The sequence below is a fragment of the Bacillus sp. 22-7 genome (assembly GCF_010628845.1).
GTDB classification, from domain to species: Bacteria; Bacillota; Bacilli; order Bacillales; family Cytobacillaceae; genus Cytobacillus; species Cytobacillus firmus_B.
On sequence record NZ_NJQY01000004.1, the window covers coordinates 186,829 to 244,306 of the forward strand.

Genomic DNA, 57,478 nt, shown 5'->3' on the forward strand with positions numbered 1-57,478 from the left:
GCGACTAACAATCAGTGGGGGATAAGGCTAACCCCCACTGATTGAAGTTTCACTTTATAATGGAAGATCTGCTTCTGAATGAATGGTTTTTGGTTCTGTCTTTTTTCCATGAAGCAGGTAGTATACGAGCAAGCCAAACAGTGCTACTCCGGCAAGCATAAAATACAGCGAAGCGAAGCCTGTTTTTACCGCAAGTATTCCGAGAACATAGGATCCTAAACCGATCCCTGTATCAAAGAGGGTGAAAAAGGTGGAGGTAGCAAGCCCGCGTTTCGCTGGATCGGCCTGCTTGATGGCAACGGTTTGAAGACTCGGAACAATCGTGCCATACCCCAGTCCGATTACTGCACCTGACAGCAGAAACACAAAGGTGCTGTTGGCCTGGCTGAGCAAAAACAATCCTGCCGCAAACAGAATAATCGCTGGATAGATCACTTTATTTTCTCCATACGTATCAAACCAGCGGCCTGTAAATGGGCGGGACATAATGATGAACGCTGCATATACCACGAAGAAGAAGCTCGCGGCTTCAAGCAAATCAAGCTCTTTCGCATAAACGGAAATAAAGGATAGAATTCCTGAGTACGCGAAAGCAAGGATGCCAGCTGAAATCGCAACAGGAACGGCATTTTTTTCGAATAAGCTTGATAGGGTAAAATTCGGATGCTTCACAGAGCTTTCTGCTGTTTGCGGTATTTTTACAAAAGCACCAAGCACTATCGCAATAAATGATAAAACGGTGCATAAAGCAAAAATCCATGTGAAGCTTGCGTATTGGACAATCGTCAAACCGGCAAACGGGCCGATGACCATAGCCAGATTCATGAACATCGCATAATAGCCAAGCCCTTCGCCTCTCCGTTCATCCGGCACAATTTCAGCAACAATCGCTCCAGTCGCTGTTGTGGCCATGCCAAAACCTGCACCATGAAGGAATCTTAGAGCTAAAAGTGCAGGCATAGTGTCAGCCCAAAAATAAAGAAGAGATGAGACTGCAAACACAATCAGGGAAGCAAGCAGAATCTTCCGCCGTCCAACCTCGTCAATCCATTTCCCTGTAAATGGCCGGCTGATCACGGCAGCAATCAGAAAGACCGAAATAATCAGCCCTACCTGTGTTTCGTCCCCTTTCAAATCATCCAAAATATAAAGGGGAAGCGTTGTGAGCAATACATAAAACCCCATAAACAAGAAAAAACTCGTAACAGAAATACTCAAAAAATCCTTCGTCCATAATGGCTGTTTCTTCATGTTGTCCTCCTAACAATGAAGGTACCAGGTATCTAAACCAATTTCGTGAACTGGTCTAGGTGCCTGGTACCATACTTTCTCTCATTTTTGCCATAAGTTTGATCATCGTGCTGATTTCTTCTTCCGTAATGTTCTGCAGGACATTGCTTTCGCTTGATCTTACTGCGGCAAGCCAATTGTCGTATTCCAGGATGGCTGCATCAGTCAGTGAAATCAGTTTTTCGCGTTTGTCCTTGCCGGCTGTTCTGGTGATCCAGCCTGATTTCTCAAGACGGGCCAATGTCCTGGTCATGGTCGGAGCTTCAACTCCCAAATAAGAGGAAATCTCTTTTTGAGTGCTTGGTCCTCCGGTTTTCAGACGGTAAATAATCGTCCATTGAGCCGCATATAACCCAAGCGGCACCAGACTTTCATTAAGTACTTTGGAAAAATGGCGTGTAAATTGGTTGATGGAATGAAAAAATTCACTTTGATTAGGGTGCATTGGTTTCACCTGCTTAAAATAGTTACCTAGCTAACTATACAGGATTTTCAAGAAAATGTCTACCTCACATATTTCTTTGCTAACTAAGTGTTTAACTGGCAAATAAAAGGGAATGGAGTAACAAGGGCAACTGTGCATAACTATAAGGGGGAAATTTTTTTGGATAAGTTATTAGAAGTCGTAGGAGATATATCAGGATGGCTCTGGGGATATCCCATCATCCTATTATTAGCCGGAACAGGACTGTATTTAACCTTTTTGCTGGGTTTCTTCCAGTTCCGTTATCCGTTATATATTTTTAAACAGACATTCGGAAGTGTTTTTAAAAAGCCGAAGGGCAAAGGAACCGTTACACCGCTGCAGGCACTCACCTCAGCACTGGCTTCCACCATTGGAGCTGCGAATATTGTAGGTGTACCGGCAGCCATCATGTTTGGCGGCCCTGGAGCAGTCTTTTGGATGTGGGTCATTGCGCTAATAGGAATGTCCATTAAGTTCTCGGAAAGTGTATTGGCCATTAAGTACAGAGAGAAAAATGAAGATGGAGAATACGTGGGCGGCCCTATGTATTACATGACGAAAGGGCTTAACATGAAGTGGCTTGGTGTGATATTTGCCTTTGCGCTCATGATCGAATTAATTCCAAGCATCATGGTACAGGGCAATGCAGTAGCATCTGCGGTTGGAGAGACTTTTAAGATTAATGGCCTTTATACAGGCATCGCTGTAGCCTTACTGGTTTCATTGGTTGTTTTTGGCGGAATTCAGAGAATCGGCAAAGTTACTGAAATCTTCGTTCCGTTTATGGCTCTCATCTATGTAGGAGCGGCGTTAGTAGTCTTATTTATGAATCTGGGCAAGCTTCCTGAAGTGTTGGAATTAATCTTCACTTATGCGTTTCAGCCAATGTCTGCAATAGGCGGATTTGCCGGTGCGGCAATTGGGGAGATCATTCGTTGGGGATTTGCACGAGGATTATATTCCAATGAGGCAGGACTTGGAACCGCTCCGATTGCCCATGCGGCTGCCACAACCGACCACCCGGTGCGCCAGGGCTTCTGGGCGATTGTCGGAATTGTTGTTGATACACTGATTGTGTGTACAGCCACTGCATTTGTAGTGCTTTCATCAGGTGTGTGGACAAGGGAAGGGGCAATGAAAGATCCTTCAGCCCTGACAGCAGCTGCATTTACGGAGTACTTTGGATCATTTGGAGGTATTCTCGTAGCTGTATCACTTGTATTCTTTGTCATTTCAACGATCATCGTCGTCGTCTTTTATGGATCCAAAATGGCAGAATTCCTATTTGGCTCTTTTGCCGGAAAAGCCATCAAAGTCGTTTACATTGCTGCCATTGTTCTTGGTTCAGTGGGAGCGGCGAAAACGATCTGGCAATTCCTTGATCTGGCTCTTGCCATGATCTTAATACCGAACATCATGGCTGTCCTCCTTCTAAGCAAAGAGGTTAAACAGCTGAAAAACGAGTTTTTCACTTCAGAAAAGTATTATTTAAAGGATATTAAAAAAGATGATAAGGCTGCGTAAAGCTTGGTCTTCCGCCTAAGGCGGGAGGCTTTTTTATTATCTCTGAAAATTTTTCGAAAAATAACACTTGTTTTACAAATAGACATAAGTTTATAATATAGACAAAAGTTTAATAAGGCAGGGCTGGTCAATTATGAATGATAAAGAAATATTGATTTTGCAGCTGATTAAAGAGGATCCTTTTATTGCCCAAAACGAACTGGCTGACAAAACGGGGCTCTCAAGGTCCGCTGTTGCCGGCTATATCTCTTCACTGACCAAGCAGGGGAAAATTCTCGGCAGAGCCTATGTTCTGCCGCAAAAGAAAGAAGTGCTTTGTGTGGGAGGAGCCAATGTTGACAGGAAAATCCAGACAACCGGGCAGCTCCAATTCGGAACATCGAACCCTGCAGAAAGCTCCCAATCCTGCGGCGGAGTGGCCCGCAACATTGCTGAAAACCTTGGCAGGCTGGGCTGTGATGTGGGTTTGATGACCGTAGTGGGAGATGATCCGGAAGGCGAATGGCTTCTCGAATATACGAAAGCTTTTGCTGATATCACTCCTTCACAGTCGCTGGCAGGGTCCACCACTGGTACTTATACAGCAGTGCTTGACCTTGAAGGAGAAATGGCTGTAGCACTCGCTGATATGTCCATTTATGAAAGCGTTAACAGAGAGTTTGTCGAGAAAAAGTGGGGTTACCTGGCATCATCTGAAATGGTGATTCTCGATACAAACTTCCCGCCCAAGGTTCTGGAACAGATTATTAAAAGATGTTATGAAGAGAACATTCCGCTTTGCATTACACCTGTTTCAGCACCAAAAATAAAAAATCTCCCGGAAGATCTGAAAGGTGTTACCTGGCTGATTGCCAACAAAAATGAAGCAGAAGCACTAACAGGGATAAAGATCAGCAATGAAGGAGACTTCTTTAAGGCGGCACAGGAGATTATGAAAAAAGGTGTTGAAAAAGTCGTCATCAGCCGGGGAGATAAAGGGCTGATCTATTTTACAAACAGGGGTGAAGCAGGTGTGCAGCTTCCTCCGAAGGTGAAAATTGCCGATGTGACAGGTGCAGGGGACTCGCTTGTATCGGGTATTATTTTTGCCCATTTAAAAGGTCTGAGCACTGAGGATGCCTGCAAAATCGGCATGTCCTGCTCGATGCTTGCTCTGCAGTCCCTTGAAACCGTTAACCCTAATTTAAACAACACACGCTTGCAGGAAACATTCAAACAATATTTCGACTAAGGAGAAGTGACATCATGTTAGAAAAATGGCTTGAGTACTCAGAAGAAGTGTTAGAAGCAAAGAAAGCAAATAAACCGGTTGTTGCCCTTGAATCCACAATCATTTCACATGGAATGCCATACCCTCAAAATGTTCAGACAGCAAAAGAGGTAGAGGAAATCATCCGCAAAAACGGTGCGGTTCCGGCAACCATTGCCATTTTAAATGGGAAAATTAAAATTGGCTTATCAGATGAAGAGCTGGAATTCCTGGCACAAAGCAAAGATGTTGAAAAAGCGAGCCGGAGGGACCTTCCTTATTTAGTGGCTAAAAAGAAAAATGGTGCCACAACAGTAGCGGCCACCATGATCTGTGCTGAGCTTGCCGGCATTGAAGTCTTTGTCACCGGCGGGATTGGCGGCGTTCACCGTGAAGCGGAAACCACCATGGACATCTCCGCAGACCTGCAGGAGCTTGCGATGACCAATGTTGCCGTTATCTGTGCAGGTGCGAAATCCATCCTGGATATCGGTTTGACGCTTGAATATTTAGAAACGCACGGCGTTCCGGTCGTTGGCTTTGAAACAGATGTATTGCCTGCCTTCTACACACGCACAAGTCCGTTCAGCGTGAACTACCGGGTGGACAATGCAGAAGAAGCAGCCGAAATGATCCGCACAAAATGGGATCTTGGCTTAAAAGGCGGCGTTGTAATTGCCAACCCGATCCCTGAAAAAGATGCGCTGGAAGAGGCTTTTATTACTGGTGTTATTGAAACAGCTTTAAAAGAAGCGAGTGCAAACAATATCTCAGGGAAAAAAGTGACTCCATTCCTTCTGGGGAAAGTGAAGGAATTGACAGAAGGCAGAAGCTTGACAGCGAACATTGCATTGGTGAAGCATAATGCAGAAGTGGGTTCGAAGATTGCTGTTAGTTTGAATAAGTAAAGGGAAAAGCCAGGCTTAGAGAGTCTGGCTTTTTATACTGATAGCATGATAGCTGTGAGGATGATGGCTAGATATAATAAAAATCTTAAGAAGTTGATCATCAGGATCTGTCCCTTCTGGAAACCCATATATTAGATGATATGTACAGGTTCTTATATGGGGGAAGGGTGTTTGTCTATATGCAGTAAAAAGGGCGCTTTCCTGTGGAATGTGCCTCTTAATTTTGTATTCTTTTGGCATTCAGGATATACCGGGAGGGTGCATTGCCCACATACGAGAAGGGGTAGCATGTAGAAACAGTGAGAATTTCGTGAGGAGTGGTGGATCTAATTACAGTGGGGTCATCCGCATCCACAATCTCGGAATCGGTAATTTCATATGTAAACTCACCATATGGCATGCTGACTAGAAAAATATCACCGATTTCAAGTTCGCCGAGGCTGCGAAAGACCGTATCCCGATGCCCCGATAATAAAATCTGATCATCCTGACCTGGAAGCACAGTTGTGGAGTAATGGCCAACCCCTTTTTCCAGCTCATCCTCATCGGTTCCTTCTATAATGGGAAGTTCAGCTTTCAAACGGGGAATTTTTAAGATGCCAATGGCTTCACCCTGATCGAAGGAAATACCTATTGGTTGTTCTGTTAGGAGAACATATTTGCTTTCTTTGTTTACTCCATTTTGAATTCTATCTTTTGCCAGGGCTAAAGAATCTTTGGTTTTCTTCTCCTGAGCATACATTTCCTGCAGAGAGAACAGGACCAAACCGCCTCCGATTAAGATAAGGAAGGAGGCAGCTACAATCAGCAAACGGCCTCTAACCTTCAATTAAACGTTCCCTCCATTCATCTTCTTAAATTTAATGAACTCCAGATAATAGGAGAAATCCTCTTTTGTGATTCCTTGCCTGATTGCTTCTTTGACAAGGGAAACCCACTCCTCATCCAGCTTAGACAAGTCAGTAATTTCCGCGTTGTTCTCTTCCAGCAGATCTTCAAGATTCGCATCCAGTGTCCTGGCGATTCTGGATAAAACCTGAAGTGAAGGGTTCTCCTGTATGCCTCTCTCAATATAGCTCAAATATGATTTGGATACCTCTGCTTTTTCAGAAAGCTCATTAATTGAGTATCCCTTTTTGATTCTTAAGCTTTTAATTCGGACACCTATCATAGGCATAATACTCCCTTATCATAAAATATAAAGATGTTTTCATTATAACGAACAAAACGTTCAATAAAAAATACAAAATAGTGAGAATTCTCGAGGTATCCTTAGAAAAAGAACGAAAAACGTTCTTTAAAACGAAAAACCGGCTGAATTTGGAATTTTTCAAAATAAGACTGATGGACTATACTCAACTTATCGGTTCGATAAAAAGAACGAAACGAACAAAATCAAAGAACATCAACTCACTAGGAGGGGGTTCTTATACGATACAAACGGATCAGGAAATTTGGGAAGAAGAACAAAATCCTATTGCTCGCATTTAAGTTTGTGGCTGCCTGGTATCTGCTTATTGGGATGTCGGCAACTCTGACTGGGCAAACGAATGCCTATTTTAGTGATAGGGACACAGTAACTGGGACCATTCAGGCCGGTACCTGGGAGACAGAAGAGCCTGGGTGTTCTAAAGGGGAGAAGCATGGTGAATGGGATTGCAGCTCTCTAAAATTCATTGGACAAAAATATGATGGACAGAAGATATATGCAACCATCCAAAATACAGGGTCAGATATGAAATCAAATGGAACATATGAAATTTATTACAACAAGAACGGGGACCCGAAGATAGGAAAGTCTGTTGGTGGAGTGTTAACATTTGATCCAATTAAAGAAGGAAAAAAAATAGAAGTATCTTTTATTCCTCAGCAAAGTGGATCCTATATGTTTAAAGCCTATCAGCACAAAGATCATCCTGGAAGTGGAGAACTATGGAGTGAAGAAATAAAAGTTACTTTAGAATCAGATGAAGCTTCCAACGTGGAAGAAGAGAAAACGGAACAAAAGGCAGATGTAACAGAAGAGACTGCCAAGGAACAAGTAAACAATAAGACAGAGGAAACTGGCAAAGAAGCAGCTGAACCAACAAAAGATAAACCTCAAGAGAATCCAGAGCAAAAGCCAGCAGAAGAACCAAAAGAAGAGCAGAAAGTAGAACAGCCTGAAGTTGAAGAAAAGCCACAAGAGGAACCAAAAGAAGAATCAAAGCCGGAAGATACCAAGCCTAAGGCAATAGAAGCTCCGGCTAATTCTGAAGAAAGCTCAAATGAGGCAGGTGAATAGCTTGAAAAAAGCACTGAAAATTATAAGCAACATTATAACAGCGATTCTATTTATTAACTTAATTTTAATGGCCTTTCTAGTGGTCTCCTCCAAAGCATCAGGAGGAGAACCGCAGGCCTTTGGCTATCAGCTTAAGACAGTATTATCAGGTTCTATGGAGCCTACCTTCCAAACTGGGTCTGTTATTGCAGTAAAGCCGCTTAGTTCAGAAGAAAGCAGGGCTCTCAAGAAAGATGATGTCATTACATTCCAGGCAAGCGAAGAAAAATTAATTACTCACCGAATAATCGGTGTCAGCAGCAGCGGAGACCATGTCATGTATGAAACAAAGGGAGATAACAACAAGACTGCAGACATGGAACCTGTGCTATCTGAAAATGTAAGAGCTATTTATACTGGTTTCACTATTCCTTATGTGGGATATTTTATAGACTTTGCACAATCGAAAGAAGGAAGTGCGATTTTGCTTATTGGCCCAGGATTATTGCTTCTAGGGTATGCAGCATTTAGCATCTTCCAGGCTATAAGAGAAATTGATCCTAAAGGCAGCAAAACGGATTCAGAAGAAAAAACTGCTTAATTTGGTTGCACTCCCTGTAGAGATACAGGGGTCAATATATAAAAATTATACATACCCAAAACGGGGTAAGAGGAGGAAGCTTTATTATGAATCTTAAGAAAAAATTAGGTATGGGAATTGCATCTGCAGCACTTGGTATTTCATTAGTTGGTGGGGGAACATTTGCATATTTTAGTGATAGCGCTGAAGCTACAGGGAAATTTGCAGCCGGTACATTGGATTTAAGTGCTGATCCTACCACAATTATTGATATTGACACAATTAAGCCAGGAGATACAATGCTTCGTTCCTTTGATTTGAAAAACGGAGGTTCACTTGACATTGCCTCTATTACACTAAATACAAGTTATACAGTTACGGATGCTGAAGGTGATAATACTTCAGAAGACGATTTAGGAAAACACATCCGTGTTAACTTCTTACTTAATGAAGATAAATTAGATGTACCTATCTATTCAACGACTTTATCAGCTCTTAAAGGTCAATCTCCAGATGTTATAGAAGGTAATATTTTTAGTGGTTGGTTAGCTGAAAGAGGAGGAAAACTTGCTGCTAAAACTAGTGATAAATTATTTGTTCAATTTGAGTTTGTAGATAATAAACAAGATCAAAATGTGTTCCAAGGAGATTCATTGGAATTAAAGTGGACATTCAATGCTAAGCAAGGCAAGGGTACAGCAAAGTAATATGACTTTCAATCAAAAGGTGGGAAGTTTTCCCGCCTTTTGTTAAATCAAACGATGTGAGGTAATGCCATGAATAATAAGAAACTATTGGCAAAACCAATAATGATTTTTATATCAGGAATAATCTTTTTTATGTTTTTAGGTGAGAAAATTATAGGTGCTGAAAAAAGAGAGATAGATATCAATACAACTCCGCATGGAATAATGTTTAATGTTGAAAATCTAAAGCCAGGCGACTGGATGCCCAGAAATATAACAATAAAAAATGATGGCAAACAAAATTTTAAATATACTTCTAAAATTGGAAAATCGAAGTCTATAAAAGGACTTTTTGAGGAATTAGAGCTTGAGGTAAAAAAAGATACAAAGATGCTTTACAAAGGAAAACTTAAAGATTTTAAAGGTTTCTCTCCCAGAGAATTAGCGAAAGGGACAGAAGAAACTTTATTTTTCCAAGTAACAATGCCAGAGCATTTGGGAAATGAATTTCAAAATTCCGTTGCAGAGGTTGAAATCATTTTTCTTGCCGAAGCAACAGGTGAACCTGGAACCGGCAACGAGACTCCCGGATCAGGAGATAATAATTCTGGAGGGGGAACTAATAATTCACCACCATCCACTGATGCTACAGTAATCCCAGAGAAAGTGAACAAGCTCCCAAATACCGCAACTAATAATTATAATTTATTACTTATCGGTGCACTATTTTTAGGTGCCGGAAGCGTAATTTTATTATGGCGTTATAGAAGGCTGCGGAGTGAAACGTAGATTAAGGCCTGAGGGACTGATTCTTTAAGGCCTTAATTTTTATTCCCGTTTAGAACTTATCTAAGCAGCTAATGAATATAATCAAAAAGCTACTCATTACGGTGAAGTTATGAAAAAAATTCTGCAGTATCTTGCCTTCATTAATTTTCTGGATGGTCTCTTGACGTTCTTTGGAATGAAACTTTCGCTGATTGAAGAAGTGAATCCAATTATGGATTTTCTCTATACGATAGAACCCCTATTATTTCTTTCTATTAAAGCTGTTCTTTCAGGCTTTTTAATCTTGCTGTCAACTTCAATTAATTTTCCTCCGCAAACAAAAGTAAAAGTATTGGCAAAAGGTGCAGCATATCTTTATTCATTCATATTAGTACTTCATGTTTTATGGATTTGTGAAGCTCTATCTTAATAACCGATAGAGTGAAAATACTATTCTTAGGCAAATGAGGAGGCTGAACATGTATCGAAAGAACTGTCATAAATGCCACAAACCTTCATATAGCAGCAGTGAATCGGATGGATGGCTATGCCCGATCTGCCACACTGATTTAACGAATGAAATCTTTTTGGATGCTATAACTCTTGAACCAGTCCACACGACCTTTAAGAAATGCAAAACCCCGCACACCTATTCAATAAAACAAATCAGCAAAAACTACAGAAAAAGAATCGGACTTTCCTACTACTCTAAAAGGAGTTCGACCATAAATAACAACTTACTGTAAAAGATGAAGGGTTCAGCTAATTAAGTACATAAAAAGTATTAAGGTTTTGTCGAAAAATAAATTAATTTAATATTAAATTAATTTATTAAAATTACAAAATCTGACAACGTTAGCAATATGGGCATAGTAGAATACATCTATGGAAAATATTTCTTTGAGCCGATAGGCACAGAAAAAGGCAAACTCATTGAAAAATGAGGACGCAAAGTCGCGGGTCTAAGGTATTGAAAAATACTACGATGGCTGGATTGCCTGGAATACGATACGTATCCTGGGGGGAAGAATGTTGACAGAGCAAAATGTAAAGGTTGAGGGAATTGATTTGGAGTGGCTGCAGTTAATTATGGAAGCAAAGAACTTAGGCCTGCAAAAGGAAGAAATTAGAGAGTTTTTACATAAAAACAGATCCAAAGAGGTTCTGATTGAAGCTTAAATATCTGGTATTGCTAAGTATTTCTGTTAGAGGCATCTCTAAATGGAAATGCTTTTTATTTTGCCCAAAAAAATAAGCCTGTGCATTCAGGCTCATGGCAATTTATGATTTTTGTCCGCTTCTCCACTTATTAAAATCCAAAAACTCCCGAAATTGCTCCTTGGAAACCCCGGATTCCATCGCTTCTTTCACAATCTTCATCCATTCAGAATCCAAATCTTCCTTATTGATCTGCTCATGGATCAAATGGTCCACAGGTACATTCAGAACTCCAGCGATTTTCTCGAGAAACTGAATCGATGGGTTTGTTTGAAGGTTGCGCTCAAGTGAGCTTAAATATGATTTTGCCACACCGGCTTGGTCTGCAAGCTCGGATAAGGACATTTTCTTTTCCTGACGAAGTTTCTTTACACGATCACCGATCATCGTATACCACACACCTTATTTTGTATGTAATAGGATTATATCATATTTAGTTCCATATTAAGAACGTTTTGTTCAATATTATTATCATCATACCACAGTGTCAACTGACTAAAATAGATAGTTATCACGGTTTTATAAAAATATTACTTTTGTCGCTCTCAAAAAGTAATGCTCCGCGTCATAAGACGGGAGCATTTTGCTTTTCAATTATTTGGATAACCTGCTGTGCAGCTGCTTCCACATCATCGGCATTTACATGGTGGAATTCGCCTTCATAGTCATGCTGTTTAAAAGCATAGCGCGGGTCGTAATAGTGTTCTAATAAAAGCTTGATAATTAGTTCGTAGTTCTCCGTTTGAACTGATTCATCCAGCTGCTCGCGGATTTCGGTATCCTTCAGACGTTTTTTAATAAACACAAGGCTTTCATCCACTTTCGGCTTGAACCATTTTTCTTTTTGATATGGTTCCACATAGTCACGGAGGATGCGCTGGACACGGGATTCGATGCTTGCAAACATATCAATGTGGATTGCGGTTTTTTTAGTATCTAGCAGCTCGTCCGGCTGAACAACCTTGCCAATCCGCTTACTTTCAGCTTCCATAATAATATAAGGGGACCCTTTAACCTCAGAAAGGGATTTATACAAAAGTGCATCAAATGTTTTTTGGGTGCTGCCGTCCCCCATGCCAAAGGAACCGAAGATCGAACCGCGATGGCCTGCCATTTCTTCCAGATCAAGAATAGGATATCCTTTTTGACTTAATACCTTCAGCACATCTGTTTTCCCGACGCCGGTCATTCCGTGCAGAACAACTGCTTTTTCAGGAATCAAATCTGCTGTGTTTTCCAGAATATATTGACGGTAAGCTCTGTATCCTCCAATTAAACGAGGGATCGAAACACCGGCATATGTGATAAATGTAGTAACCGCTTTGCTGCGCATGCCGCCGCGCCAGCAGTAAATGACAGGCTGTAAGCCATCATCTTTCAGGTCTTTGATTTTCTGCATCATGGACGGAATTTTAGGTGAAACGATTTCCATCGCTCTCCACTTAGCGGCATCTGAGCCTTCTTTTTTATATAATGTTCCGATTTCCACACGTTCTTCATTAGTGAAAAGCGGCACATTGACAGCACCGGGAATGCTGCACTCCTCAAATTCGATTGGAGACCTGACATCGATCGGAACTGCGTTGTCCATCTGGATATATTGTTCGACTGCTATTTCTCTCATTTTATTGCCTCCAAAATTAAAGTGAAACTCCAATCAGTGGGGGTTTTTCCCGCTGATTGGTTAGTTGAACTAATCGGGCCTTACGGACAGTTTGGGTCCCGTTAATTCACCTTTGAATTTTACTGTAGTTTCTAGTGGGGATCTTACTGCCCGTTAGACTGCGAAAATGCTATATATCGCCCAAAAAGGAACGTTAATTGATTTGACTCTCTCTATTATACAGGATTTTGAAATTATAGGTGCCTATCACAATCATACTCCTATTTTCAAAAGTTTGTTCTTATAATTTTTTCCAGACTTTTTAATATCAGCATATCCAATGGTTTTGCTTTTTAAAAAGAAGGTTAAATAAAAGGCAAAGGTGGTGGAAACATGTCCTTGAATACAGAGGTTGCCATTATAGGCGGAGGGATTGGCGGTTTGACGCTTGGACTTAAGCTGGCCCAAGCCAATATTGATGTCACCGTTCTGGAAAAGCTTGATGCCCCCTCTTCCGTTTATAAGGGAGAACTCCTGCAGCCGAAGAGCCTGAAAATTTTTAAACAGCTGGGTGCTTTGGATAAAATCCTGGATAATGGCTTTTCATTTTCCCGGATTGCTTTTGAGGAAGGGGAAAAAGAGTTTGCCATGGATTACAGCATCCTCCCGGGAAATTATGATTACTCGCTTATGATCGAGCATGAAAAGCTGAAAGGAATCCTTCTGAATCAGGCGCTTCCATATCCCAACTTTCATTATCTGTCAGGGTCCCTGGCAAAAGGGTTTGACAATGGCCAATTATTGGTTGAGCGGAAGGATGTAAAGGAGCAGCTGACAGTGAGGGCTGATTTTTATATAGGGGCTGAAGGAAGGAATTCCATTACCAGAAAAGAAATGAACAGCAAAATTAAAAAGATTGAGTACAACCATCAATTCTTAACGGTCACCTTCCCCCGGCCCCAATCGTTGGAGGAAGGGAAAATCATTTCTAGAGATGAGCGGTTCCTTGGATTATTTCCGCTTCCGGATGCGAAAGTAAGATCTGTTTATTTAATTCCGGAGGGCACGTATAAGGAGCATCTCAAAAAAGGAATTCACTATTTCCATAAAAATTATGTTGAGCTTTTTCCGGAATTGGAAGGGTATGTGACCAGGCTGAAAAACTGGAAGGAAATCCAGCTGATGATCCCGACAGCTTTTTATGCAGATAAATATGTGGATGGAAGACTCGCGATATTGGGCGATGCGGCCCATACGGTCCACCCGATGGCAGGGGAAGGCATGAATATGGCGATTCAAGATGCTGATGTGCTGGGGGAATTGCTTGCAGAGATGTATGCGAGCGGAAGAATTTCCCCGGACAAGCTTAAATGGTATGAAAAAGTCAGGAAGCCACGCGCTGAAAACATGATCAGCCTCAGCCATTTATCCGCCATAGCTTATTCCTATTCGAATCGGGTTATTACAGGAATACGCCGCAAAGGCCTAAAGCAGATCGAAAGAGACAAAACCCTGCAATATAAGCAAATGCTGAATGTTTCAGGTCTTGGATATTGGTCAGAGAGCCTTTGGGACCGATTGATTCAGGCAGGAATGCTGCCGGCAAGAAAAACAGAATTATCAGCTGCTGATAAAAGCCATTATTTTTATACAGAAAAAGAAGACTATCCCTGGAAGAAGGTTGAACAGCCATGATAAATGAATATGTGAGATTGCTAAAAGCACGCAATTGGATGAAAAAAAAACCAGCCCTTTTTATACAGCTGGCATGCATATGTTGGTTTTGAGCTGGACCTTTTTTCACAGTTCCGCAGCTGGAGAACGGTAAAAGAGGTGGCCTCAAGCAGAAATCTTCAGGAGGAGCTGCTTTTAAGATGGGTAGAGGTGGGACTTGCGATCCGCCATTTGAAAAAGAAAGGCAAGGATAAAATCAAGACAGCATCTAAATTCAGCCTTCCGTCCACGCCGAAAAATCCCCGATCCACAGGAATCATCCTGAAGGAAATGATGGAATTGCATATCCCGACTTTACTCTCTTACCCAGAACTGCTCCGTTCCAATACGAAAAATACTTTTGACCATGAAGAGCATGGACCAACCGTCGCGAGAACTTCATCACTGCTTGAACAGCTTGCACTGCCGCGGCTTATGAAAACCATTAAGAAAAACAAAATGGAAAGAATCATCGACATTGGCTGCGGGGAAGGCGGCTATTTAAGCAGAATCAGCCAGAAGTTCCCCCATGCAAAACTGGCGGGAATTGAAATTAATGAAGACGTCGCAGAGTCTGCCCGAACCAATTGCAAAAATATTCCCAACATTAATATTGTGACAGCAGATGTTCATGAATACTCACCTGATCATCAGGCTGATTTAATTATGGTCAACAACCTGCTGCACTATATTCAGCCGGAGGATCGCAAGCAGCTGCTGTCCCGATTGAAAAGCTGGCTTAGCCGGAAAGGATCCATTACGATTATTACACCCATTCTTCATTCAAAAAAAGGCGAGGAGTTTTCAAGCGTGTTTAACAGTTTCTTTTCTGCCTTTGAAAATCTTTATCCAACCCCGACTGAGGGGGATATCCACCAGCTTGCGAAAGAGCTGAAGCTGAAAGTGAAAACCTTCAAGCCTGTTGTCACGGAAGGCGGCTGGTATTTTATCCAGCTGTCCAACCGATAATTCAAAGCAAGCCCGTTTAATGGTAGAATGGTGTTAACTTGACTGAAATGGTGATGAAATGAGAAATAATAAATATCTAGTGATTTATGAGGAGCTTGCCCAGCAAATCCAGGAAGGCAAGTATCCCGCCAGATCCATTCTGCCATCTGAACATGAATTGACGGAGATGTATTCCACTTCAAGGGAAACCATCCGAAAGGCCTTGAATTTGCTTGCACAAAATGGATTTATTCAAAAAATCCGCGGAAAAGGCTCAATGGTTCTTGATTTAAAAAAGCTGCAGTTTCCCATATCTGGTCTGGTAAGCTTTAAAGAGCTGGCCGGGAAGATGGGGCAGCGTGCTGAAACGATTGTGGACGAATTTTCGCTTATTCAGCCTGACGCAGAAAAGATGAAGCATCTCCATATTGATAAAGATGAAAAGGTCTGGAAAGTCTATCGGATCCGGAAAATTGAAGATGAGCGGATCATTTTGGACAAGGATTTTTTAGTTGAGAAATATGTCCCGGGCTTAACGAAGGACATATGCCAGAGCTCTATTTTTGCCTACATTGAGGGCGATCTCGGAAAAAAAATCAGCTTTGCCAAAAAGGAATTTACAGTGGAAGAACCGACTGCTGAAGACCGCAGGCTTCTGGATATGGAAGGATTCCATGCCATTGTCGTGGTCAAAAATTATATTTATTTTGACGATGCTACCCTATTTCAGTACACAGAATCCAGGCACAGGCCGGACAAGTTCAGGTTTGTTGATTTTGCGAGAAGAATGGACAGCGGAGTGTAACATGCTTTTTTACGTTTAAGATTGTTCATTCAGGGAAATCTCCTTATGTGAAGATTTTTAAAAGGAGATGGTATAGATGAGTAAAAAAATCGCATGCTTAATTACCGAGATGTTCGAGGATAGTGAATACACGGAACCTGCTAAAGGCTTCAAAGAAGCAGGACATGAAGTGGTTACAATTGAAAAGGAACAAGGCAAATCCGTTAAGGGCAAACAGGGTGAAGCCACTGTTCAAATAGATCAGAGCATTGATAACGTAAATCCGCAGGACTTTGATGCCCTATTCCTGCCAGGCGGCTTTTCACCGGACCAGCTTCGTGCCGATGATCGATTTGTTCAATTTACAAAATCCTTTATGGACGAAAAGAAACCAGTCTTCGCGATCTGCCATGGACCGCAGCTGCTGCTGACAGCCAAGACTCTAGAAGGCCGCGACGCAACCGGCTACAAATCCATCCAGGTTGACATGGAATACGCTGGAGCCAAATTCCAGGACTCAGAAGTCGTCGTCTGCCAAAACCAGCTCGTCACAAGCAGACAGCCGGAAGATATTCCCGCATTCACACGAGAATCGCTTAAATTGTTAGGATAAGGTTAATGAAAGTTACTTACCCTCTGCCTGACTGGCAGGGGGTTTTATATATTTTATTAATGATTTTTAAGGGATTATCCATCAGGGCTTTGATTTCCTAAATTCCTTTTTATTCCCGTGCTGATTGGAGCGGAGGGGTCTCGACTCCTGCGGGAGCAGCGGGAAACGGGAGACCCCGCAGACGCAAAGCGTCGAGGAGGCTCCCGGTAGCCCCGTGGAAAGCGAGGCCCCGCAGCGGAAATCAGCACCCTAGCTCAACAGCTGCAAATTCAGTCATATGCATAAACAAAAAGCAGCCCTCAAAAGGCTGCTCACATATTATTTATTCTTCCTCAAATTCCCAAGCTCTTCCACCAAAGCCTGCATTTCATTCGGACTAAACGAATCCTTTTTCATGACAAGATCATAAATATCCTTCAATTCCTCATACATTTCCTCATCAAAATGTGAAGGCTTAATAGCACCTAAATTCAAAACCTTCAGCTTCTCCTTAATAGCCTCAATCATAAACTCCACATTCTCAACCGATTTCTCCGATAAATTATTCATTACAGACACCCTCTCATAGCTATGTATTAGGACGAACACACTTTTCTTATCATCTTTCCACGATATCAGCAAAATGTCAACTTAAATTAGACTTGCATGTACCAAGGAAATTAGTAGAAAATAAAGGAGAAGTTGTACAAATTACATAAGATAATACAGGAAAAGGACGAGTAAGGTTTCATTAAACGAAAAAAAGGGAAAAATTGAATAAAATTTTCTTATAATAATTTTACTAAAGGAGAATAAAATATGGGGAAATCATTGTTTTGGAAAAGTGTACTATATGGAGCACTTGCAGGCGGTGCGCTAAGCCTTCTTGACAAATCCACAAGGGAAACCGTTTTTGATAATTGCCGGAAAACGTCCAGCAATGTCGGTTATTACTTAAAACACCCAAGTGAAGCAGTGAATCAGGTGAAGGATGTTTCCAATAAGGTCAAAACCGCTATTGACCAGGTTAGTGAAGACGTTGCTTTTATTACTGGAACTGTGGAAGAAATAAGAGAAATGGCACCGGAAGTAACACAGATTGTCCAGAATACAAAGCAGGCCTTTTCCGATATAAAGCCGAAGGGATCAGGCGAACTGCCGGACAAACCTGCTGACGATTCGGTTCAGGTTCCGAATTAATAACAAGTGAGGTGTTGGAATGGGACGAACTTTTTCGGCTCTGATTCCAAACTTATGGAAAAGAGTAGAAGAAGATGATGTCTTTGGACTTGCTGCCCAATTGGCTTATTTCTTTCTTCTCTCTCTTTTTCCTCTGCTGATTTTTCTGGTCACCCTCGTGCCTTATTTGCCGATTACACAGCAGGATATTTTAAATGTTGTCCGTGATTTTGCACCTGGAGAGACCATGAAGCTCATTGAAACCAATATCTATGAAATTACGCAGCGAAATGGAAAGCTGCTTTCCTTCGGGATCATCGCTACGCTCTGGTCGGCTTCAAATGGAATCAATGCCGTGGTGAAGGCTTTTAATAAGGCGTATGATGTAAAGGAAACCCGTCATTTTATTATTGCACGCGGAATGGCGATTCTGCTTACATTTGCGATGATTTTTGTGTTTGTAATGGCCCTGCTTCTTCCTGTTTTCGGAAGACAGATAGGCTTATTTATATCTTCGGAATTTGGTTTATCAGGCCAATTTCTGGCGATATGGAATATGGTGCGCTGGTTAGTGAGCCCTTTCATCCTTTTTATGGTGTTTACAGGGTTATACTGGATTGCCCCCAATAAAAAATTAACCTGTATCAGCGCTGTGCCAGGTGCCATTTTCGCCACAGTCGGCTGGGTCCTGTCCTCGCTTGCTTTTTCATACTATGTCAGCAGCTTTGGCAATTTCTCTGCGACATATGGAAGCATTGGGGCCATAATCGTCCTTATGATCTGGTTTTACATATCCGGCATTATCATCATTTTGGGCGGGGAAATAAATGCCATCTATTCGAAGATCAATAAAGAGGATTGCTGATAAAAGTTTCCTTCTTAAAAAGTCCCTCTTCGTTACACACTAGTAATGGGGGAAAATGAATACATTGGAGGGGACCGATATGACAAAGCACACGAAAAAAGACGGCGGCACTAAGCAAAAAGGCAAAAACAAACCAAAACAAAAAACATCCGGTTCTGCTAACGGGCAGAACGGCTATCATTAATTAGAAAAGCGGAAGCGCCCTGCTCACCCCCGAACCTCGAGGGGGGCAGGCTGCTTGCGCCAGACATAAAAAAGCCTGGGAATCTGAATTCCCAGGCTTTCCTTATGATCTCAACAGCCTCAGGCTGTTTAAAATAACCAAAATGGTTGACCCTTCATGGCCGATTACTCCATAAGGAAGGTCAAGCAGCTGCAGGAAGTTGGATGCAATCAAAAACATAATCACCGTGATGGAGAAGATGACATTTTGCTTGATGATGGTATTCATGCGCCTTGAAAGTTCGATGGCTTCCGCAATTTTTGGCAGGTCATTTTTCATTAAAACCACATCAGCGGTTTCAAGCGCTACGTCCGTTCCTTCGCCCATGGCGATTCCGACATTGGCAGTGGCCAGGGCAGGGGCATCGTTAATTCCGTCACCGACCATGGCGACATTGCTGTATGTTTCCTTCAGCTTTTTCAAATGCTCCACTTTGTTTTCAGGCAGGCATTCGGCGATATGCTCATTGACATGGCTTTCGCCCGCTATTGCTGCTGCTGTTGTCTGGCTGTCACCTGTCAGCATGATCGTGTAGATTCCCTGTTTCTTTAAAAGGTCAATGGCCTGTTTGGTTTCCTGCCGGACAACATCCTTCAGGGAAAGGAGGCCGATAATTTCATCGTTTTTCTGGACAAATACAACCGTCTTTCCTTCGCTTGCCATGCTGTCGGCAGCTCCGTCTGCAAATGCCATGGCCTCTGTTTTACCGACAAAAGAGGCTTTGCCGATTTTCCATTCATCATGATCAACCTTTGCTTTGACCCCGAACCCGGTAACATCTTCAATGCTCTCCGGGTGGATAAGGGCCTCTGTAAGTGTGCTCTTGGCATATTTGACAATGGCATTAGCCAGTGGGTGGTTTGAATGACTTTCAATGGATGCGACCTTTAGAAGCAGTTCTTCCCTGATAAGCCCATCCTTGACTACTACATCGGTTACTTCCGGTTTTCCTTTTGTCAGTGTGCCGGTTTTGTCAAAGGCAATCGCCTTAAGATGGCTCAGGTTTTCGAGGTGCACACCGCCTTTAAAAAGGATGCCGTGTCTCGCTCCATTCGAAATGGCTGACAAAGTCGCAGGCATGATGGAAGCGACCAGGGCACAGGGGGATGCTACAACAAGAAGAATCATGGCCCGGTAAAAAGTTTCAGTCCAGCTCCATCCTAACAGAAAGTGTGGAGCAAACATCATCAGAACAACAACAGCCAAAACAATTTTGACATAGGTGCCTTCAAATTTTTCAATGAAAAGCTGTGAAGGTGATTTCTCGCTTTGAGCTGATTGCACAAGCTCAATAATTTTTTGAAAAAGGGTTTCGTTATTCGGTTTTGTGATTTCAACCGTAATCGATCCGTTCAAATTCACAGTACCGGCAAATACCTGGTCATCCGCCCCTTTTGAAACAGGCAGGGACTCACCCGTAATAGCGGCTTCGTCCAGAGATGAATGGCCTTTTACGATGGTTCCATCAGAGGGAACCCGCTCACCCGGCTTTACAAGGATAAAGTCCCCAATTTCCAGCTCGGAAACATGGACACGCTCCTCGGAACCGTCTGTGATCCTCAGGGCTTCTTCAGGCTGGAGCTCCATGAGGGAAGAGATTTCCTTATGGCTTTTGTTCATGGTGTAGGTTTCCAAAGCACCGCTGACTGCGAAAATAAATATCAGGATTGCGCCTTCTGTCCAATAGCCGATAATTGCTGAGCCGATTGCAGCGAAAATCATCAGCATTTCAACATTCAATTCTTTATTCTCAATGGTTTCTTCGATGCCTTCTTTCGCTTTCGCAAAACCGCCGATTATGAAAGCCAGCAGGTAAGCGGCAATCGATGGGGTTTCCATTCCGCTTCGGTCTAACAGCCAGCCTGCCAGAATCAATACACCGCTCAGAAGTGCGGCAATTAATTCAGCATGGGGTCTGATTTTTTCTAAAAGATTTTCTTCAGATCGATTGCTGCTTTTAAGCAGAGCCTTTGCCTCCATACTCATCGTTTGTCCTCCTAAAATGGTTTTAATGTTTTTCAGTTGTCTTATTGAGAAGAATAATCACATTCAATACCCCTAAAAAACGACGAAAGCTGCCACCAGATAGGTGACAGCGTTAAAATCAGTAATGCAGCTTGCACTATGCAATTATGGTAATCTATTACACTTATATTACTATATAGCCTATGAAAAGAAAAGTTAAACGGTCTTTAAAAATGAATAAAATTAATTTTAGGTTACGAATTCTACCCGTTGCTTTCCGCGGGGAGGAGCGGGACATTGGATAAGCTTCCTTGAATGATCACCGCACGAAGAAAATGCGTCAGCATTTTCGAGGATCAAGTACCTTCTGCTCCAATCAACTCAGTAATTTACACTTAATTTGCATTTGCAAGCTCAAACTAATATTAAGCTTTTGAAGCTCCAACTATTACGAAACTTAGAAAGACTGGCTTTTCTCCAATACCTGTCCTTTGTTCCCAAAAAAGGTGACGGCACCAAAAATAATCAGCAGCATCACACTGATAATATTGAAAAAGCTGATCGTCTTGAATAAATCAATGAAAAGGCCGCCGAAGTAGGGGCCAATCAGGCTTCCGATGCTGAAGGCTACTCCGCAAAGCAGGTTGCCTGTTGGAAGCAGGTTCTTTGGCATTAAGTCTGCCATATACGTGATGCCGAGTGAAAAGGTTGATCCGACGGCCATGCCTGCAATGAATAGGCAAATGGTCAGTGCAAGCACGATTTCCTCAAGCAGGCTTGCAGCGACAAAGCTGATAAACCCGATAAAAAGAACACTCATTAACACCTGGCGCCTTCCAAATTTATCACTCATGATGCCTAAAGGAAGCTGGAACAGGATGCCCCCGATCGCAAATGAAGTCAGCAGCAGGGAAACACTTGAAACTTCGAGCCCAATGCGCAGACCATAGATGGGAAAGCTTCCGTTCAATGAAGCTTCAAGAAACCCGTAGCCCATTGCCGGCAGGAAGGCAACCCAGCCATACTTTGCAGCTTTTGAAAAACGCTTCATTGTTTCTCTGAATGAATTAATTTCTATGGACTGTTCAGGGAAATCATTTTTCAATGAGAGTAAAAACAGCCAGGCAATCAGACATAGAATAGAAGAAATGACAAACGGCATGGTTTCATTGATTTTGACAAGCGGTGCCATTAATGGACCTACTGCAAATCCCACACCGAAGAAAAGTCCGTACAGTGAGATGTTCCGGCCGCGTCTGTTTTCAGGTGAAAAGGATGTGATCCATGTCTGCGTTCCGAAATGCAGGGCATGGTCGCCGATGCCGATAAGAAGCCGGAGTATGAACCAGAACCAAAACGATTTCCACAGCGGAAAAAGCATGAGAGATACAACTACTAATAATCCTCCAAGGATAATGACCGGCTTGTAGCCGTATTTTCGCAATGGATATTCCATAAAAGGTGAAATGAGAAGGATACCAATATATAAACCTGTTGCATTTAAACCATTCAAGCTGGAGGATATGCCGTCATTTTCGAAAATAATAGCAATTAACGGCAGCAGCATTCCCTGGCTGAAGCCGGAAATGGCCACAATGCTGATGAGAATCCAAAAACGCATTGTTTCTTTATTCATAATAAAACCTCTTTTTCTGACGTGAAATTAAATGTCTCCTAAATGATGGTATCGGGAATAAGGTATCTTGGCAAGAGTAAGTTTGTGGTCATAATAGTTTTGTTCGAAAGCAAAATAGTGTAATCTCTACTAATAATAAGATAAAAAGGGGCGAATACCATGGAATTTAAAATGAAGGAAGAAGCAGGCTTTTATGCCGATTTACCATTCGGGCGTCTGGAGGTGGCCGGGGATGAAGAGTATGGCTTCAGGCCGTACCAGCTGCTTGTCGCTTCGCTGGCTGTTTGCAGCGGCGGTGTTCTAAGAAAAATCATGAAAAAAATGCGCATGGAATTCGAGGATATCCAAATGAAAACCAGTGTAGAAAGAAATCCTGAAATCGCTGACCGTGTGGAAAAGGTGCAAATCCACTTCATTATTAAAGGAACGGATTTGAATGAGGCGAAACTCCACAAGGCATTGGAATTGACCAGAAAGAATTGTTCAATGGTGCGCTCAGTGGAAGGAAGCATTGAAATAGAAGAGACATTTGAACTTATTTAACACGCAGACAGGGAAGGGGATGCCTCTTTCCTGTTTTTTTAAAAGATAAGAAAAGTATATAATTTTTGAACGTCGATAACTGTCTAGCTCCACAAGGAACGCTTCGACAGCATCATCATCGCACGGCTAAAAGCGTTAGCTTTTAGGAGGAGCGCCTACCCCCTCGAGGTGTCGGGGGTTGGCAAGGCGCTTGCGCTTTTCTTATACAAGCGTACTTTTGTGAAAGGCGGGAGAATAATAGTATAATAATTCCTATACAAATAATAAGAATTTAAGTGAAACGAGGTGCCCCTCATTGAAATTCCAAGACTTAAAAACCCCCGAAGAAAGAATCAGGCTCATGGAAGAGCTCTCAAAAAAATTTTTATCAAGAGCAGCCAAAAACGATGAAGAAGGCCTTTTCCCGTTTGAAAATATGAAAGAACTAAAAGAATCCGGCTACACCTCCTTGACCGTCCCTAAACGATACGGGGGAAAAGAAATCTCCCTATCTGAATTTCTGCACCTCCAGGAAAAGATAGCGGAAGGTGATGGCTCCACCGCCCTGTCCATTGGATGGCATATGGGGATTATCAAAAGCCTTGGCGAGAAAAACAACTGGGAAGAAGCAGTATTTAAGAAGCTGTGTGAAGACGTCAAAAAGGGTGCCCTAATGAATAACTGTGCAACAGAACCGCAGACCGGCAGCCCTACAAGGGGAGGCAAGCCTGTTACCTCTGCACGAAAAGAGGAGGATTCCTGGATCATTAATGGCCGGAAAAGCTTCACAACCATGGCTCCCGTGCTGGATTACTTCAATGTGAGCGCCACGATTGAAGAGAGTGGAGAGATTGGGAACTTTTTAATTCCGGGAAATTCTGCAGGTCTGGAGATTGAGGAAACGTGGGACAGTATTGCTATGAGAGGAACAGGAAGCCATGACCTTCTTATAAAAGATGTAAGGGTGAAGGAAGAGGCCCTTGTTGAGCTGTTTCAGCCCGGGAAAAAAGGCGCTGCCGGCTGGCTTCTCCACATTCCGGCCTGTTATTTGGGCATTGCACAGGCTGCTCAGGATTATGCGATTACCTTTGCGAAAGACTACTCCCCGAACAGCATAAAGGGTGCCATCATTGATTTGCCAAATGTTCAGCAAAAAATTGGAGAGATGGAATTTGAACTCATGAGAGCACGCTATTTCCTTTATTCAGTTGCAGATAAATGGGATGAAGCAAACGATGAAACGAGAAGCGGGATGCAGCCTGAATTGGGAGCGGTCAAGCTGGCTGTAACGAACGCGGCCATTACAGTAGTCGATTTGGCCATGCGGGTGGCAGGTGCCCGCAGTTTATCAGTAAAAAATCCGCTGCAGCGCTATTACAGGGATGTACGTGCCGGGCTGCATAACCCGCCAATGGATGATATGACAATTCAGGCATTAGCAAAAAATGCGATAAAGTAACGAGGAAAGCTGCTGTTTTAGACGGCAGCTTTTTTATATGCCATTCGCTGCAAGTTTGACTTCTTTCAAAATCGGCTAAAGAGAAAGTACGTTTTACATAAAGTGACTGCATATAATCACATAGGCAGGAATGTGCAGGCAATACTAAAAAATATTATAAAACGTAAGGAGTTAAAGATATGACAAATAAAGTGTTTATGGTATTGGCGTTTGCGGGTGTTCCGCTGTCTGTCATCGGAACATTGATGCACTGGTCCAATATATTGCTGTTTGTGATATACTGCATCACAATTATCGCATTGGCCAGCTATATGGGAAGGGCGACAGAAAGCCTTGCCGTAGTAGCGGGTCCCCGAATTGGCGGATTACTGAATGCCACCTTTGGAAATGCGGTTGAACTTATCATTTCGATTTTCGCTTTAAAGGCTGGCCTGATCAGTGTCGTACTTGCATCACTGACAGGATCCGTATTGGGGAATTTACTTTTAGTGGCAGGACTGTCATTTTTCGTTGGAGGAGTAAAATACAAGACCCAGTCCTTTAATGTCTTTGATGCACGCCACAATTCAGGACTTCTGATGTTTGCGGTCATTGTGGCTTTTGTAATCCCGGAGGTTTTTTCCATGACCATGGATGAAGCTGAAACGATTACGTTCAGCATCGGCATTTCTGTCATTTTAATCGCTCTGTATTTAGCGGCTTTGTTCTTCAAATTGGTCACCCACCGGGGCGTCTATCAATCAAAAGAGGAGAGCAAAAGCTCTCATGAGGAGGAAACCCCCGAATGGAGCAAAGGGAAGGCCATTGCGGTGCTGGCCATTTCGACCATTGCCGTTGCCTATGTATCAGAGAATCTGGTGCATACCTTCGAAACAGTCGGAGAAGCGTTTGGCTGGACAGAGCTGTTTATTGGGGTAGTGATTGTAGCCATCGTCGGAAATGCGGCAGAGCATGCATCTGCCATCATTATGGCTTATAAAAATAAAATGGATATTGCTGTCGAAATTGCCGTTGGTTCCACACTTCAGGTGGCGATGTTCGTAGCGCCAGTCCTTGTACTGCTTTCGCTGCTGTTCCCAACAGCCATGCCGCTTGTTTTTACATTACCTGAGCTGATTGCCATGGTGACGGCCGTCCTGCTGATGATTGTCATTGGCAATGACGGGGAAACCAACTGGTTTGAAGGAGCCACTCTCCTGGCAGCTTACGTAATCATGGGAATAGGATTTTATCTTTTATAGCACATAGAAAACCGGCTCTGAAAATTCTCAGGGCCGGTTATTTATATGGGTATTTAAGTACTTTTCTTAAAGGATTATGTTTTTTCAGAGAATGGTTCTGTTCGCTTTCTGTCATTGATCACCAACCTTCATGCTGATTTTTGATCATTAACCTGACTTGCAGATGACTTAACAAAAAAACGATTCTCCTCCTTTTACATAGTAGTGGGGTTGATTTCCACTGCCCTCCTTTAATTTAGTAATCTCATTATAACCCTTTATTTGATATTTGTAAATATTCTGATTTTTACAATTTTGTTACAAAACAATCGAAACAAAGCTTATTTTGCATGGGAGGGATAATATCCTCTTTCTCCGAAAAAACTAATATCAACCTAAAAAGATTGTGACTTGAAAGGAGAAAGACATCATGAAAAAATACGTAAGCATTCTTTTTTTAGGTCTTATACTATTGCTGTCATTCCATCCGGCCGCAGAAGCGCAGAAAGGGTCTGAAAAGCCGGCAAAACAGCCAGCGAAAGCAATCACTATCCCTAATTCGGTGCTGAATGTAACGAAGGAAAATACGTATCCGAACCCTGCGCAGGATATGCCGACGCTGCAGCCGAGCGAATTAACCCAGCAGCTCATTGATTCATCGAAGGTTACGATCGAAAATCCGGATCTCATCCGGATGCTGAATGAAACCTCTGTCAGCAGCACTCCATTCGCGCTTGGCTATAGAGCGATCGTCTATCTCGGACAGTGGCCGCTAAATTATGAGTCTGCCGAAACTTCCCCAAATTGGGAATATCAGCGGATAAACACGAATTATTTCGATAACCGGGGCGGCAAGGCGCCTTACCAGATTCATTATGTGCAGGAAGCCCAGAAGGTTGTACGCGGGGGTCTGACTGCCAAGGTTCCCAATGCTGAGGATGTAAAAAAAATGATGCTCCTCAAGGCCATGGAGAAATCAGGTCTGCCTCTTGCTTTTGAAACGATTATTGGCGCAGGCACCAAAAAGGATCATATCTATAATATTCCGCCTAAAAGATTAGGCTATCTATACGGCTATGCTCCTGCCATCAATGAAAAGGGGAAAGTCACGTATGGAGAAGTGTACTTGATGCTGAAAGGCAGCAAAAAAATGATCGTCATTAAAAATGTCACTTCACAGGGAATAGGTGCCTGGATTCCGATTCAGGATCATGTGACATTTGGGTTTGTTGTTTCTGAAAGGCCAAGGTAAAAGGAAAAGCGGAAGCGCCTTGCCCACGAAGGAACGCAGACTAAGAACGCCACATCCTGTGGCAACGTCTGCATGACCCCCATCCTCCCAAAAGCTGTCGCTTTCGGTCGTGCGATGATTATGCTGTCGAAGCCTTCCTTGTCCTGGGGGCCTCACCTTGAGGGGGTAGGCGCTCCTCCTAAAAGCTAACGCTTTTAGCCGTGCGATGATGATGCTGTCGAAGCGTTTCTTGTGGAGCTAGACAGTTATCGACGTTCAAAATTGATGTTTTTGTAATTAGTAAAGCCAGCCCAACATTCGGGCTGGCTGATTTTTTTAGATATTCGAGCGTCGCGTCTTAAAATTTGTTTCTTTATAATAGCTGTTCTTCACAAGAACGTTAGGGCCAAGGCATTTTATACCGGCACAATGACAGTTCAGTGAATCGGCGAGTTCCGTTCTGCTCCATTTCTGATAAATATCCTCAAGCTGATCCGTCTGGATATTCCCGAGCGGCGGTGTATCACCAAAGTCAGTGACAATGACATCACCCGTGAAAATATTAACATTAAGACGTGATCTTCCGTCAGGATCATTTCGGACCGTCACATTTTTGGATGAGTGCAGTCTTCTTAGAAGCTCCAGGTCTTCCTTCTCGCTGCTGCAGGCATAAAAGGGCAGGGTGCCAAACAGCATCCAGGTATCCTCGTTCCTTACATCGAGAAGATGATGGATGGCTGATCTCATTTCTTCAAGAGTTAACGTTTCTAATGAGGAGGCGAAGTCTGAGGGGTACATAGGATGCACCTCATGGCGCTGACAGTTCATTTCTTCCGTAATCTGCTTATGGATGTTCTCAAGATAAGGCAATGTCCGTTTATTAAGCATGGTTTCAGCGGAAACCATTACCCCGGCTTTTACGAGCTCCCTGCTGTTTTCAATCATTCTGTAAAATAAGCGCTGACGCTGCTCTATTGTCGGCTTTCGTTCCATCATTGCAAAGCCGCCTTCAATAAAGTCCTTCTCCGTTCCCCAGTTATGAGAAATATGAAGGACATCCAAATATGGAATAATTTTTTCATAACGGGCTAACTCCAGCGTCAGATTTGAATTAATCTGTGTCCTGACCCCTCTGTCATGTGCGTAGCGCAAAAGCGGCGCAACATAATTTTCAACCGATTTTTTGGAAAGCATCGGCTCCCCGCCCGTTATGCTCAATGATCTTAAAAGGGGAATTTCATCCAGCCTGCTGAGAAGTAACTCGATTGGCAGTGCGTCAGGATCTTTCGGCTGAAGGGTATAGCCGACAGCGCAATGTTCGCAGCGCATATTGCATAACACTGTTGTGGTGAATTCAATATTTGAAAGCACCATTTTTCCGTACTGAACGATGTCGGAATAAGCTTCCCATGGATCATATTCCGGTGTGATGGGTGAAAGTTGTGTTTTCATATGTAGCTCCTTAAAAAATCTAAGTCCTTTGTCATTATTTAATCTTTGGGATCTATTGTCAATCGATAGTTAGTACTAAAAATGACATAATAACGTTTAATTTCTCCTCCTGCGGGAATTAACTTAATATCAAACGAGAAACACTTTTAAAATAAAGAGGAGGATATGAACATGGAACAGAATAACACTTATAATACGACAAACACAACAACTGCTTTGAGGTCTGATTATGGTCAGGATATGGACATGAATTATGACAATGGACAAAACAGCAAGCTGATGAAAGGGATTGTGATTGGCGGTATTATTGGCGGAGCCTTAGCTATGCTTGATACCTCAACAAGAACGAAAGTGAAAACGAAAGCGATGGATCTTAAGGACTCTTCAGCAAATCTGATTTCAGAAGTAAGGGAAAATCCCGGCGATGTAAAGGAAAACATGATTAACCAATTCAAGAGTGCGTCCAATACCCTGAAAGATGCCATTAAAGACGCCCAGAGTTTATATCAGCGCGTCAATGAAGATGTTTTCGGCAATATGGATGTGGTAAAGGAAGTGTCAACCGACGCTATGTCAACAGCGAAGGATGCCAAAAGCGAGCTGGCTGATATCGGTTCAAAGGTGAAAGAGGCTGGCTCAGAATTAATGGAAAGCCCTGTTGAAAACAGTGGAACTTCCACAGGCTCAAACTATCAAGATACAGGCGCAGTGAGCAGTACAAATACTGCTTTTCCGGCAGAGCGCGGTGAAAGTGCAGTTACCTACAGCCCTGAGACTCAAAAAAACAGCAACAACCTTTAATAGATGATATGAAAATCCTCTGCTCTTATGAGTGGAGGATTTTTTATTGGTTTTATTTCCTAATGATGGTTGTTTTATAAATACACGGAGGGGGTAACCCTTAATTATAGGTACAGGACAATTTTGGAGGTTACATTATGGGTTATAGACGAGGGAAATCATTATCAAACGATATGGAAAAACAATCACACGAAAGAGAAACAGCTGTTGGTACTGCGGGGATGGTCGTGAGTCCTCACTCAGTTGCCACAGATATTGGTGAAAAAATATTGCGGGAGGGCGGCAATGCAGTAGATGCTGCTGCAGCCATCCAATTTGCTTTAAATGTTGTAGAACCGATGATGACAGGCATTGGCGGAAGCGGATTTTTAATGGTTTATGATAATAAGAAGAAAGATGTCAAAATATATGATGGCCACACACGGGCGCCAAAAGGCGTGCATCCGGAGATGTTCCTTGATGACAACGGGGAAGTAATCGATTTCCGCAAACGCTCTACCCATGGATCAGCAGTGGGCATTCCGGGTATTTTAAAGGCTTTTGATACAGCTCTTGAGGAGCATGGATCCAAGCCGCTAGCCGATCTGATCCAGCCGGCAATCGAAGCTGCTGAGAGCGGTGTGGAAGTGAACTGGGTAATGGAGGAAGCTCTTCAGAACTTTCATTACAGACTTGGTGAAGAGGCTAAAGCTTTTTATTTCCCTGAAGGCAAAACCTTGAAGGAGGGCGACAGGTTAGTTAAGGATCATTTAGCCCAGACCTTCCGGATCCTGCAAAAAGAGGGGATTTCTTCTTTTTATGAAGGGGAAATTGCCGAAGCAATTGTAAAAAGTCTTGAAGAAGAAGGCGGCTTTATGACGCTTGAGGACCTGAAGAATTACAGGCTTACGATTGATGAAGCGATATGGGGCGAGTATAAGGGCTATAAGATTGCTTCGTCCGCTCCTCCGAGTGCAGGCGGTGTAACCGTCATTCAAATACTGAAAATCCTGGAGAAGTTTGATTTAAGCCAATATGATCCAAAGTCCTGGGAGAAGTACTATCTGATTACGGAAGCCATGCGATTGGCGTTTGCTGACAAGGTTGCGTATTCAGGTGATCCGGAATTTTCAGATCTCCCGATTGAAGGGCTGCTGCATGACGATTATATTGCTGAAAGGGTCAAAGCCATTAATTTTAAAAGAAGAAATGATGCCATCGATTTTGGGAACCCTTGGAAATATCAAGAGGGCGAACCAAAGCAGATTATCCGCCAGCCGGATGATTTAGAGAAAAGTGAAACGACCCATTTCACAGTTGTCGACCAATGGGGCAATATTGCTGCATGCACATCAACCGTTGAGCACCCATTTGGGTCAGGAATTATGGTGAAAGGCTATGGATTCTTATTAAACAACGAACTTACAGACTTTGATGCCAACCCGGGCGGCATTAATGAACCGAAACCGGATAAAAGGCCGGTCAGCTGCAAAAGCCCGACGATTCTGTTTAAGGATGATCAGCCTGTCCTGACACTCGGTTCTCCAGGGGGCCCTACCATTATTGGCTCAGTTTTTCAGACGATTGTGAATGTTATAGATCATAACATGAATTTAAAGGAAGCGATTGAAGAGCCCCGGATCTTTGCCACAACAGGCCCGCTTATTGAGTGGGAGCCGGGCATCAGCATGGAATCCAAGGGAGAAATGGAGTCCATGGGATTTGAATTTGGAGATAAGCCAAGCCGGATCGGAAATGTTCAGGCCATCCAGATCGACCGGGAGAAAGGCCGTTTATATGGAGCGGCTGACTCCAGCCGTGAAGGGAAGGCAGCCGGAATTACAGAGGAGCAAATAAAGAGCTGATGCTTTTAAAAAAATGCACAGAATTGCAGTCCTTTTGACATCCAATATGGCATAAAAAAGCAAAACTCGCCCCTAAATGGCGAGTTTTCTTTGTTATTAATTTGTCGTTCTTATTGAGCTAAAGCACCCGTTACTTTAAGTACATTCTTTCACAAACTTTCCTTTGAAAATAGAAGTAGCATTTTCTTATAAGGTAAATGTGGACAAACGATCTCTGCTAATTTTAGTTAAAGAAAGGTTTCAGCAAATTGTTCTTCTGAAATTACCTTTAATCCATTTCTTTTTAATAAAGCAGAAGTAACGCCCATCCCCTCAAGTTTTTTACCAATGAATTGACCGTTGTAAATCATTGAACTGCCACAGGATGGGCTGTGTTCCTTTAGAACTATTACGGTCGCATTTATTTCTTTAGCTTTATTTAGAGTAGCGTAAGCACCTTTTATGTAAAGTTCCGTGACATCTTTTCCTGACTTTTCAATTACTTTAGCCTTTCCATTGAGTACATCTTCTCCGTTTCCACCAATTATTTCAGCAGGTTCTCTGGGAGTTGAAAATCCACCGAGTAATTCTGGACATATTGTAATAGCTTTATTTTCTTCTACAAGTTTAGCTATTCCATTATTTAAACTGTGTGTGCCGTTATATCTCACCTTCAACCCCGCTAAGCAAGAACTTACCAATATCATATATATACCCCCCGAATAAATCTTCCTTAGTAAATTTTATCAAAAATTTCTTTGTTGAACTAACCTGCCCCGTTAGTCGAAGAAGAAAAAAAGAAACTTGCCTTTTTTCAACTATATTTATCCAGGTATATTTAACATTAAAAAAGCGTTAAACCGCTTGGCTTAACGCTGTAACAATACATTAGTTCAAATTTTTATTAAATCCATTCTTTCCCATGTTCACGAATGAATTGAAGTTCCTTTTGATAATGTTCAAAATGTCCTTCATCGATCATTTTTTGAAACGCCATATCGCCTTCTTCAGCTTTCCTTTGCATAGTTTTACGTACACCTTCTACTCGGAGCAACACCATCTCTAAAAAACCATTTTCTATCCCCTCAATACCATAGGATTCGAAAAATAATTTAATCCTTTGTTTTATACGGTTGGCATCCTTTATTGGATCATAATAAACTGCCTTACCTGTTTCGGTATGATAAAGTCTACTTAAAGGTACACACGTGTATAGAGTATAGGCTATATCCCAAAGTCTTGGACCAGGAGCCGCCAGATCAAAATCAATAATCCCTACTAGCTTTTCCTGTTTAAAAATAATGTTATAGATGGCAAAATCATTGTGACATAGCACCTCAATTGGCTGAGGGGTGTTATCGATTGGCTGCCAACTCTCTTCGATTGGAAAATTACTCACAGCATCATGATAGAGACGAAGCATTTTTGCTATTTCTTTTAAAGCATCATTAGACCACATATATTTTTTTAAAGGATAATTACCAGCTTCTCCCTCAATAAATGTTAATACCTCTCTATCTTTTTCATCAATACCTAAAAACTTCGGTGCATAGTGGAATCCTTCACTTTCTAAATGCTGAAATAACTTATGAATTTTTACACTATCAGGCTTTAATTCTCGTCGAATAGTATCTCCCCAACGATATACGTTTGAGACATTCCCTCCAGTTAGCAATTCTTCTTTATCGTACTGACTTTTCATTAAAAATTCCCCCTACTTAGGGACGTTATGTCTGTGTCAATAGAGATGTATTTTTACCCATAAATAAAAACAGATATATAAGGATATCTGCTTGGCAATGGGAATTTAATTGTCCACACCATGTATCCCTTGAATGATTTCAGATAGACAAATAAACGCATCCTTAAGTATTAAGGACCACACCCTGTCTGTATCCAATTAAATAATCATTTCAAGGTATTCCACATGTGTAATATAGATTCCCCTTTCTTTACACCTCTTCAAATTAAATGATACCAAATATTAGTAATTGGGTAAAGGAAGTGTGATTAGTTTTCAATTATTCTGCCCCGTTAGTTCAATAAGAAAACAATATTACCAGCAGCCTAAATGACATCAAAAATGACAGCTATTTTAGTACCACATTTTAATCGTACAATACGTATTGTCCCTTATAAATTATATTGCAAATTGCTATGTCAAAAACGGACGAAATAGGCTAAAAACCTTAATAAAAAAGGAAACTGACGTGTGTCAATTCGCTCGTCAGTTTTAATGTCATTTACACAATAAAGCACCCGAAAACGGAACCCTATCCCTTTTTTGGCATCAGCTTTTCTTTTGGCCAATATCTGAAAGGGTGCTCATCGTGCTGGTTGAACTGCTCTTTTGAATGACTGACATACTGCCGTCAGTTTCAAACACAACCGCTTCAATTTCATCCATTGAGGAATGACCGCCGGAGCGCACTGCCTGCAGCACTTCTGATTGTAAAACCCTGTTCTCTTTTAAAGCCGATTCAACGAAATGGCCTTTATAATAGAGAAGTTCCGGACTGGCTTTTATGATCTTATTGAATTTGTCTGAATGAAGAGATAGCCAGGAAACGATATACTGCAGGCCGATCAATAGCACATAAGCAGTCAGCCCCTCGGCAAGTGATACCTGTTTATTAAGGAATATAGTGGCAAGGGTAGAGCCGATGGCAACTGTCACCACTAAATCAAATGCATTCATTTTGGTTAACGTTCTCTTTCCTGCTATCCTTAGGAATATAACCAGGAATATATAACTCATTGCCCCAATCGAGAGAACTCTCCAAATGTCCTGCCAGCTGGAAAAAAGCATGGTTTGCCTCCCTTCTATATAGTGTCTATTCCTTTTAAAGGAAGACAGTAAACGGACGATTTTTTATTCGTTTTCATGTTGGGTGGCATTGACGGGTATATTAAGTAAAAATACTTATTTGCTGAAACAACAGATTTAATGTAGGATGTAATCGAGACGAAAGGAGAGAACGTTTTGGGCAGTCCGATTCAAGATAAAAATTCACAGGTTACTTTTTTAAAACAGCGCTTAAATATGTTCCTGGACGTACTGGAAGCTATTGAGCCGGAAGACACTGAAATTGAAGACATCGACCGTCTGATTGAAATGATCGATGACCTCGAATCCAAATGCCGTGAATTTAATAACCGCGATTAACAATAGGAGCCTGAGGGCTCTTTTTTTTTGCTGAAAATTCCTTTTTCATCCTGTAACCGATTGCAACCTTTATCTTTAAATACACATCAGATAGGAGTATAATGGTAGACGATTAATAATTATAATTTTCATAAAAGATATAGCGATATAGGGAGCAAAGGGAAGGGGACTAAAGCAATGAATATCGACAAATTTCAGGAAAGCATGTATCAGCTAATCGTTGAGACATCCACGAATCTTCCGCGTGACGTGCGCCGTGCGATTAAATCAGCGAAAGAAAGAGAAAATGCCGGCACGAGAGCGGCGATGAGCCTGGATACGATTACGAATAATATTAAAATGGCCGATGATAATGTGTCGCCAATCTGCCAGGATACCGGCTTGCCGACATTCAAAATCAAGACGCCTGTCGGTGCGAACCAGCTGGTTATGAAAGAAGCGATCAAAAACGCAATTGCCCAGGCAACCAAGGACGGAAAACTTCGCCCGAACTCTGTTGATTCTTTGACAGGAGCCAACAGCGGGGACAATCTTGGCTTTGGCACTCCTGTTATTAAATTTGAGCAATGGGAAAAAGACTATATTGACGCACGCCTGATCTTAAAAGGCGGCGGCTGTGAAAATAAAAATATCCAATACAGCCTTCCATGTGAACTTGACGGCCTTGGCCGCGCTGGACGCGACTTGGATGGAATCCGCAAGTGCATTATGCACTCTGTATACCAGGCCCAGGGACAAGGCTGCAGCGCCGGTTTCATCGGTGTGGGAATCGGGGGAGACCGCTCTTCAGGCTACGACCTGGCGAAAGAGCAGCTGTTCCGTTCTGTAGATGATGTGAACCCGAATGAAGATCTTCGCAAGCTTGAAGACTATGTGATGGAAAATGCCAATGAGCTTGGCATCGGAACAATGGGCTTCGGCGGGGAAACAACACTCCTAGGCTGTAAGGTCGGTGTGATGAACCGCATTCCTGCCAGCTTCTTCGTATCTGTTGCTTATAATTGCTGGGCGTTCCGCCGTCTTGGCGTGGCAATCAGCATGGAAACAGGCGAAATTAATGAATGGATGTACCAGGAAGGCGAGCACATCGACTTTGGTGCAACTGAAGCTGAGCTTGAGACAGCGGCAGCAGCAGAAACAGCTGAGCAAACAAACATCGTGACACTGCAGGCGCCAATCACGGAAGAACAGATTCGCAGTCTTAAGGTCGGTGATGTCGTTCAAATCAACGGCATGATGTACACTGGGCGCGACGCCATCCACCACCACTTAATGGACAATGATGCACCAGTTGACCTTAATGGACAGGTTATTTATCACTGCGGTCCGGTTATGATGAAGGATGAAGACGGCAAGTGGCATGTAAAAGCAGCCGGTCCGACTACAAGTATCCGTGAGGAGCCTTATCAGGGCGATATCATGAAAAAGTTTGGCATCCGTGCTGTAATCGGAAAAGGCGGAATGGGGCCGAAAACATTGGCAGCACTTCAGGAGCATGGCGGCGTTTATTTAAATGCGATTGGCGGAGCTGCACAATATTATGCAGACTGCATCAAGTCTGTTGAAGGTGTGGACCTGATGGAATTCGGCATTCCTGAAGCTATGTGGCACCTTAAGGTTGAAGGCTTTACCGCAGTGGTGACAATGGATTCACACGGCAACAGCCTTCATCGTGATGTAGATAAATCTTCACTTGAGAAATTGGCTCAATTTAAAGAGCGTGTATTTTAATATTGGAACGAGAGAGACTGCATGCGGTCTCTCTTTTTTTGTGCATTTTTGCCAGCCGTCCCTGTGAATGTTTTTTTTTCATTCACAAACACTAAGAAAAAATATTGGAGGAGCTCAGATGAAAAAATTAAGTATCTTCCTGAGTGTTTTTATTCTGTTTTTTTCCGGAACAGCTTATGCGAACTATGGCAATTCACCGGTTCATTGGGGATTTAAAAAGGCTAAAAATGAGGTGCCCGCTGAAGCAGGCAAGCCGCTCGATTCACTCCTTGAACGGCATGGCTCTTATTATAAAGGCGATACAAGCAAAAAGGAGATCTATTTAACATTCGATAATGGATATGAAAACGGCTATACCGGACAGGTTCTGGACGTTTTAAAAAAGGAAAATGTCCCTGCAGCTTTTTTTGTAACAGGCCATTATTTAAAAAGCGCACCGGATCTCGTCAAGAGGATGGCATCTGAAGGGCATATAATAGGCAATCACTCCTGGCATCATCCTGATATGACAAGAGTGAGCGATGAGAAATTTATCAAAGAGCTTGAAATGGTCCGTGCTGAAACCGAAAAGCTGACTGGTGTTAAGCAAATGGCTTATTTGCGGCCGCCGCGCGGGATATTCAGTGAGCGTACATTGGCTCTTGCTAAAAAGGAAGGTTACACGCACGTATTCTGGTCACTTGCTTTTGTAGACTGGCACACTGACCGGCAGAAGGGCTGGCAGTATTCATATGACAATATTATGCGCCAGATCCACCCTGGCTGTATTCTGCTTCTGCACACAGTCTCCAAGGACAATGCCGATGCTCTTGAAAAAGCCATCCAGGATCTGAAAAAACGCGGGTACACGTTTAAGAGCCTGGACGACTTGACATGGGAGCAGGCGATTGGGGAGCGGATGCTGTACTGAAGTTTGGCAGAAATACAATGATCGCAGAAATAGACCCGGCTCGTCAGGGTCTATTTTTGCATAGGTAAACAAATTTAGCGAAAAAATGCTATAATCGGGGAAAATGATAAAGGACGGATTCTTCTTGGAAAAGATACAAGTAGAAGGACCTTATAATTTTGATCTTGTACTGGACAGGCTTTCAAACGATCCTCTTAATCAGGTTAATATAGAGGAAAGGTCTGTGAGAGTGCCCATGATGCTTAAGCGTCAGCCGGTTGTGGCAGAAGTAAAGGCAATCGGAACGACGGAACAGCCGGAATTTTTAATTTCCGGAACGGATGGCCTCCTTAAAGAAAAAGCAGCAGAGCGCTTATCGGAAATATTTCAATGGCATCTGCCGGTTGAGACCATTCACAGGCATTTTCAAAACACAGAATTACAGCCGATATTTGAAGCGCATTATGGAACCCCTATTGTGCTCGACTTTGATCCATACGGCTGTATCTTGAAATGCATTATCCACCAGCAGCTGAACCTTGCGTTTGCACATACATTAACAGAACGGTTTGTGAAAACCTATGGATTTGAACAAAACGGTGTGTGGTTCTATCCGCTGCCTGAAAAAGTGGCAGAACTTAAGGTGGAGGACCTGAGGGAACTGCAGTTCAGCGGACGGAAGGCGGAATATGTCATTGGCATTGCAAAAGAAACAGCCGCTGGAAATATAAACTTTGATGAGCTTAAAAACCTTTCAGATGAAGAAATTTATGATAAACTGATCAAATTGCGCGGTGTCGGTCCCTGGACTGTCCAGAATTTCTTAATGTTCGGGCTTGGCCGGCCAAATCTTTTTCCGGCTGCAGACATAGGCATCCAAAATGCCTTGAAAAAATTATATAAATTAGAAGCGAAACCGACTCTGGAGGAGATGGAGACATTTTCAAAGAGCTGGAATCCTTATTTGAGCTATGCTTCGCTTTATTTGTGGAGAAGCATCGAGTAATTTGGAGTGATGAAGGATCATGAAATCAGAACAAACAGCTAAATTAAAACTAAAGCAGACGTTCCCGCTGACAATTAAAAGGCTTGGCATCAATGGTGAAGGTGTCGGATATTTTAAAAGGCAGGTTGTATTTGTCCCTGGGGCACTGCCTGGCGAGGAAATTGTAGCAGAAGCCACAAAGGTAAATCCAAAGTTTTCTGAGGCCAAAATCAAGAAAATCCGCAAAAAATCGGAGTTTCGCGTCCAGCCTCCATGTCCGGTCTATCATGAGTGCGGCGGCTGCCAGCTGCAGCATCTCCGCTATGATCAGCAGCTGAAAGAAAAGCGGGATATCATTATTCAAGCTTTAGAACGGCATACAAAGCTTAATCCTGAAAAGCTGGACATAAAAGAAACCATTGGAATGGAAGATCCATGGAGCTACAGAAATAAAAGCCAGTTCCAGGTCGGCCAAAAAGACGGGAAGGTGCTGGCCGGTTTATATGGCATGAATTCGCACCGCCTGATTAATATTGAGCACTGTGCGGTCCAGCATCCGCAGACAACAAAGGCAACAGAAGCAGTGAAGCGGATTCTTCAGGACCTGCGAATCCCCATTTATAATGAGAGAAACCGCAAAGGCATCGTGAGAACCATCGTTGCCAGGGTGGGGATACAGACAGGCGAGCTTCAAATAGTATTAATTACAGCTCAAAAAGAGCTTCCTAAAAAAGAGATTATTATCGAAAAAATAAAAAGTGAGCTGCCTGAAGTAAAGTCCATCATCCAAAACGTGAACGGTGAAAAAACCTCCATTATTTTTGGACAGGAAACCACGAATCTGGATGGAAGCGACTTTATCCAGGAAACACTTGGAGACCTTCAATTTGAACTATCGGCCCGGACTTTCTTCCAGCTGAACCCTGAACAGACTGTAAAACTTTATAATGAAGTCAAGAGAGCAGCGGCTTTAACCGGCAAAGAAAAAGTAGCTGACGCATACTGCGGCGTCGGAACGATCGGACTATGGGTAGCCGATCAGGCAGCGGAAATCCGCGGCATGGATATCATCAGGGAATCCATTGAAGACGCCAAGAAAAATGCTGCCCGCCATGGAATCAAGCATGCCCAATACGTGGTCGGCAAAGCAGAAGAATGGCTTCCGAAATGGACAAAAGAAGGCTGGAAGCCGGACGTCATCATCGTCGATCCGCCAAGAACAGGACTGGACCAGCAGCTGTTAAAGACTATTTTGAAAGTCCAGCCGAAGAAAGTGGTTTATGTTTCGTGTAATCCATCCACATTGGCGAAGGATATTTCAGTCCTAAGTTCCAAATATAAAGTAAATGGCATTCAGCCTGTGGATATGTTTCCGCAGACAGCGCATGTTGAAGTGGTCGCGCAAATAATATTAAAAGAAGGCAACTGACCCATTCGGGAGTTGTCTTTTTGTTTGTTGAACGGACTCCTGCTAAGGAATATCCTTTTTTAGATATTAGCTTTGAAAGCTGGAAAAAACTCGGCCCTTTTTTAAGAGCCGAGTTACCAAGAAAATTACAATATTGATTCAAACTGTTTGGAGTAGAGGTTTGAATATGCTCCATGCTTTTCAAGCAGCACATCATGTGTTCCTTCTTCGACAATACCCTCCTCAGTCAAAACGATAATCCGCTGTGCGTTCCGAACTGTTGAAAGGCGGTGGGCAATAACGAGGGTTGTTCGCCCTTTTGCGAGCAATTCCAGTGAGTCCTTAATGATGCTTTCGCTTTCGTTATCTAGTGCACTCGTTGCTTCATCCAAGATAAGGATTGGGGGATTCTTAAGGAACACGCGGGCAATGCTAAGCCGCTGCTTTTGTCCGCCCGAAAGCCTGACCCCCCGCTGACCAATTTCAGATTGGTAACCGTTCGGCAGCTTCATGATAAAGTCATGTGCATTAGCGGACTGGGCCGCAAAGATAATTTCCTCATCACTTGCATTGGGATTCCCGTAACGGATATTTTCCATTACCGTTCCTGCAAACAGGTACACATCCTGTTGAACGATACCGATGTTTTTTCTTAATGAATAAAGATCGATTTCACGGATATCAATTCCGTCCAGCATTACCTTGCCGTCAGTTACATCATAAAAGCGGGGGATAAGAGAGCAGAAAGTCGTTTTGCCTGCACCCGAAGGGCCGACCAAGGCAACGTATTCTCCCGGATTTATTTTAACCGACATATTTTCCAAAACATGATCCAAATGGTCTTCATAGCGGAATTGAACATGCCTGAATTCAATTTCACCAAGGACTTTCTGGAGGCTCACGGCATTCGGTTTGCTTTCGATTGCGGGCTTTAGATTCATAATTTCCAGAAAGCGCTGAAAGCCGGTGATGCCTTCCTGGAGTTGTGTGCTCATATGAACCATTTTTTGAATCGGTTCAAGCATAAAATTTATATACAACAAAAAAGTAAGTAAATCTGCTAAATCAAGTGTGTTTTTTACAATACTGGCACTGCCGAAAATAATAACTGCAATCGTAATCAGCTGGATAAACGTTTGTACCCCATTGTAAAAAATCGCTTCTGCTTTATAGAAGGCTATCCTGCTTTCAAGGAAGAGGTTATTTTCACGAGTAAATTTCTTAATTTCCACCTTTTCATTGGTGAACGATTTTACAACGCGGATGCCAGCCAGACTATCCTCCACCTGAGCGTTTACGTCGGCAATCCTTTCTTTGTTTCTTCTTAATATCCTGTTTTCAATCTTGTTGAGCTGAAAAATAAAAAAACCCAAGAACGGCAAAAAGCAAAATACAATAATCGTCAAGGGGGCATTAATGAAGAACAAGATGACAAACGCCCCGACTAAACGAACCAGGTATTTTAGATAATCTTCAGGTGCATGATGGTATAGCTCTGAAAGCATCAACAGGTCGTTCGTAATCCTCGACATGAGCTTGCCGATTTTTTCTTTATCGTAAAAACTGAAAGAGAGTTTTTGCATGTGCTCAAACAGTTCGCTGCGCAGGTGGCTTTCCATGCGAGCACCTAATTCATGTCCTTTAAAGTCAACAAAGTAATTCGCAAGATTTTGGATTGCGGTTAGAACAAGCATCAGCCCGCCAATCCAAAACACTTTATTTAATGCGATTGATAGGTTCCCTTCAAGGACGTCCTTTGTAATATACCTTACGAGAAGTGGAAACAACAAAGACAAGGCGGAGACGATAAAGGCACATGCCAATACGGATAAAAACAATTTTTGATAAGGCTTATAATAAGAGAAAAATTTTTTGACTGAAGAATCCATGAGTTACCCCTTTATGTGTTATTTAAATAAACACATATAAGGGAGTACACCGTTACAATTAAAGAAGTGTTTCCCCCTTATATGTTTGTACGGTTTTGTTCATGATGTTTCTCATTGAAATTCCTCCTTAATCATTGATAAGAAAATTATAATCTAATTGCAATAAATATGTACAGAATATTCGTAAAACTAATGCGCCTAAAACATGAGTGGAAGATAGACCGCAATATTCCCGCTACCTGAGACCTGAAACACTGTTTGGCTCAAAATTTGAAGCGTATTTAAATCATAAGCCGCAAGCGAAACAGCTGCGGGAGGAAGATTTTAACCTTGACTGACTAAATGGACTTGCTAAAGAGCCGCTGATTAAAAACTAAGGAAAAAATATCTAATGTGAAACCTCTTCAGGCAGTTTGATAAAAAGTGACCAACCATGGTATAAGTGTATAAGTAGCTGAAATAGGCTGCTTTTTAATTTTGGGATATGGGTTAGTATGATATCCCTTAATGAGAGGATTGGAATGTAAAGATGAAAGAAAATTTCTGGCGTGAGTTACCGCGGCCATTTTTTATACTGGCACCCATGGAAGAGGTGACAGATGTTGTTTTCCGCCATGTGGTGAGTGAAGCAGCAAGACCTGATGTGTTTTTTACTGAGTTTACAAACTCAGATAGTTATTGTCACCCTGAGGGGGTCAATAGTGTGCGCGGGCGTTTGACTTTTACTGAGGATGAACAGCCAATTGTAGCACATATCTGGGGAGATAAGCCTGAATACTTCCGTCAAATGAGTATTGGGATGGCGGAAATGGGTTTTAAGGGATTGGATATCAATATGGGCTGTCCGGTCCCCAATGTGACCCAGAATGGGAAGGGAAGCGGGCTGATCCGCCGTCCCGAACTGGCAGCAGAACTAATTCAGGCAGCCAAAGCAGGAGGTTTGCCGGTAAGTGTAAAGACACGGCTTGGCTTCACGGAGGTAGACGAATGGAAGGACTGGCTGAAGCATATTTTGGTGCAGGACATTGCTAACCTTTCCATCCATCTGCGTACACGGGACGAAATGAGCAAAGTGCCGGCGCATTGGGAGCTGATTCCGGAGATTAAGGAACTTCGTGACCAGGTGGCACCGGATACACTTTTGACCATCAATGGAGATATTCCTGATCGTCAAAAGGGCTTGGAGCTTGCCGAGAAATACGGGATTGATGGAGTCATGATTGGACGCGGCATATTCCATAATCCTTTTGCCTTTGAAAAGGAGAAGAAAGATCATACTAGTGAGGAATTGCTGGACCTCTTAAGATTGCATATGGATCTCCATGATCAATATTCACATTTAGAGCTGCGGCCGTTCACGGCTCTTCACCGCTTCTTCAAGATCTATGTCAAAGGATTTCCAGGGGCAAGTGCACTGAGAAATCATTTGATGAACACAAGGTCAACAAATGAAGTGCGTGAATTGCTAGATGCCTTTGCGTCACAGAACCTTGAAAACAATAATTGAATTCTTAAGGAGGATGGGCTAGCGGTCCATCCTCCTTTTTTAAAAATAAATTTTGGCTTTCTTCACATGGTTTGTTGCTTTTTATATTATATTTACTGAGTTGATTGGAGAGAGAAGGTGCGAGATCCTCGAAAATGCATTCGCATTTTCTTCGTGCGGTGTTTACTCAAGAGAGCTTATTCAATGTCCTGCGGGAGTAGCGGGACAGGTGAGACCCCGCAGACGTGCAGCGCCGAGGAGGCTCACCGCCCGCCCCGCGGTTCGCTGAGCAGCCTGGAGCGGAAATCAACGGACAGTATTGCTAAGTGAAAACACCAATATATAGGAAAAGAATCAAAATATTAAACTTGAGGTATGAGGATGAAAGCTTTTTTATTATGCAAATTCATGGTACTTTCTTTTGCAATCATAACAGCCTGTCAATCAGCTGAAACAATGGTTCTGCTTGATGAAGAAATCAGTGAAATTAAAGTTTCAAAATCAGAGGGTTTAGGCGGAATAAACGAAGAAAGTATTATCTCTTTCAAGGATAGAAAATCGATCGCTGTATTTGAAAAAGCAATAACAACGGCTGTAAAACAGTCAGGGAAGACAGATATCAGGAAACCTGAGTATGATATAGCAGTTGAATACAAAGGAGATCCTCCTTCTCACGGCATTCATTTATGGCTCGGCGAGAATAATGAAAAGAGCGCCTTCATGTATATTACCAACGAAGATATTTACCAGACTTCACCCGAAATGACAAAGAAACTAAGAAGCCTAATCCTCTCAGACTAACTCACTCCATGGCCATTCCGCCTCCATTTGGAACATTATCCCATATGGTTAACTATCCGAAAAAGGGGTATATAATCACTAAACCAAAAGGAGGTGGCCAAAAATGGAAGTAGAAGTTTTGTGTAACGTGGAAAACTGTAAGTACTGGGCTGAAGGTGATAAATGTGTAGCTGACTCTATTTATGTGATTGGCCAGAATGGCCGGGAAGCGGATGAAATAGAGGAAACAGCCTGTAAAACGTTTGAGCAAGATGCATAAGCATGAGAAAGCCTGACCGCCGGAGGATTAGAATAATTCCAGCGGTCAGGTTTTTTTACATACAAAAAGATGCCCGCTATGTTTTAGAAGAAAGGGTATAATAAAGGAAAATGACTATAAAACCATGAAGGCAAGGAAGGAGTTATGATGACAATTAGCAATGAAATAGGATGGAATTTTGATAATAGCTATGCGCGGCTCCCGCAGACATTCTTTTCAAAAATGAAGCCCAACCCTGTACAATCCCCTGAGCTGGTGATCCTTAACGGGGAACTGGCGAAATCTCTGGGATTAAATATGGATGCATTGACAAATGAAACAGGCATTGAGATACTTTCAGGCTCTCAAGTTCCAGAAGAAGCTGAACCTCTCGCTCAAGCTTATGCAGGACATCAGTTTGGACATTTTAATATGCTTGGGGATGGCCGGGCTATGCTGATTGGCGAGCAGAGAACACCAGAGGATAAAAGGGTCGACATTCAGCTGAAGGGCTCCGGCAGAACGACATTTTCGCGCGGCGGAGATGGGAGGGCTGCTCTGGGCCCTATGCTCCGGGAGTACATTATCAGTGAAGTCATGCATGCCCTTGGAATTCCCACTACCCGCAGTCTTGCGGTTGTAACAACAGGGGAAGCCATTATCCGGGAAACCATGCTTCCGGGTGCGATCCTGACAAGAGTGGCGGATAGCCATATACGGGTGGGGACTTTTCAATATGCGGCGAATTGGCGGCCTGTTGGGGAGCTTAGAACCCTGGCAGATTACACGATTGAGCGTCATTATCCTGAAATCAAAGAAGAGGACAATCCTTACCTGGCTCTCCTAAAGAAAGTGATCCAGCGTCAGGCTGCGCTCATTGCGAAATGGCAGCATATAGGCTTCATCCATGGAGTCATGAATACCGACAACATGGCAATCAGCGGAGAAACGATTGATTATGGTCCGTGCGCCTTTATGGATAAGTATGATCTGGCAACTGTCTTCAGTTCCATTGACAGGGAAGGCCGTTATGCTTATGGAAATCAGCCGTATATTGGCGGCTGGAATCTGGCGAGATTTGCGGAAACCCTCTTGCCTCTGCTGCATGAAGAGGAAGAGGAAGCTGTTAAAATAGCTCAGGGCGCCATTTCAGAATACAATAAAATGTATCAGGACTATTGGCTTGCCGGCATGAGGGCAAAACTTGGGATCTTTAATGAAGAAGCAGAAGATGAAGCCCTTTTTACCGGACTTCTAAAGATTATGCAAAAGTCTGAAGCTGATTATACGAACACATTCCGTGCCTTAACACTGGGCGACCTTGAGAACACTGTGTTAGGTAATGATCAGGAATTTGACGGCTGGCATGGTCAATGGCAGGAAAGGCTGACCAGGCAGAAGGAAACGAAAGAAGAAGTAAATCAGTTAATGAGGGCCAGCAACCCGGCCATCATCCCGCGAAACCACCGGGTGGAAGAAGCTCTGGAAGCAGCGGTTAACAATGGAGATTACAGCGTGATGAAAAAGCTTCTTGCAGTGCTGGAGAATCCTTATGCATATAGGGAAGATCAGGAAGAATACTGCAAACTTCCAGAGCCAGCCGGCGCACCATATCGAACATTTTGCGGAACTTAATAACAATAAATAGTCAAAGCCTGACCCCATTATCGGGTCAGGCATTTTTTATTATGCAGGAATTTTCATTTTAGAAAAGAATACTATCTATGATTAAAAAAAAGGAGGAAATTTCCATGTTAAATCAATTATGTGTTATTACGATCAAAGTAACGGATTTGAAAAGTGCTGTGAATTTTTATACTGAGGTTTTAGACTTCAAAGTATCGAAACATTATGGAGATAAAATTGTCAGTCTTGTACATAATGATGTGCCGGTTGTTCTGGAAGAAAGCGCAGATGAAAAAACGGGATCAAACGTATTGCCTGGAATCCTCTCAAAGAATATCGAAAGTGATTTTAGCAAAATGAGAGAAGCTGGTGTGAAAATGCTTTTTGAAAATCCTCAGCCATGTCCTCCTGGCCGTTACTTCATTATTGAGGATCCTTCAGGAAATCAAATTGAAATAGTTGAGTTCTCTAATTGATGGAAGAGTTCTAATGGCAGGAGAAGCTGGTGCTTATTGTTGACATCATGAGCTCGCAGTGTTACTTTCAATATAGAACATACATTCGGTTTGGTGATTGACTTGAACATACAGCTTAAAGAAATCATATCAAAAAGTATCTTAACACCTGCCAAAGGTGCTATAGACAATTTTACCCATTCATTGAACCCCTATGCAGGCTGTGCTTTTGGCTGTAAATATTGCTACGTAAGGGAGCTCCCTGTTTCCATTTTCCGTGAAGAGGAATGGGGTGTGTGGATTGATATAAAATCAAATGCGGCCGAGCTATTGGAGAAAGAATTGGCTAAAGCCAAAAAAAGGGGAAAAGTTGCTTTATTTATGTCCTCTTCCACAGATCCTTACCAGCCGATTGAATATACCTCAAAACTGACCAGAAGTTTATTAGAAGTTATGCTTGAAAATCAGCCTGACTTTTTACATGTACAAACCCGTTCACCATTGGTAAAGCGGGATATCGATTTATTCCAGCAATTCAGAGAAAGAATCAGAATTTCCATGACAATCGAGACAGACAAAGAAGAAGTCAGAAAAGCATTTGCACCAGCGGCACCTCCCATCCCGGCAAGAATGGCTGCACTAAAAGACATAAAAGATGCAGGAATTATAACTCAGGCAACACTGGCCCCGTTACTTCCATGCTCGAGGGAATTTCCTGCAAAACTTAAATCTATTGCAAACCGTGTTACGATTGACGATTTTTGGATGGGGGATGGAAGCGGAGGAAGAAGGACCGAAAGACTGGGAATCCGAAAGATTTTTGATGAGCTTGGTCTGGAGAAATGGTATAATCCGTCTGCATATAAAGTGGTTCTTAAAATGCTGGAGCAGGAATTTCAAGATGCACCCATTCAATTAGGTGTATCCAAAACGGGGTTCAGCCCTGATGGCAAATAGCTGACTAAAGTAAATATGAGGTATTATTATGGATCTATTAAGTTCGCAGTACGTAAGAGGCATTAGGCTTAAAAGAGAAGATATACCATCCTTCCATCAGTATCCCTTCAGCCTTCCGAGCTTGAAAACGCTGGATGAGTTGGCGTTTCACCCGAAAGTCACCTTTCTGATCGGCGAGAATGGGATGGGTAAGTCGACCCTGCTTGAGGCAGTAGCGGTTGCATTGGGATTCAATGCGGAAGGCGGATCATTCAATTTTAATTTTTCTACCTTTGATTCACATTCCATACTGGGCGAATATTTAAAGGTAATAAAAGGCGTAGATAGACCATCTGATGGTTTTTTCTTAAGAGCAGAGAGCTTCTATAATGTAGCTTCCAATATTGAGGAAATGGACAGGGAAGGCTGCGCACCAAAAGTAATTGACTCCTTTGGCGGCCGTTCTTTACATGAGCAGTCGCATGGGGAAGCATTTTTCTCCACATTTCTTCATCGCTTTCGGGGCAGCGGAATCTACATACTGGATGAGCCGGAAGCGGCACTTTCACCATTGAGGCAGATGTCCATGCTGACAAGGATTCATGACTTGGTCAGCGAACATTCACAATTTATAATCGCTACCCATTCTCCGATCATTATGGCCTATCCTGATGCTGCCATATATGAATTCACTGATGACGGCATCTCGGAAAAGAAGCTGGAAGAAACGAATCATTACCGTATTATGAAGCAATTTTTCGATGACAAGAATCGAATGCTCCATCATTTGCTGAATGAATAAAAAAATGGAGGCTGCATGCCTCCATTATTAGCTATGTATGTTATTCGCTTTCGTGGCTGAACATCCAGTTAACCCCGAATTTATCTGTTAACTGGCCAAAGCTCTTGCTCCAGAATGTTTCCTGTAGCTCCATGGTTACATTACCGCCATCTGCCAGATTGTTAAAATACTTTCTCAGGTTATCCACATCATTAATGACAACGGCGAGATTAATGTTATTTCCTACTGTAAACGGCATACCTGGAAACGTATCTGAAAACATGACAGTACTGCCGCAAATAGTAAGGCTTGAATGCATAACCAGATTTTTGGCTTCCTCCGGCAGAGGATATTCAGGATTTTGCGGAGTTTCACCAAAAGTTGTAATCTCCGGCATTTCCAGTTCAAAAGCCTTTACATAAAATTCAATTGCTTCGCGTGTATTTCCATCAAAATTTAAATAGGCATTAACAGCCAACCCGTCCACTCCTTCCTTTAAATACAATTCCATTATAGACAAAATATTCTAATATTAATATAGTTCAAAAGTCAAAATCACAACAATCTTTATATTTCCTGAAGTGCTTGTTCTATACTGGTAAATCCGCTTCTATCAGCACCATCGGGTTCATCTGATTCAATGGTCCACTCATTTCTTTCAGGTGATAATCCTCCATTCCCATCTTTAAGGAATGGGCTATGCACATGGTACGTTTTCCCTGCTTTTTTCACCGTGTATCCCATATAGCAATGCTGGTCCTGGCCTTCTTCCTCGAAAATGCCAATATCATCGATTCCATATTTGTCTATATAGGACTGAAATGGCTCCTGCAGTGAATTTAAAACTTGCTCTCTTGGTAAAAACTCCATTATGCTTGCTCCCTTCCATATTAGCTATCCTTAATATGGCTATTTTTGGAGAGATTAAACACGGAACTGTGAAAAGAGTACCCCGCGTCAGCGAGGTACTCTGCTTCTTAGCTTTATTCTCAGGTTTCCGAGAAGCTTCATAAGTTCTTCATATTCTTCGAGTTCAATGCTGCAAGTCTGAATGGCCTCTCCGACACTTTTGGTGATATCCTGTTTTTCATTGTGTGCTTTTTCTTCAAGGAAAATATACACCTTGCGTTCATCCGCTTTGGAGCGTTCTTTTCGAAGCCATCCGTTAGAAATCATCCTCGAAATCATCGGGGTGAGTGTCCCGGTGCCAAGATTCAGTCTTTCTCCAAGCTCTTTGGCTGTCATGCCATCCTTTTCCCAAAGTGCCAGAAGAACCAGATACTGCGGGTAGGTTAAGCCGAATGGCTGAAGGGCACTTGTATACAGTTTGGTAAATTCGCCTGCTGTTTCATAAACAGCAAAACATAGCTGTTTATCCAGTGTAAAAAAATCCTTCACAACATCACCTGATTCCGGCATTACAATAACTTCGTCAAATCATCCTCAATTTTTCCCGGCTCTGTTGTTGGCGCATAGCGTTCTACCACCTGGCCGCCCTGGTCCACGAGGAATTTGGTAAAGTTCCACTTAATGTTTTTGGACAGAATGCCCTTTTTCTGTTCTTTCAAGTAAGCAAACAATGGATCCGCATTGTCGCCATTTACATCAATTTTTGCGAAAATCGGGAAAGACACACCATAATTGAGCTGACAAAACTCAGTGGTTTCCTCAATATTATCGAACTCCTGGTTATTGAACTGATCACAAGGGAATCCAAGAATTTCAAGGCCCTTGTCTTTATACTTTTCATAGAGCTCCTGCAGGCCTTTAAATTGGGGCGTCAACCCGCATTTGCTTGCTGTGTTTACGATAATTAGAGGCTTTCCTTCGTATTCTTTCAGAGATTTCAATTCACCATTCGTTTTCTTGACTTCAAAATCATAAATCGTTGTCATTGGGATACCTCCTATTTTTAATCGTGTACGATTTAATCTTAAGCGATTTAAATTCCTTTTGCAATAAATCAGCTTTTTATGAAACTAGCATTAAGGTTCATTCGTAGGAAAGATAGATTTCCAATTCATTTACAAAGGGTGATCATGTTGTTGGACGAATTGCGGGAAGCAATTGAGAAACTCCCGGAGCATGGGGCGAAGAGCTATTTATTCCACATATTGCTTCGGGTTCACTTATTAAAAAACAGCGCTGATTCTCAGGAAGAGGTCATGGAACTGCTCAATGATATTCAAAAAAAGATAATTCTTTATTCCCAAGAGAGGAAATTGGAGAGGGAATATGAAACATACCACATTGTGTGCGGAGAATCACCGGCAGGCGCTTTAAAGGTTGGGCTCAGTAAAGAAAATAAAGTCATTGGCTTTCCTGACTTCTTCAGCAATGGACCTCTCTGGAGGCTGCATGAAGAGGAGGGGAGAAAACATCGATTAGATTGGCTGAAGGATCATATTAATATACCTGAAGATTATCTGGAAAAGGAATATGAAAGAAAAATAGCCTCAGCTCTTGAGGAGATTGGCTCCATTCCTGCGGGAAAACCGATCGTGATCTGGACCGCTGACAACGCCGATGAACAAACCGGTTTGCGGTTTTTCCTGCACTTATTAAGAGACAAAGATAATAATGTGCATGTTATTAATACTGCTCAGTCATATAAGGAGCTTTTTCCTGCGAAAAAGAATCAAGTCCTTTTAAGGCACTCAGGTGAAGCAGCTCCGGAAAAACTGAAGATCATATTAGATAAAAACATGGGAGGCCTATTAGCTGCAGAAGAAAGAACCAGGTTTGTATCGGATTGGCAGGCACTCTCCATGACAAAGGAAGTACTGCGCATATGGAAAGAGAATGAAATACATAGTGTGCCAGAGAGTTATTTTGATGACTATATCATCGAGTCAGCCAAAAAGCTTCATAAAAGCAACAAGGGTTTTATAAAATCAGCCAGATTAATCGGGGAAGTGATAGGGCATCTGGATGAGCCAATTGGTGATGGCTTTGCTGAGTATAGAGTAAGATCCCTGATTTATAACGGAATATTTGCGATAAAAGGGATTCCGAAAAGTATGAGGTTTTATAGCATTAAATTGAAAGAGATTTAGAATTTCATAAATCCCTCGGCTGGAATTTCATGCAGCCTTCCTTTATTCTAAATAGAAGAAACGAATAGAAGAGGGATCAACTTTGAAAAAGATTTACAGTGATATTATTCAATTCCGCGGCACACACTTTGATTTTGGCTTTATGCAGGGAGAGCGAATAAAGGATTCTCTTTCTGTTAAAAATCGGGAGGATCAGTGGAAGGTACGGAAGCCGCGTTTTTCAATAAATGAAGCAGAAGTGAAAAAAGCGATTACGAGATTTGCGCCCGGAATCTGGGATGAGCTGCTAGGGATACAGGAAGCGTTGCAATGGCCGATGAAGCGGGTGTTACAGGAATTTGGCGGATATCGACTTGATTATGTACGTTCAGGCTGTTCCATCCTGACAGGGGCTGATTACCTGGTCCGCAATTATGATTACCATCCGAAAACCTATGAGGGGCGCTATACCTTTTATCAGCCAACAGATCAGGGCTATGCGATTATGGGTCCCAGCCAGAGGGTGACTGGCCGGATGGATGGCATGAATGAAAAAGGGCTTGTCATCGGCTATAATTTCATGAACCGTAAAAAGCCTGCTGATGGCTTTATCTGCTGCATGATCGGCCGCCTGATTTTAGAGGCGTGTGCAAATGTCAAAGAAGCGGTTGAGATGCTGAAGGAAATACCACACCGCCATTCCTTTACATATGTGGTGTATGACACAAGCGGAGAGACATATGCAGTGGAAACATCTCCGAGAGGTGTAGAGGTCCGCCAGACAACTGCCTGTACAAACCATTTTGAAATCATGAAGGATGAAAACCGCAACCATCTGGCTGACAGCATGCGGCGGCTGGATGTCATGAAGAGCCGTCAGGATGGTCGCCTGGATGCATATGATGCATTCCGCCTTCTGAATGATAGCGATAAAGGTGTCTTTTCAGATCTTTATGGAAGCTGGGCAGGGACCATTCATACATCAGCCTATCTTGCGGGGGAGTTGAAAGCCTGGTTTGCGCTTGGCGGCGACAGAGAGCCTGTTGTTTTTGACTTCAGAAGATGGCTTGAAGGCGAGGATATTAACATGAATAGAATCACTGGTGAAGTGGATACGGACATTCCTTTTTTGCATATGGATGAGCATGCGAACTGGTTCAGGAAATGATCAATCTATTTGAAAGAATAGATTCATCATTTGGACAAACCCTCACATTCTTTCATAGCTTTAGGTTGTGGTACACTTTAAATATGAATTGGATGTAAACTGAGGTGCATACGAGTGAAAACAGTATTAGTCATAGGCGGCGGTGTAACAGGATTGTCCGCCATGTATGAGCTGAATAAGTGGAAAAAAGAAAATAATCAGGATATACGGCTTGTGCTGGCAGAATCAGCAGAACAGCTTGGCGGAAAAATCCGCACAGTAAGGGAAGGCGGATTTACAATCGAGGCGGGAGCTGATTCGATTGTTGCCCGCAAAGCAAATGTGATGAATTTTATCCAGGAGCTCGGTTTGGAAGAAGCGGTTGTGTACAATGCGGCAGGACGGTCGTATATTTACACTGACGGCGAGCTGAAGCTGATACCGGCAGATTCTGTATTTGGAATCCCGGCCAGTGTTGAATCTCTTGCCAAATCCACGCTTGTTTCAGCGGAAGGAAAAGTGGAAGCCCTGAAGGATTTTTATACGAAAAATGACCGCTTTACAAAGAATGATTCCATCGGCGATTTCCTGGAGCACTTCTTTGGAAAAGAACTGGTGGAAAAACAAATTGCGCCTGTTCTTTCAGGAGTATATTCCGGAAATCTCAGTGACTTAACGATTGCTTCGACTCTTCCGCAGGTGTTTGATTATAAAGAAAAATACGGCAGCATCATTAGAGGGTTCGAGGAAAATAAAAAGGTGTTCCAGAGCGGCGGGGGAAAGAAGTTCCTTTCCTTTAATAAGGGCCTGGATACATTAATTGATGCTTATGAGGAAAGATTGGACGGAACAGAAATATTAAAAAGCACACAGGCTGTTAAAATAGAAAAAACGGATCGAGGATATAAGGTTGATTTCTCAAATGGCGAAACCCTGGAGGCGGATCATATAGTGCTCGGCATTCCGCATAATGCCGCTGCAGTCTTGTTCGCTGATGAGGAGCTGAAAGCGGAGTTCAAACCTTTGAAGAACAGTTCCCTAATTTCTATTTATCTTGCTTATGATATTCCAGACAGCGAACTGCCTGAAGACGGGACAGGCTTCATCACGGCCCATACGGATGAATTAACCTGCAATGCCTGTACATGGACAAGCCGCAAGTGGAAGCATACATCAGAAAGCGGTAATTTGCTTGTAAGATTATTTTATAAAAGCAGCCATCCGGCCTTTGCCTCTCTAAAGGAAATGAATGAAGATGAGCTGCTGCAGACGGCTCTGGCTGATATTGAAAAAAGCCTCGGCATAACGGCTGAGCCTTTGGCAAGTGATGTGACAAATTGGACTGAAAAAATGCCAAACTATCTGATTTCCCATCCTGAGACAGTAGCAGCACTTGAAAACAGGCTGGGCCGGGAATACCCTGGAATATGGCTTGCAGGCTGCTCTTATTACGGTGTCGGCATCCCTGACTGCATCAAAAATGGGGCAGAAACGGCCGGAAAAATCATTGAGAATATGTAAAACAAAAATCCCCTTCTGTGTAAGATGGGGATTTTTTGTTTATATGATTTTGGTAAGATCCTTAGGACTTTCAAGCTTCATTTGCTCCAGTTCGAGCTTCATTTTTTCGGTTTCAAGCAAAAAGTTTTCCTGCTTCAGCTTTTCCAGAGTGATTTCATCTTTTATCATATTATGTTTGATCTTTGCGAGTTTTTGAGTATGAACAGTCAGGATGGCAATGATGGGAATAGAGAAAGTCATCACAACGGCAATAATACCTGTCAAATTCCTTGCACCTCACATTTAATTGAATTAGAAAGTTTTGTATAATTGGTATTTGTATAAATTATAGCAAATGACAAGAGAGATAGAAACGCGAAAATAATCTGGTGGTGAAGAAATGGCTGAAATTACTATAAAAAGAGTATACGATCCGTATGAAGAGGCTGATGGATACCGAGTATTAGTGGATCGGCTGTGGCCGAGGGGAATTAGAAAAGAAGATGCACATTTATCAGCCTGGGAGAAAGAAGTTGCACCAAGCAGCGGACTTAGAAAATCTTTTAATCATAAACCTGAACTTTTCGGTATGTTCCGGGAAAAGTATCTCATTGAGCTGCGCACACAGACAGACAAGATTCGCAAGATGGAAGAACTGTACGAGATATCGAAGAAGCAAAAACTTACGTTACTATATGCTGCAAAAGATACAGTAAATAACCATGCGATTGTATTATTGGAAGAATTATTAAGCAGGGAGAAATAGAAGCTTAATGTTATAGGCAGGAAAAAATTAAAAAATAGGTAGAAATACTTTAAATTTAAGTAATGATTCTGAAAGTTTAGTGTTTTCTTTTTTCCTATACTTAAAGTTAAAAGAAGTGAGGGAGAAGGAAATGATCGATTTACTCCTGATTCATGGAACAGTTATTACTATGGATCAAAACAGGCGAATCATCACTGATGGAGCTGTGGCCATAAAAGGAAGCAGGATCCTTGATGTGGGTATGAGTGAAAAACTATTGGAAAAATATGAAGCGAAAGAAGTAATAGATTGCAGCCATCATTGTATCCTGCCGGGATTAATAGATGTACATGGACATGGCGGACATTCAATGTTTAAGACAATTGCAATGGAAAGCCTGGATGATTGGATGCCCATCATGACGAATACGTATAAGCATTTTGTAACAGATGAATTCTGGTATTTTGAAGGAAAGCTTTCAGCACTTGAACGTCTGAAGGCGGGCATAACAACAGGTGTATCTGTTCTTGGCTCAATGCCAAGGTCGGATGATCCGGTTTTTGCCATCAATCATGCAAAAGCATATGCAGAGACTGGTGTCAGGGAGGTTGTTTGCACCGGTCCCTGCAATCCGCCATGGCCTCATTCATTCAGCAGGTGGATAGACGGTCAAAGAATTACCAAAGAAGTCACCTACCAGGAAGTGTTAAATGGTGCAGAAGCAGTGATTGAAGCTTTAAACCATGCCAATCAAGACCGGACAAGAGCCTTTATTACCCCTTTCGTAATTGTTACATCAGTTGAACCATCTGGCCCAACTTCACCTGCGAAACTTCATCATTTAACAGAGCATGATTTATACCAAGCAAAGAAAGTCAGAGAAATTGCCAGAAAATATAATACAAGAATCCACTCTGATGCTTTTGGTGGCATGATTCACTTAGCAGTAAAGGATTGGGAGAATGCTCTTTTAGGTCCAGATGTTCATCTTCAGCATTGTCGGGGGATATCCTTTGATGAAGCGAAAATATTAGCTGAAACCGGAACAAATGTCAGTGCCTCTCCTGGATTCTCCCAAATTCATGCCCGCACACCAATGATAGAATTGATCGAGCTGGGAACAACAGTTGCCATATCAACAGATGGCACTTCACCGTCCACTGGCTTCGACATGTTTCAAGCCATGAGAAAAACACAATTTATACATCAGGCCGCTCATAGAGATGAATATTGCTTACCTCCTGGTAAACTTCTGGAAATGGTTACGATTGATGCAGCAAAATGTATTGGATGGGATGATGAATTGGGTTCTCTGGAAGCGGGGAAAAAGGCAGATGTTATAACTGTCAACATGCATCAGCCGCACTTAACACCTGAATTTATGCATATTCATCGGCTTGTCCATCAAGCTTATGCAGCTGATGTGGGGCATGTTATCGTAGATGGCAGGGTTCTTATGAAAGACAGAAAAGTCTGTTCCGTTGATGAAAGGTCTGTTTTGGCAGAAGCAAATGAAGAAGCTGACGCAACAATTAAGCGTGCTGGTCTTGAAAGATACATGAAGCAAACGAAATATTTTTGGGGGCACACACGAACCTATGGGGATGGAATGGATCATGATAAAGAATCTGCTATTGGGGAGAAAGGGGATCATCAATGAAGACCAGGCTAAAGGGGAAATATGTAATTGGATATGATGGAAAAGATCATGTCCTGATAGAAAATGCTGAAGTTGTTTTTGAAAATGATACCATCATTTATGTTGGAAAAAGTTATTCGGGCCAAGCTGATAAAGTTATAGATGCCGGCTGCGCTTTAATAAGTCCGGGATTCATTGATTTGAATGCTTTAGGCGATATTGATCATGATATCCTGCACTTGGAGGCCAGTTCAGCAAGACAGAAAAATCTGCTTTGGTCAGAGAGGTATGTGAAGCAAGGACACCATGAAATTATGTCGGCTGAAGAAGAGGCCTTTAAATCATTATATGCCTATTCACAGCTGATCCTTCATGGAATTACAACTGCTATGCCAATCACTTCTGTGCATTATAAAAAATGGGCGGAAACATATGAGGAGCTTGCTGCAGCAGCGAGGCATGCTGCTGACCTGGGACTGCGTATATATCTGGGGCCAAGCTATCAATCGGGGATAAGAGTCGTTCAGACTGATGGCAATATAAAGATTTATTGGGATGAAAAAGCTGGAAGGCAAGGATTAGAAAGAGCTGTGCGTTTTTTGGAGGAGTTTGATGGTTCATTTAATGGTCTGGTCAGGGGAATGCTTGCACCTGAGCGGATTGAAAGTCAAACGGAAGAAAGCCTTCTCCTGACAAAGCAATATAGTGAACATTATAAAGTTCCGATAAAATTGCATGCAGCCCAAGGTGATTTTGAATATCATACTATGGTTGAGAAATATGGCGTAACGCCAATTAGGCACTTGTATAATCTTGGATTTTTAGGATCCAGAACGGCTATTCCTCATGCCCATTTTATTGCAGGATACAGTGAGGCAAAAACAGGTGGCGGGGATGATTTGTCTCTTCTGAGGGAAACGGGGACAACTGTTATTCATTGCCCATTGATAATTGGAAGGCATGGGCAGGCAATGGAATCCTTTGCAAAATATAAGCAGTCAGGAATTAATTTAGCGTTGGGAACAGACACCTTTCCTCCCGATATGTTCCAGAATATCAGGACAGGAAGCATGCTTTCCCGGATCGTAAATAAAGAAGTTAAAGACTCATCATACTCAGATCTTTACCGTGCTGCTACATTAGGGGCTGCAAAGTTTCTGGGAAGAGAAGATTTGGGCCGTCTTTGCGCTGGTGCAAAAGCAGATATTATTGCAATTGATTTAGACGGATTCCATATGGGAGTTTTAGATGATCCCCTAAGGACAGTGATGGTAAGCGGAACTGGAAGAGATGTCAAGTTATCCATCATTAATGGAAAAGTAGTCATGAAAGACCGAAAATTACCCAACCTTGATTTAGAGGCATTAAAAGGAAAAGCACAAGAATATTTTATGAAAATGAGAAAAGGTTATTTGAAAAGAGATTATCAAGAGCTTCCGGAGAATGAATTGCTGCCGCCTTCTTTCAGATTTGTCGATTCTATTGATCAGCAATGACGTTTAATATTTTGAATAAGTAGTAGAAAAAGTTTAAAAACATGTAAAGAAAGTAGAAAAAGATTAATCAGAATATTTTATATAATTAGATAAAGGCTTAAGGGCTTAAAAAAGGGGGATTGAATTTGAAAGTGAAAAAAAGAATGGGGTTAGTCATTTTAGCTTTGCTGATCGCAATCCTTATTTCAGGCTGTTCCACCAAGAAGCAAGTGAACAGCAGTCAGGACACCAAGGGAGTAGCATCCGAAAACGGAGGAACTTTAGTTATTGCCCGTTTATCCGACGCAGAAAATTTAGATCATCATTTTATGTCGACAATCAATGCCGCCAGTGTTACGCATAATAAAATTTATGAGGGGCTTGTTGGCCGGGATAAAAATGCCGAAATCAAACCACTGCTGGCTGAGAAGTGGGAACAGTTAGATGAAACAACTTGGGAGTTCAAGCTTAGAGAGGATGTAACATTCCATGACGGGACAGCATTTAATGCCGATGCAGTGAAAGCAACATTTGACCGGTTATTAGATCCGGATGTTGCCTCTCCAAGAGCTGTTGTA

The 57,478-nt window shown here is 42.4% G+C and carries 60 protein-coding genes and 1 riboswitch (1 of these 61 cut by a window edge); of the genes, 41 read left to right on the forward strand and 19 right to left on the reverse strand.

The genetic code is table 11. The features are described 5' to 3' along the window. Positions 1-54: 54 nt before the first annotated feature. Together CE058_RS02825 and CE058_RS02830 are read right to left on the reverse strand one after the other, a co-directional pair. Complete coding sequence (locus CE058_RS02825; RefSeq protein WP_163140157.1) at positions 55-1,251, reverse strand: MFS transporter; 1,197 nt, start codon at positions 1,249-1,251, stop codon at positions 55-57. 55 nt (positions 1,252-1,306) lie between these two features. Beyond that, positions 1,307-1,735 carry a MarR family winged helix-turn-helix transcriptional regulator gene (locus tag CE058_RS02830; RefSeq protein ID WP_163140159.1) on the reverse strand — a complete coding sequence of 143 codons (429 nt, stop codon included), beginning with the start codon at positions 1,733-1,735 and terminating at the stop codon, positions 1,307-1,309. Between the two features lie 159 nt (positions 1,736-1,894). On the opposite strand from CE058_RS02830, the gene CE058_RS02835 reads away from it, so the two are divergent. The 3 genes from CE058_RS02835 (at position 1,895) to CE058_RS02845 (ending at position 5,437) form a co-directional block, all read left to right on the forward strand. Further along, complete coding sequence (locus CE058_RS02835; protein ID WP_163140161.1) at positions 1,895-3,280, forward strand: alanine/glycine:cation symporter family protein; 1,386 nt, start codon at positions 1,895-1,897, stop codon at positions 3,278-3,280. A gap of 133 nt (positions 3,281-3,413) precedes the next feature. Continuing rightward, entirely contained in the window at positions 3,414-4,511 is a 1,098-nt protein-coding gene (locus CE058_RS02840) for a carbohydrate kinase (protein ID WP_163140163.1), read from the forward strand. 14 nt (positions 4,512-4,525) lie between these two features. Further along, positions 4,526-5,437 carry a pseudouridine-5'-phosphate glycosidase gene (locus CE058_RS02845; RefSeq protein WP_163140165.1) on the forward strand — a complete coding sequence of 304 codons (912 nt, stop codon included), beginning with the start codon at positions 4,526-4,528 and terminating at the stop codon, positions 5,435-5,437. A 217-nt stretch (positions 5,438-5,654) separates the two neighbouring features. Here CE058_RS02845 and CE058_RS02850 read toward each other — a convergent pair whose 3' ends face one another. Together CE058_RS02850 and CE058_RS02855 are read right to left on the reverse strand one after the other, a co-directional pair. Next, positions 5,655-6,266, reverse strand: coding sequence for a class D sortase (locus CE058_RS02850; protein ID WP_163140167.1), 612 nt, complete (start codon positions 6,264-6,266; stop codon positions 5,655-5,657). Next, positions 6,267-6,608, reverse strand: coding sequence for a helix-turn-helix domain-containing protein (locus CE058_RS02855; RefSeq protein ID WP_163140169.1), 342 nt, complete (start codon positions 6,606-6,608; stop codon positions 6,267-6,269). A gap of 273 nt (positions 6,609-6,881) precedes the next feature. Between CE058_RS02855 and tapA the strand changes: the two genes are divergently transcribed. The 6 genes from tapA (at position 6,882) to CE058_RS02885 (ending at position 10,913) form a co-directional block, all read left to right on the forward strand. After that, on the forward strand, positions 6,882-7,721 hold the full coding sequence (tapA, locus tag CE058_RS24660; RefSeq protein ID WP_262176177.1) for an amyloid fiber anchoring/assembly protein TapA: 840 nt from the start codon (positions 6,882-6,884) through the stop codon (positions 7,719-7,721). Between the two features lies 1 nt (position 7,722). Beyond that, positions 7,723-8,301 carry a signal peptidase I SipW gene (sipW, locus tag CE058_RS02865; protein ID WP_163140171.1) on the forward strand — a complete coding sequence of 193 codons (579 nt, stop codon included), beginning with the start codon at positions 7,723-7,725 and terminating at the stop codon, positions 8,299-8,301. Positions 8,302-8,387: 86 nt separating this feature from the next. After that, positions 8,388-8,987 (forward strand): CalY family protein, encoded by a 600-nt coding sequence (locus tag CE058_RS02870; RefSeq protein ID WP_163140173.1) that lies wholly within the window; start codon positions 8,388-8,390, stop codon positions 8,985-8,987. Between the two features lie 69 nt (positions 8,988-9,056). Further along, positions 9,057-9,755, forward strand: a complete 699-nt coding sequence (locus CE058_RS02875; RefSeq protein ID WP_163140175.1) for a TasA family protein — start codon at positions 9,057-9,059, stop codon at positions 9,753-9,755. Between the two features lie 109 nt (positions 9,756-9,864). Beyond that, on the forward strand, positions 9,865-10,164 hold the full coding sequence (locus CE058_RS02880) for a DUF5658 family protein (protein WP_163140177.1): 300 nt from the start codon (positions 9,865-9,867) through the stop codon (positions 10,162-10,164). Between the two features lie 483 nt (positions 10,165-10,647). Beyond that, positions 10,648-10,736, forward strand: a riboswitch (cyclic di-GMP riboswitch). A 27-nt stretch (positions 10,737-10,763) separates the two neighbouring features. Further along, positions 10,764-10,913, forward strand: a complete 150-nt coding sequence (locus CE058_RS02885; RefSeq protein WP_197087706.1) for an anti-repressor SinI family protein — start codon at positions 10,764-10,766, stop codon at positions 10,911-10,913. Positions 10,914-11,015: 102 nt separating this feature from the next. On the opposite strand, the gene CE058_RS02890 is transcribed toward CE058_RS02885, so the two are convergent. Together CE058_RS02890 and mnmH are read right to left on the reverse strand one after the other, a co-directional pair. Then, the gene (locus CE058_RS02890; protein WP_048010430.1) at positions 11,016-11,339 is read right to left on the reverse strand and encodes a helix-turn-helix domain-containing protein; all 324 of its coding nucleotides are present in this window, start codon (positions 11,337-11,339) and stop codon (positions 11,016-11,018) included. Positions 11,340-11,517: 178 nt separating this feature from the next. Beyond that, positions 11,518-12,576, reverse strand: a complete 1,059-nt coding sequence (gene mnmH / locus CE058_RS02895; RefSeq protein WP_163140179.1) for a tRNA 2-selenouridine(34) synthase MnmH — start codon at positions 12,574-12,576, stop codon at positions 11,518-11,520. Between the two features lie 372 nt (positions 12,577-12,948). Between mnmH and CE058_RS02900 the strand changes: the two genes are divergently transcribed. The 4 genes from CE058_RS02900 (at position 12,949) to CE058_RS02915 (ending at position 16,613) form a co-directional block, all read left to right on the forward strand. Further along, positions 12,949-14,250 carry an FAD-dependent oxidoreductase gene (locus CE058_RS02900; RefSeq protein WP_163140181.1) on the forward strand — a complete coding sequence of 434 codons (1,302 nt, stop codon included), beginning with the start codon at positions 12,949-12,951 and terminating at the stop codon, positions 14,248-14,250. A 138-nt stretch (positions 14,251-14,388) separates the two neighbouring features. Beyond that, complete coding sequence (locus CE058_RS02905; RefSeq protein WP_286167845.1) at positions 14,389-15,237, forward strand: class I SAM-dependent methyltransferase; 849 nt, start codon at positions 14,389-14,391, stop codon at positions 15,235-15,237. Between the two features lie 58 nt (positions 15,238-15,295). Beyond that, positions 15,296-16,021 (forward strand): trehalose operon repressor, encoded by a 726-nt coding sequence (gene treR, locus CE058_RS02910; RefSeq protein WP_163140183.1) that lies wholly within the window; start codon positions 15,296-15,298, stop codon positions 16,019-16,021. A gap of 76 nt (positions 16,022-16,097) precedes the next feature. Then, positions 16,098-16,613, forward strand: a complete 516-nt coding sequence (locus tag CE058_RS02915) for a type 1 glutamine amidotransferase domain-containing protein (RefSeq protein ID WP_163140185.1) — start codon at positions 16,098-16,100, stop codon at positions 16,611-16,613. 318 nt (positions 16,614-16,931) lie between these two features. Here CE058_RS02915 and CE058_RS02920 read toward each other — a convergent pair whose 3' ends face one another. Further along, positions 16,932-17,162 carry a DUF1128 domain-containing protein gene (locus CE058_RS02920; RefSeq protein WP_035326433.1) on the reverse strand — a complete coding sequence of 77 codons (231 nt, stop codon included), beginning with the start codon at positions 17,160-17,162 and terminating at the stop codon, positions 16,932-16,934. 249 nt (positions 17,163-17,411) lie between these two features. On the opposite strand from CE058_RS02920, the gene CE058_RS02925 reads away from it, so the two are divergent. Continuing rightward, positions 17,412-17,792, forward strand: coding sequence for a YtxH domain-containing protein (locus CE058_RS02925; RefSeq protein ID WP_163140187.1), 381 nt, complete (start codon positions 17,412-17,414; stop codon positions 17,790-17,792). Positions 17,793-17,811: 19 nt separating this feature from the next. Next, positions 17,812-18,636, forward strand: coding sequence for a YihY/virulence factor BrkB family protein (locus tag CE058_RS02930; RefSeq protein ID WP_163140189.1), 825 nt, complete (start codon positions 17,812-17,814; stop codon positions 18,634-18,636). Between the two features lie 286 nt (positions 18,637-18,922). Here the strand turns inward: CE058_RS02930 and CE058_RS02935 are convergent, their stop codons facing one another. Both CE058_RS02935 and CE058_RS02940 read right to left on the reverse strand, forming a co-directional pair. Then, entirely contained in the window at positions 18,923-20,845 is a 1,923-nt protein-coding gene (locus tag CE058_RS02935) for a heavy metal translocating P-type ATPase (RefSeq protein WP_163140191.1), read from the reverse strand. A gap of 436 nt (positions 20,846-21,281) precedes the next feature. After that, positions 21,282-22,460: an MFS transporter gene (locus CE058_RS02940; RefSeq protein WP_163140193.1), complete on the reverse strand. Its 1,179-nt coding sequence runs from the start codon at positions 22,458-22,460 to the stop codon at positions 21,282-21,284. A 159-nt stretch (positions 22,461-22,619) separates the two neighbouring features. Here CE058_RS02940 and CE058_RS02945 point away from each other — a divergent pair, with 159 nt between their 5' ends. The 4 genes from CE058_RS02945 to CE058_RS02960 all read left to right on the forward strand — a co-directional run bounded on the left by CE058_RS02945 (position 22,620) and on the right by CE058_RS02960 (position 26,913). Continuing rightward, on the forward strand, positions 22,620-23,003 hold the full coding sequence (locus CE058_RS02945; protein WP_163140195.1) for an OsmC family protein: 384 nt from the start codon (positions 22,620-22,622) through the stop codon (positions 23,001-23,003). 295 nt (positions 23,004-23,298) lie between these two features. Beyond that, a complete protein-coding gene (locus tag CE058_RS02950) occupies positions 23,299-24,441 on the forward strand; it encodes an acyl-CoA dehydrogenase family protein (protein ID WP_163140197.1) in 1,143 nt (380 codons plus the stop codon). Positions 24,442-24,620: 179 nt separating this feature from the next. Then, positions 24,621-25,682 (forward strand): calcium/proton exchanger, encoded by a 1,062-nt coding sequence (cax, locus tag CE058_RS02955; protein ID WP_048010418.1) that lies wholly within the window; start codon positions 24,621-24,623, stop codon positions 25,680-25,682. A 409-nt stretch (positions 25,683-26,091) separates the two neighbouring features. Further along, complete coding sequence (locus CE058_RS02960) at positions 26,092-26,913, forward strand: YfkD famly protein (protein WP_048010417.1); 822 nt, start codon at positions 26,092-26,094, stop codon at positions 26,911-26,913. 315 nt (positions 26,914-27,228) lie between these two features. Here the strand turns inward: CE058_RS02960 and yfkAB are convergent, their stop codons facing one another. Beyond that, positions 27,229-28,344: a radical SAM/CxCxxxxC motif protein YfkAB gene (yfkAB, locus tag CE058_RS02965; RefSeq protein WP_163140199.1), complete on the reverse strand. Its 1,116-nt coding sequence runs from the start codon at positions 28,342-28,344 to the stop codon at positions 27,229-27,231. 171 nt (positions 28,345-28,515) lie between these two features. Here yfkAB and CE058_RS02970 point away from each other — a divergent pair, with 171 nt between their 5' ends. Together CE058_RS02970 and ggt are read left to right on the forward strand one after the other, a co-directional pair. After that, a complete protein-coding gene (locus CE058_RS02970; protein ID WP_048010415.1) occupies positions 28,516-29,145 on the forward strand; it encodes a hypothetical protein in 630 nt (209 codons plus the stop codon). A 137-nt stretch (positions 29,146-29,282) separates the two neighbouring features. After that, entirely contained in the window at positions 29,283-30,989 is a 1,707-nt protein-coding gene (ggt, locus tag CE058_RS02975) for a gamma-glutamyltransferase (RefSeq protein ID WP_048010414.1), read from the forward strand. A 227-nt stretch (positions 30,990-31,216) separates the two neighbouring features. On the opposite strand, the gene CE058_RS02980 is transcribed toward ggt, so the two are convergent. The 3 genes from CE058_RS02980 to CE058_RS02990 all read right to left on the reverse strand — a co-directional run bounded on the left by CE058_RS02980 (position 31,217) and on the right by CE058_RS02990 (position 33,777). Then, positions 31,217-31,675, reverse strand: coding sequence for a 2-thiouracil desulfurase family protein (locus CE058_RS02980; RefSeq protein ID WP_163140201.1), 459 nt, complete (start codon positions 31,673-31,675; stop codon positions 31,217-31,219). Positions 31,676-31,872: 197 nt separating this feature from the next. Continuing rightward, the gene (locus CE058_RS02985; protein WP_163140203.1) at positions 31,873-32,670 is read right to left on the reverse strand and encodes a phosphotransferase; all 798 of its coding nucleotides are present in this window, start codon (positions 32,668-32,670) and stop codon (positions 31,873-31,875) included. A 588-nt stretch (positions 32,671-33,258) separates the two neighbouring features. Then, positions 33,259-33,777, reverse strand: a complete 519-nt coding sequence (locus CE058_RS02990) for a DUF421 domain-containing protein (protein WP_048010411.1) — start codon at positions 33,775-33,777, stop codon at positions 33,259-33,261. 174 nt (positions 33,778-33,951) lie between these two features. Between CE058_RS02990 and CE058_RS02995 the strand changes: the two genes are divergently transcribed. The 5 genes from CE058_RS02995 to rlmD all read left to right on the forward strand — a co-directional run bounded on the left by CE058_RS02995 (position 33,952) and on the right by rlmD (position 39,168). Continuing rightward, entirely contained in the window at positions 33,952-34,134 is a 183-nt protein-coding gene (locus CE058_RS02995; protein ID WP_035326476.1) for an SE1561 family protein, read from the forward strand. Positions 34,135-34,311: 177 nt separating this feature from the next. Next, positions 34,312-35,865: a fumarate hydratase gene (locus tag CE058_RS03000; RefSeq protein WP_163140205.1), complete on the forward strand. Its 1,554-nt coding sequence runs from the start codon at positions 34,312-34,314 to the stop codon at positions 35,863-35,865. Between the two features lie 118 nt (positions 35,866-35,983). Further along, positions 35,984-36,775 (forward strand): delta-lactam-biosynthetic de-N-acetylase, encoded by a 792-nt coding sequence (gene pdaA / locus CE058_RS03005; RefSeq protein ID WP_048010409.1) that lies wholly within the window; start codon positions 35,984-35,986, stop codon positions 36,773-36,775. A 103-nt stretch (positions 36,776-36,878) separates the two neighbouring features. Next, a complete protein-coding gene (locus CE058_RS03010; RefSeq protein ID WP_204260500.1) occupies positions 36,879-37,760 on the forward strand; it encodes a DNA-3-methyladenine glycosylase family protein in 882 nt (293 codons plus the stop codon). A 19-nt stretch (positions 37,761-37,779) separates the two neighbouring features. Continuing rightward, positions 37,780-39,168 (forward strand): 23S rRNA (uracil(1939)-C(5))-methyltransferase RlmD, encoded by a 1,389-nt coding sequence (gene rlmD / locus CE058_RS03015; protein ID WP_163140209.1) that lies wholly within the window; start codon positions 37,780-37,782, stop codon positions 39,166-39,168. Between the two features lie 125 nt (positions 39,169-39,293). On the opposite strand, the gene CE058_RS03020 is transcribed toward rlmD, so the two are convergent. Further along, entirely contained in the window at positions 39,294-41,036 is a 1,743-nt protein-coding gene (locus CE058_RS03020; RefSeq protein ID WP_163140211.1) for an ABC transporter ATP-binding protein, read from the reverse strand. 209 nt (positions 41,037-41,245) lie between these two features. Between CE058_RS03020 and CE058_RS03025 the strand changes: the two genes are divergently transcribed. The 8 genes from CE058_RS03025 (at position 41,246) to CE058_RS03060 (ending at position 47,380) form a co-directional block, all read left to right on the forward strand. After that, positions 41,246-41,374 (forward strand): conserved phage C-terminal domain-containing protein, encoded by a 129-nt coding sequence (locus CE058_RS03025; RefSeq protein WP_163140213.1) that lies wholly within the window; start codon positions 41,246-41,248, stop codon positions 41,372-41,374. 191 nt (positions 41,375-41,565) lie between these two features. Then, positions 41,566-42,543 carry a tRNA dihydrouridine synthase gene (locus tag CE058_RS03030; RefSeq protein ID WP_163140215.1) on the forward strand — a complete coding sequence of 326 codons (978 nt, stop codon included), beginning with the start codon at positions 41,566-41,568 and terminating at the stop codon, positions 42,541-42,543. A gap of 360 nt (positions 42,544-42,903) precedes the next feature. After that, positions 42,904-43,323 (forward strand): YhfM domain-containing protein, encoded by a 420-nt coding sequence (locus CE058_RS03035; protein WP_204260501.1) that lies wholly within the window; start codon positions 42,904-42,906, stop codon positions 43,321-43,323. A 103-nt stretch (positions 43,324-43,426) separates the two neighbouring features. Next, on the forward strand, positions 43,427-43,582 hold the full coding sequence (locus CE058_RS03040) for a DUF1540 domain-containing protein (protein WP_076260238.1): 156 nt from the start codon (positions 43,427-43,429) through the stop codon (positions 43,580-43,582). Positions 43,583-43,729: 147 nt separating this feature from the next. After that, a complete protein-coding gene (locus CE058_RS03045) occupies positions 43,730-45,196 on the forward strand; it encodes a protein adenylyltransferase SelO (RefSeq protein ID WP_163140291.1) in 1,467 nt (488 codons plus the stop codon). Between the two features lie 116 nt (positions 45,197-45,312). Further along, entirely contained in the window at positions 45,313-45,663 is a 351-nt protein-coding gene (locus CE058_RS03050) for a VOC family protein (protein WP_053071371.1), read from the forward strand. A gap of 102 nt (positions 45,664-45,765) precedes the next feature. Further along, positions 45,766-46,599, forward strand: coding sequence for an SPL family radical SAM protein (locus CE058_RS03055; protein WP_048010400.1), 834 nt, complete (start codon positions 45,766-45,768; stop codon positions 46,597-46,599). 28 nt (positions 46,600-46,627) lie between these two features. Then, on the forward strand, positions 46,628-47,380 hold the full coding sequence (locus tag CE058_RS03060; RefSeq protein ID WP_163140219.1) for an AAA family ATPase: 753 nt from the start codon (positions 46,628-46,630) through the stop codon (positions 47,378-47,380). A gap of 40 nt (positions 47,381-47,420) precedes the next feature. Here the strand turns inward: CE058_RS03060 and CE058_RS03065 are convergent, their stop codons facing one another. From CE058_RS03065 to CE058_RS03080, 4 genes are all read right to left on the reverse strand, one after another. Continuing rightward, complete coding sequence (locus tag CE058_RS03065; RefSeq protein ID WP_163140221.1) at positions 47,421-47,837, reverse strand: VOC family protein; 417 nt, start codon at positions 47,835-47,837, stop codon at positions 47,421-47,423. Positions 47,838-47,926: 89 nt separating this feature from the next. Further along, positions 47,927-48,229, reverse strand: a complete 303-nt coding sequence (locus CE058_RS03070) for a DUF5634 family protein (RefSeq protein ID WP_163140223.1) — start codon at positions 48,227-48,229, stop codon at positions 47,927-47,929. 87 nt (positions 48,230-48,316) lie between these two features. After that, on the reverse strand, positions 48,317-48,778 hold the full coding sequence (locus CE058_RS03075) for a MarR family winged helix-turn-helix transcriptional regulator (RefSeq protein ID WP_286167848.1): 462 nt from the start codon (positions 48,776-48,778) through the stop codon (positions 48,317-48,319). Then, positions 48,778-49,254 (reverse strand): glutathione peroxidase, encoded by a 477-nt coding sequence (locus CE058_RS03080; protein WP_048010396.1) that lies wholly within the window; start codon positions 49,252-49,254, stop codon positions 48,778-48,780. Before CE058_RS03080 ends, CE058_RS03075 begins: the two co-directional genes overlap by 1 nt. Positions 49,255-49,398: 144 nt before the next feature. Here CE058_RS03080 and CE058_RS03085 point away from each other — a divergent pair, with 144 nt between their 5' ends. From CE058_RS03085 to hemG, 3 genes are all read left to right on the forward strand, one after another. Continuing rightward, a complete protein-coding gene (locus CE058_RS03085) occupies positions 49,399-50,415 on the forward strand; it encodes a DUF1835 domain-containing protein (RefSeq protein WP_286167849.1) in 1,017 nt (338 codons plus the stop codon). Between the two features lie 82 nt (positions 50,416-50,497). Continuing rightward, complete coding sequence (locus CE058_RS03090; RefSeq protein ID WP_048010394.1) at positions 50,498-51,562, forward strand: C45 family autoproteolytic acyltransferase/hydrolase; 1,065 nt, start codon at positions 50,498-50,500, stop codon at positions 51,560-51,562. 114 nt (positions 51,563-51,676) lie between these two features. After that, entirely contained in the window at positions 51,677-53,062 is a 1,386-nt protein-coding gene (gene hemG, locus CE058_RS03095; RefSeq protein WP_163140227.1) for a protoporphyrinogen oxidase, read from the forward strand. Between the two features lie 39 nt (positions 53,063-53,101). On the opposite strand, the gene CE058_RS03100 is transcribed toward hemG, so the two are convergent. Further along, the gene (locus CE058_RS03100) at positions 53,102-53,326 is read right to left on the reverse strand and encodes a hypothetical protein (RefSeq protein WP_048010392.1); all 225 of its coding nucleotides are present in this window, start codon (positions 53,324-53,326) and stop codon (positions 53,102-53,104) included. A 115-nt stretch (positions 53,327-53,441) separates the two neighbouring features. Between CE058_RS03100 and CE058_RS03105 the strand changes: the two genes are divergently transcribed. The 4 genes from CE058_RS03105 to CE058_RS03120 all read left to right on the forward strand — a co-directional run. Continuing rightward, positions 53,442-53,807, forward strand: a complete 366-nt coding sequence (locus CE058_RS03105; RefSeq protein ID WP_048010391.1) for a DUF488 domain-containing protein — start codon at positions 53,442-53,444, stop codon at positions 53,805-53,807. Between the two features lie 130 nt (positions 53,808-53,937). Next, positions 53,938-55,446 carry an amidohydrolase family protein gene (locus CE058_RS03110; RefSeq protein ID WP_048010390.1) on the forward strand — a complete coding sequence of 503 codons (1,509 nt, stop codon included), beginning with the start codon at positions 53,938-53,940 and terminating at the stop codon, positions 55,444-55,446. Next, positions 55,443-56,921, forward strand: coding sequence for an amidohydrolase family protein (locus tag CE058_RS03115; RefSeq protein WP_163140229.1), 1,479 nt, complete (start codon positions 55,443-55,445; stop codon positions 56,919-56,921). Before CE058_RS03110 ends, CE058_RS03115 begins: the two co-directional genes overlap by 4 nt. A gap of 143 nt (positions 56,922-57,064) precedes the next feature. Continuing rightward, positions 57,065-57,478 carry the beginning of a glutathione ABC transporter substrate-binding protein gene (locus CE058_RS03120; RefSeq protein ID WP_204260507.1) on the forward strand. Its footprint extends 1,134 nt past the window's final position, so the window shows 414 of its 1,548 coding nt (coding positions 1-414); it begins with the start codon at positions 57,065-57,067; the stop codon falls past the right edge of the window.

Excerpts from the sequence above, each read along its gene's own strand:
- CE058_RS02825 (WP_163140157.1), bottom strand. The coding sequence starts at position 1,251 with ATGAAGAAACAGCCATTATGGACGAAGGATTTTTTGAGTATTTCTGTT.
- CE058_RS02830 (WP_163140159.1), bottom strand. The coding sequence starts at position 1,735 with ATGCACCCTAATCAAAGTGAATTTTTTCATTCCATCAACCAATTTACA.
- CE058_RS02840 (WP_163140163.1), top strand. The coding sequence starts at position 3,414 with ATGAATGATAAAGAAATATTGATTTTGCAGCTGATTAAAGAGGATCCT.
- CE058_RS02845 (WP_163140165.1), top strand. The coding sequence starts at position 4,526 with ATGTTAGAAAAATGGCTTGAGTACTCAGAAGAAGTGTTAGAAGCAAAG.
- CE058_RS02855 (WP_163140169.1), bottom strand. The coding sequence starts at position 6,608 with ATGATAGGTGTCCGAATTAAAAGCTTAAGAATCAAAAAGGGATACTCA.
- CE058_RS02870 (WP_163140173.1), top strand. The coding sequence starts at position 8,388 with ATGAATCTTAAGAAAAAATTAGGTATGGGAATTGCATCTGCAGCACTT.
- CE058_RS02875 (WP_163140175.1), top strand. The coding sequence starts at position 9,057 with ATGAATAATAAGAAACTATTGGCAAAACCAATAATGATTTTTATATCA.
- CE058_RS02880 (WP_163140177.1), top strand. The coding sequence starts at position 9,865 with ATGAAAAAAATTCTGCAGTATCTTGCCTTCATTAATTTTCTGGATGGT.
- CE058_RS02885 (WP_197087706.1), top strand. The coding sequence starts at position 10,764 with ATGTTGACAGAGCAAAATGTAAAGGTTGAGGGAATTGATTTGGAGTGG.
- CE058_RS02890 (WP_048010430.1), bottom strand. The coding sequence starts at position 11,339 with ATGATCGGTGATCGTGTAAAGAAACTTCGTCAGGAAAAGAAAATGTCC.
- mnmH (WP_163140179.1), bottom strand. The coding sequence starts at position 12,576 with ATGAGAGAAATAGCAGTCGAACAATATATCCAGATGGACAACGCAGTT.
- CE058_RS02900 (WP_163140181.1), top strand. The coding sequence starts at position 12,949 with ATGTCCTTGAATACAGAGGTTGCCATTATAGGCGGAGGGATTGGCGGT.
- treR (WP_163140183.1), top strand. The coding sequence starts at position 15,296 with ATGAGAAATAATAAATATCTAGTGATTTATGAGGAGCTTGCCCAGCAA.
- CE058_RS02915 (WP_163140185.1), top strand. The coding sequence starts at position 16,098 with ATGAGTAAAAAAATCGCATGCTTAATTACCGAGATGTTCGAGGATAGT.
- CE058_RS02920 (WP_035326433.1), bottom strand. The coding sequence starts at position 17,162 with ATGAATAATTTATCGGAGAAATCGGTTGAGAATGTGGAGTTTATGATT.
- CE058_RS02925 (WP_163140187.1), top strand. The coding sequence starts at position 17,412 with ATGGGGAAATCATTGTTTTGGAAAAGTGTACTATATGGAGCACTTGCA.
- CE058_RS02930 (WP_163140189.1), top strand. The coding sequence starts at position 17,812 with ATGGGACGAACTTTTTCGGCTCTGATTCCAAACTTATGGAAAAGAGTA.
- CE058_RS02935 (WP_163140191.1), bottom strand. The coding sequence starts at position 20,845 with ATGAGTATGGAGGCAAAGGCTCTGCTTAAAAGCAGCAATCGATCTGAA.
- CE058_RS02940 (WP_163140193.1), bottom strand. The coding sequence starts at position 22,460 with ATGAATAAAGAAACAATGCGTTTTTGGATTCTCATCAGCATTGTGGCC.
- CE058_RS02945 (WP_163140195.1), top strand. The coding sequence starts at position 22,620 with ATGGAATTTAAAATGAAGGAAGAAGCAGGCTTTTATGCCGATTTACCA.
- cax (WP_048010418.1), top strand. The coding sequence starts at position 24,621 with ATGACAAATAAAGTGTTTATGGTATTGGCGTTTGCGGGTGTTCCGCTG.
- CE058_RS02960 (WP_048010417.1), top strand. The coding sequence starts at position 26,092 with ATGAAAAAATACGTAAGCATTCTTTTTTTAGGTCTTATACTATTGCTG.
- yfkAB (WP_163140199.1), bottom strand. The coding sequence starts at position 28,344 with ATGAAAACACAACTTTCACCCATCACACCGGAATATGATCCATGGGAA.
- CE058_RS02970 (WP_048010415.1), top strand. The coding sequence starts at position 28,516 with ATGGAACAGAATAACACTTATAATACGACAAACACAACAACTGCTTTG.
- ggt (WP_048010414.1), top strand. The coding sequence starts at position 29,283 with ATGGGTTATAGACGAGGGAAATCATTATCAAACGATATGGAAAAACAA.
- CE058_RS02980 (WP_163140201.1), bottom strand. The coding sequence starts at position 31,675 with ATGATATTGGTAAGTTCTTGCTTAGCGGGGTTGAAGGTGAGATATAAC.
- CE058_RS02985 (WP_163140203.1), bottom strand. The coding sequence starts at position 32,670 with ATGAAAAGTCAGTACGATAAAGAAGAATTGCTAACTGGAGGGAATGTC.
- CE058_RS02990 (WP_048010411.1), bottom strand. The coding sequence starts at position 33,777 with ATGCTTTTTTCCAGCTGGCAGGACATTTGGAGAGTTCTCTCGATTGGG.
- CE058_RS03000 (WP_163140205.1), top strand. The coding sequence starts at position 34,312 with ATGAATATCGACAAATTTCAGGAAAGCATGTATCAGCTAATCGTTGAG.
- pdaA (WP_048010409.1), top strand. The coding sequence starts at position 35,984 with ATGAAAAAATTAAGTATCTTCCTGAGTGTTTTTATTCTGTTTTTTTCC.
- CE058_RS03010 (WP_204260500.1), top strand. The coding sequence starts at position 36,879 with ATGATAAAGGACGGATTCTTCTTGGAAAAGATACAAGTAGAAGGACCT.
- rlmD (WP_163140209.1), top strand. The coding sequence starts at position 37,780 with ATGAAATCAGAACAAACAGCTAAATTAAAACTAAAGCAGACGTTCCCG.
- CE058_RS03020 (WP_163140211.1), bottom strand. The coding sequence starts at position 41,036 with ATGGATTCTTCAGTCAAAAAATTTTTCTCTTATTATAAGCCTTATCAA.
- CE058_RS03030 (WP_163140215.1), top strand. The coding sequence starts at position 41,566 with ATGAAAGAAAATTTCTGGCGTGAGTTACCGCGGCCATTTTTTATACTG.
- CE058_RS03035 (WP_204260501.1), top strand. The coding sequence starts at position 42,904 with ATGAAAGCTTTTTTATTATGCAAATTCATGGTACTTTCTTTTGCAATC.
- CE058_RS03040 (WP_076260238.1), top strand. The coding sequence starts at position 43,427 with ATGGAAGTAGAAGTTTTGTGTAACGTGGAAAACTGTAAGTACTGGGCT.
- CE058_RS03045 (WP_163140291.1), top strand. The coding sequence starts at position 43,730 with ATGACAATTAGCAATGAAATAGGATGGAATTTTGATAATAGCTATGCG.
- CE058_RS03050 (WP_053071371.1), top strand. The coding sequence starts at position 45,313 with ATGTTAAATCAATTATGTGTTATTACGATCAAAGTAACGGATTTGAAA.
- CE058_RS03060 (WP_163140219.1), top strand. The coding sequence starts at position 46,628 with ATGGATCTATTAAGTTCGCAGTACGTAAGAGGCATTAGGCTTAAAAGA.
- CE058_RS03070 (WP_163140223.1), bottom strand. The coding sequence starts at position 48,229 with ATGGAGTTTTTACCAAGAGAGCAAGTTTTAAATTCACTGCAGGAGCCA.
- CE058_RS03075 (WP_286167848.1), bottom strand. The coding sequence starts at position 48,778 with ATGCCGGAATCAGGTGATGTTGTGAAGGATTTTTTTACACTGGATAAA.
- CE058_RS03080 (WP_048010396.1), bottom strand. The coding sequence starts at position 49,254 with ATGACAACGATTTATGATTTTGAAGTCAAGAAAACGAATGGTGAATTG.
- CE058_RS03085 (WP_286167849.1), top strand. The coding sequence starts at position 49,399 with ATGTTGTTGGACGAATTGCGGGAAGCAATTGAGAAACTCCCGGAGCAT.
- CE058_RS03105 (WP_048010391.1), top strand. The coding sequence starts at position 53,442 with ATGGCTGAAATTACTATAAAAAGAGTATACGATCCGTATGAAGAGGCT.
- CE058_RS03110 (WP_048010390.1), top strand. The coding sequence starts at position 53,938 with ATGATCGATTTACTCCTGATTCATGGAACAGTTATTACTATGGATCAA.
- CE058_RS03115 (WP_163140229.1), top strand. The coding sequence starts at position 55,443 with ATGAAGACCAGGCTAAAGGGGAAATATGTAATTGGATATGATGGAAAA.